Here is a 51,180-nt window from a genome sequence, read left to right as displayed (position 1 = left end):
AATGCTCCACACCCTGTGGACAACCGCCTCCTGACCAGGCACCACTGTCGGTGGCGGCTGCTTGAGTAGGTCCCATGAGCAGCCCCGCCACCCACCCGCCGAGCCACCCCCTGCTCGTCGCCATGGCGCACGCTCACGCCGAGCTCGACACCGTCGCCGACCAGCCCCTGTGGTCCCTGACGAAAGAGGAAGCAGCACTGGCGCTGGTCGAGGAGACCCGCCTCAACGCCCGCCTCGCCGCGCTCACCCTCAAGACCGCCGTGCAGGCCGAGCGGACCGAGGTCGGCGCCGCGCAAGGTGCGACGTCGGCGGCGGCGTGGTTGGCCCACGAGACGCACATGACCCGACGCGACGCCGCCGCCCTCACCAAGCTCGGCAAAGCCCTCGAAGCCCACCCACCGGTCGAGGACGCACTCAGCCGAGGCGACGTCCTGGCCGACCAGGCGAAGGTGATCGTGGAGGCAGTCGACGCCCTGCCAGACGACGTCGGCACCGCCATCAGGACCCAGGCGCGTGACCACCTCCTCGCCGAGGCCGAGCACTTCGACTCCATCCGCCTACGGGTCCTGGGCAAGCAGGTCCTCGACGTCGTCGCCCCCGAGGTCGGCGAAGCAGAAGAAGCCCGCCAGCTCGAGGCCCAGGAGCGCAAGGCCCGTGCGAAGGCCAGGTTCACGATGCACGACGACGGCCACGGCACCACCTACGGCCGGTTCTCGATGCCCACCCATGAGGCCGACAAGCTCCGCAAACCCCTCCAGGCGCTGGCCTCACCCAGGGCCGGTGGCGAGGGATCCACGCCGCACGGGATGGGGCTCGCGTTCATCGAGTACGTCGACCGCTACCCCGTCGAGAAGCTCCCGAAGGCCGCCGGCATGGACGCCACCGTCGAAGTGACGATGACTCTCGAGACGCTGATGGGTGGGCTCAAGGCGGCGCAGCTCGACACCGGCACCCGCATCAGCCCCAGCCTCGCGAGGCGGATGGCGTGCGAGGCGGGCGTGATCCCGGTCGTGCTGGGCGGGAGATCCCAGGTCCTCGACGTCGGCCGCAAGCGCAGGTTCCACACCAAGGCCCAACGCATCGCCATGGCCGTCAGGGACGGAGGCTGCATCGCGCTGGGCTGTGACCGGCCGTCGGCCTGGTGCCACGCGCACCACCTCGACCCCTGGTCCCAGGGCGGCGACACCTCGGTCGAGCGCGGCGCGATGCTCTGCGCCCGCCACCACACGCTCATCCACCACCCCGGCTACGGCGTCACCCACCACCAGGGCGGCAAGGTCTCGTTCCACAAGCGGGAGTGAGACGTCTTCGGTGGGGTGGTTTCGAGGCTCGCTGCGCTCGCACCTCAACCACCGGGGTCGGCGGTTGGGTCGCGGGGTCTCGACGGGCGCTCGCTGGCGCTCGCTGCTCGACCACCGGTGTGTGGGGTGGTTTCAAGGCTCGCTGCGCTCGCACCTCAACCACCGGGGTCAGCGGTTGGCTTGCGGGGTCTCGACGGGCGCTCACTGGCGCTCGTTGCTCGACCGCCGTCGGGGTCAGGCGGGACCGGGGGCCGTCGTCGTACCCGTGGGGCTGACGCTCGGGGCGCCGGGGACGTAGCCGAGCTCGGCGTTCTCGGCGTCCTGCAGCGGGCCGGAGGTGGGCTGGTCGCGGAGGTCGGGGATGAACCACGCCGCCACCGCGGCGACGGCCATCGCGGCGGCCAGGACGAGGAAGCCGACGGTGTAGCCGCTCTCGGCCGGGATGCCGGTGGGACCCACCTGGGCGGTGACGATGCCGGCCATGACGGCCGCCCCGACGGAGCCGCCGATGGTGCGGATGTTGGCGTTCATGCCGCTGGCCACGCCGGTCTGCTCGCGCGGCACGGAGGCGATGACCACGCCGGCCAGGCTCGAGAACACGAGCCCGGAGCCGACGCCCTGCACGGTCGTGGCGACGTACAGCTGGGCGGTGGTGTCGTGGAAGAGGCCCATGCCGGCGAACGCGCCGGCGGTGAGCAGGGTGCCCGTCACGATGACGGCGCGCGCGCCGACCGCGTGGATGAGCCGGGCGGTGAAGAAGCCGACGAGGAAGCTCGCGATCGCCGATGGGACGAGCAGCAGCCCGGACTCGGAGATGCTCGCGCCGAAGCCGTAGCCCGCGGCCGACGGCGTCTGCAGGAACTGGGGGAGGAAGCCGAACGCCGCGAACATGCCGAAGCCCACGAAGGCGGCGACCAGGTTGGTGGTCCACACCCCGCGCAGCCGCATCATCCGCATGTCGATCATCGGCACGGGCACGCGGCTCTCGACGGTCACCCAGGCCACCACGCCGACGATCGCGAGGGCGAAGAGGCCGAGGATCCGCGGCGACGACCAGCCCCACACGTTGCCCTCCGAGAGCCCCAGCAGCAGGGCGATCAGCCACACCGAGAGCAGTACGGCGGGCAGGACCGGCAGGCGGGCGGGGGTGCGCACGGGCGACTCGGGCACGAACAGTGCGGCGGCCAGGGCGGCCACCGCGGTCACGCCCATCGGCAGCCAGAACAGCCCGTCCACCCCGAACGCGTCCACGATCGGGCCGGCGATGACGATGCCGAAGCCGAAGCCGACGGCGGTGAGGGAGGCGAGGACGCTGAGCGCGGTGGTGACCTTGTCCTTGAACTCGTCGCGTGCGATGCCGAAGGCGAGCGGGAGCACGCCGCCACCGGCGCCCTGCACCACGCGGGCGAAGATCAGCCAGCCGATGCTGGGCGCCAGCGCGGCCAGGAGCGAGCCCACGACGAGCGCGCACAGTGTGATCACGAGCATCCGGGTCTTGCCGACGACGTCGCCGACGCGGCCGAGCAGGGGAGTGGCGATCGAGGCGCTGAGCAGGTATGCCGTGAGGACCCAGGTCACCGTCGTCTGGTCGGTCTCGAACTCGCCCTGGATGGTGGCCAGCACCGGCACGATCATCGACTGCAGCAGTGCGAACGACGACACCGCCACCGCGAGCACGGCGAAGGTGATGCTGCCGCGACCCGGCCTGGACATGCGCACTCCTCACAGTGGTTGCTGAAGGCAACCAATGCGGTCGATCCTAGTGGGGGCCCGCGTCCCGTCGAGCGGTGGTCCCGGGCTCAGTCGCCGTTGGGCTCGATGGTGCGGCTACGGTCGGGGGCGAACCCGTGGGAGATGCCCCAGAGCACCGCCTGCGAGCGCCGGGTGACCTCCATCTTGCGGTAGGCCGTGCGCACGTAGGTCTTGACCGAGTTGATGCTGAGGTAGCAGCGGTCCGCGATCTCCTGGTTGGAGAGCCCCTGGGTGATCAGGGCGATGACCTCGGCCTCGCGGGCGCTGAGCCCGTGGTCGACGCCCGGCCACGTGCCGAGGGTGCTGACGTCGTCACCGTTCAGGTCGACTCCGGCTGTCACGGTCTCCCCGGCGTGGACCGCCTCGATGCCCTTGACGAGGTCCTCGGCGGTGATGCCCTTCGACAGGTAGCCGGCGGCGCCGCGCGACAGCGCCCGGTCGACGAGCTCGGGCTGGACGTTCCACGTGAAGATGACGATCCGTGCGTCGCCGCCCGAGACCAGCTCGTCGAGGTCGACGGAGTCGCCCTGGGCCTGGCCGAAGGTGTCGTAGAGCAGCACGTCCACGTCGCTGATCACCGGGAGCCGCGAGTCCAGCTCCACGACCTCGACGCGGTCGCGGTAGGGCTCGAGCACCGCCGCGACGCCGTGGACCACGATCTCGTAGTCGTTGACGATCGCGAGGCGGATCGGGGAGTCGGACACGCGCGCGAGTTTACTCAGAGTCGGCGTGTCGCGCGTGATCGGCGAGCTGCTGGGCCGCTCCGGACGACACGCCTGGGCTACAGGACGACGCGCACCGACGCCGCGCCCGGCAGCACGGGCCCGGCTCCGGCGTACGTCGCCTTGTAGGTGTGACGCCCCTTCGGCTGTCCCGTCAGCCGGACCTTGGCGCGGGCGTTGCGCAGGGTGAGGGTCCGCAGCAGCTTGCCGTCCCGGAGGATCCGCACCCTGCCGGTGACGGCCCGCACCCCGGCCGCGGTGACGGAGAGGCGGAGCGTGATCGCGGTGCCTGCAGCGCGAGCGGTGAGCCGCATCTCGGGGGCCACCTTGACGGCCGCGGTCCGGGCCGACGCCGCGCTGGCGTCCGCCGTGTCCGGCCGGAGGGGGGAGACCTGGACCGAGATCCGTCTGCCCGCCTGCGCACGCGTCAGCTTCAGCGTGCGGGCGGTGGCTCCGGGGATCCGTCGGCCGTCCACCAGCCAGGCGTACGAGTACGCCGCCGGTGCTGGTCGCCACCGGCCGGTCGAGGCGGTGAGGGTCGCCCCCACGCGGGGGGTGCCGCTGATCGTCGGAGGCTTGACGAGGCGGAACACCCTCCTGGCGTCCTCGAGCAGCCCGTCCACACCGGTGGTGTCGCGACCGGCCCTGACGAGCACCGTGGTCGCGTCGTCCTCTGACTCGTCCGACCCGAAGAAGGTGAGGAAGCCGTCCCGCTGGAAGGCCACCGTGTAGGAGCCGACACTGCCCTTCAGCCGGTAGGTGCCGGCGGCGCCGGTCGTGGTCGACGTCACGACACCCCAGTCGGTGTTCTCGGCGGTCCCGTAGTTGCGCACGAGGTAGACCGTCACGCCGGGGAAGGGCTGGCCCGTCTTCTTCGACCTGACCGTGCCGGTGACGTACCCGCGCCGGACCAGCGTCGCATCGATCCCTGCCGTGCCCTCGCCCACTGCGGTGATCTCGACGTCGGTCGCGGTCCAGATCGAGGGCGCTCCGCCGTACCAGTGGTCGCTCCAGACCTCGTCGCCGTCGAAGAACACGACCCGGTAGGTCCCCGGCGACTGGTTGAGTCGGTAGCGCCCGTTCGCCCTGACGTGGGTCACGGCGACCTGTCGCCACTGCAGGGTGCCGTAGTAGGAGTAGGACTCGAAGAGCGCGACGGAGGTGCCGGCGGGCGGTGTGCTGGCGCCGGCGGCCGACACCGAGCCCTCGATCCATCCGGCCAGGGCGAGCGAGGCGTCGATGACGCGCTCCTCGCCGCTCGCGATCGTGACGTTCTCGCCCTGACCGATGAGGCGGGCACCGGGGTGGAACTCGGTCTGGTGGAGCTCGCCCTGGAAGGCGATCCGGTACGTCCCGGTCGGGACGGAGAACCGGAAGGATCCGTCTGCGGCGGTCGTGCCGTAGGCCCAGGCCACCCACACGTCGTCTTCGTCGTAGTAGGCGTAGGCGGCGACGTCGATGTCGGCGAGTGCCGCACCCCCGTCATCGGCCACCACGGTGCCTCGCACGGTGCCCGTGGGACCCGTGGCTCGCGAGGTCCCGATCCGCTTCGTCGTGCCGGCCGCGTACCCGTCGGAGGGAGCGGCGGCGTCGTACTCGGGCAGGCTGCGAGCACCGGGCGCGAAGGTCGGCACCACGTCGCGGCGCGGCGTCGCGCGCTCCGGCTCGGAGAGCGCCCCCGCACGGGAGCCGTCGGCCGCCTGGCCGGAGGTCTGCAGGCCCACGACCGCGAGCCCCGCCACGAGGGCCAGCGCGACCGTGCGGGCGAACGCCCGTGCGGGCAGGGTGGTACGACGACGACGTGCTGACGGCATGAGCCGGCCCCCCGGATGGCGTAAGGATGAGGGGCAGACGCTACGGGTCCGACCGCCCGCCCGTTGCCGAATCGTCAGACCGCCTGCGCGTCGAAGCGGCGGGCTGACACCTCATCCGGCGGGGGTGACCCACGCGCTGACCGGACCCGCGTCGCGGTCGCCGTCGAGCTGGACCTCGGCGCGGACGCCGGCGATCGTGCACGTGAAGTCGGAGACGTCGTCGCCGACGGGGTTCGTGGAGCGTTGGGGCGTGCTGCAGTCGAAGTGGTCGCCGAAGGCGCGCTCCGCGCCGGCGAAGCTCTCCGCCCTCGCGAACGGGTCGATCATGGCCCCGGTCGTCATGCCGGACTCGCAGTCGGTGAAGGTCCCGGCGCCGGGGTCCAGGTCCTGCAAGGCGGAGGCGACCGCGGCGGTGTCGGCTCGGCCCGCGTCGGTGCAGCCCTGGCCCACGGTGTCGCCGTCGGAGGCGCATCCGGACAGTGCGGCGCTGGCGACCACGCTGAGGCAGGCGGCCAGCACGACCCTCATCGGGTCGTCCCTCGCGTCGCGCGATCTCGGGTGCGCATGTCCGCGGACGCTATCGGACGGACCCCTCGAGCGGGGCCAGGAACGAGAAAGCCCCCGACCGGGTGTCCCGGTCAGGGGCTTGATCCGTACGGCATCAGGGACTCGAACCCCGAACCCGCTGATTAAGAGTCAGCTGCTCTGCCAATTGAGCTAATGCCGCGCGGTGAAGCGACGCTGACATTACCAGCGGGGTACCGCTCGGAAAAATCGAGGGATGAAGTGGCAGGGCGCGTGCGCCGGCCGGGCTCGCGCCGAGCCCTCGCGGGAATTCCGCCGACCCGAACAGTCGACGGCGGTTCCGCGCTCGTCGCACCCCTGCAGCCCCGAGGCCATCCTCGGCCGTGGCTTCGCGCATGGTCGGAGCTGGAGGTTCTGGGCCAGAACCGTCGCTTCTGGGCCGAAACAACGGCCCAGAGGCGCCTGGGTTTCAGCAGATGCTGAAAAACCTGCTCGATCACCGCGCTCAGAGCATGGCGAGGACGGCCTGGGCGGCGTTGTGGCCGCCGAGGCCGGAGACGGCGCCGCCGCGGCGGGCGCCGGAGCCGCACAGGAGCACCGAGTCGTGGTCGGTCTGGACGCCCCACTGCTGGGCGGGGGTCTCCAAGCGGGAGCGGCTAGGGGCCCAGGGCCAGTCCAGGTCGCCGTGGAAGATGTGACCGCCCGGCATGGCCAGGTCGCGCTCGACGTCCTGCGGGATCTTGGCCTCGATGCACGGGTTGCCGTCCGCGTCGCGGGCCACGCAGCCCTCGATGGGCTCGGTGAGGTGGGCGTCGAGCGAGGCGATGGCGCGGCGCACGGCCAAGGCCTTGGCGGCCTCGGGGTCGTCGCGGAACAGCGACGCGGGCGTGTGCAGCCCGAAGTAGGTGAGCGTGTGGGTGCCCGCAGGCTCGTCGCCGAGGATCGAGGGGTCGGTGAGGGAGTGGCAGTAGACCTCGCCGGGCAGCGAGGTCGGCACCTGGCCGCGCGCCGCCTCGGCGTACGCCGTCTCGAGCTGCGTGTAGTCCTCGCCGAGGTGGAGGGTCCCGGCGAAGGCCAGCGCCGGGTCCATGCCGGAGCGCAGCCCGGGCAGGCGCTCGAGCAGGAAGTTGACCTTGAGCTGGGCGCCCTCGGGCTTGGTCTCGGGGTCCTCCGGCTCGCCCAGCAGGATCCGCAGCACCCAGGGCGCGACGTTGGCGAGCACGAAGCGCCCGCTGACGGTGTGGCTGGTCGCGCCGTCGTGCCAGGTGACGTCGGCGCCCCCGTCGTACGGCGCGATGGCGCTGACGCCGGCCTCGGTGACGATCTCGGCGCCGGCCTCCACCGCCACGCGGTGCAGCTCGGTCGTCACGGCGCCCATGCCGCCGACCGGCACCCGCCACTCGCCGGTGCCGTTGCCGACGAGGTGGTAGAGGAAGCAGCGGTTCTGCACCAGCGAGGGGTCGCTCAGCGAGGCGAAGGTGCCGATCAGGCCGTCGGTGCCGACGACGCCGCGCACGGTGTCGTCGGCGAAGCGGGACTCGATGGTGACGCCCAGGGGGGTGGTCACCAGGTCGCGCCAGATGCCGGGGTCGACCCGGTCGCGCACGTCGCCCTCGGTGGGCAGCGGCTGCAGGAGCGTCGGCGCCACCACGTGGGCGAGCTCGGCGACGTCGGCGTAGAACTCCCGCCAGGCGTCGTACTCCACGTCGGAGCCGGTGAGCTCGCGGAAGGACCGCCGCGTGGCCTCACCCTCCTCGTGCTCGACGAACAGGCCGCCGGCGCGGCCGTCGCGCAGCACCGGTGTGTACGACGCCGTCGCGCGCGACTCCAGCCGCAGGTCGAGGCCCAGGTCGGCGATGACCTGCTCGGGCAGCAGCGAGACCAGGTAGGAGTAGCGCGAGAGCCGGGTGTCGTGCCCGCGGAACGCCGCGGCCGAGACGGCCGCGCCGCCGGTGTGGGAGAGCCGCTCGAGCACCAGCACGGACAGGCCGGCCCGGGCGAGGTAGGCCGCCGAGACCAGCCCGTTGTGGCCGCCGCCGACGACCACGACGTCGTAGTCCTTCTGCCGAGTAGTCACGCGATCGAACCTACGACACGATGTCCGGCAGGTGACCAGCGCTCGGCAGCCTCGGCGTTTCAGCCCCGGAGGCACTAGGTTCTGGTTCGATTCTCTCGGGTCAATTCGCCTGGGAGGGGTGGAGCCAGGTGCGGAAGTCCTGGGTCGTGCGAGTCGTGGCCGTCGTCGTGCTGATGGCGGCCACCGGTCTCATGGCCGTCTGGGGGGCCCCCGACGGCGGTCGCGTGACCGGCATCTGGCCGGCCGGCCTCGCCACGGGCGCGCTGCTGCTGGCGCGCCGTCGGCACACCCCGACCCTCCTGCTCGCGATCTTCCTGGTCGCGCTCGGCACCATCTGGGGCCCGTCCCTGGTCAGCGACAACGGCCGCCCCTTCCTGGTGGCCCTCGGGTTCGCCCTCGGCAGCACGCTCGAGGCTTGGGTGGTGGCCCGGTTGTTCACCGACGGCGTGGACGAGCGTCCGCCGCTGCGCTCGGACCCCGACCTGCGCCGCTACTTCCGCTCGGTCGGAGCAGGTGGTGCGGTGGGAGGCGTCGTCGGGTACGCCACCTCGGTCGTCGCCGACTGGGGCGACCCGCTCCTGGTGGGGGTGACCATCGGCACCTCGCACGTCGCCTCGAACCTCGCGCTGATCCCCTTCTTCTGCCGCCCTCCCAACCAGGAGTCCGTCGCCTCGCGCGGCGAGCGGTTCTTCCAGTGGGTGACGATCGTGACGGTGACGCCGGCGGTCTTCCTGCCGACGGACCTGCCCTCGCTGGTCTTCCTGGCGATCCCCGTCCTGGCCTGGGGTGCGCTGCGGCTCAGCCCCCGCGAGTCCCTGGCGCAGATGGTGGCCGTGCTGGCGTTCGCGGTCTTCATGACCACCGGCGGCTACGGGCCCTTCGCGGACGTCTCGGAGCGCTACGACGTCTCCGTCGACATGCGCGGCCTGATCCTCGCGTGCTTCGCGCTCGTCTGCGCGGCCATCGTGGTGCCGCTGATGATCCGCATGGGCGAGCAGATCGCCTCGGCGCGGGAGGCCAAGGCGGAGCGCGACATGGTGCAGCGCATCGTCGACGGCGCCACCGGCGTCGCGATCATCGGCAGCGACGAGGCCGGCCGGGTCAACCTCTACAACCCGGGTGCGCAGCGGCTCCTCGGCTACGAGGCCGACGAGGTGCTCGGACAGAGGACCACGATGTTCCACAGCCCGGCGGCGATCCGCGACAAGGCCGCCGAGCTCGGCGTCGCCGAGACCTTCAGCGACGTGGTGCGGGAGATGACCAAGTCCGGCGCGGCCGGCACCCACATCCGGTTCCAGCGCAAGGACGGCGTCGAGCGGACCCACGCGATCACGCTGTCGCGGCTGGCCGACGACCGCGGCCGCACCACCGGCTACGTCAGCACCTCCGAGGACGTGACGGACCAGCTGGAGTCGCGACGCGCCCTCGTGGAGGCCCTGGAGGTCGAGCGGCAGGCGGTGGAGCGCCTGCAGGAGGTCGACAGCGTCAAGGACTCGTTCGTCTCGAGCGTCAGCCACGAGCTGCGCACGCCCATGACCAGCATCCTGGGCTACCTCGAGATGCTCGGTGAGGACGCCTACGGGCCGCTCACCGGCGACCAGCGCAACGCCGTACGACGGGTCTCGGCCAACACCCAGCGCCTGCTGGGGCTCATCGACGACCTGCTCACGCTCTCGCGGGTGGACAGCGAGGGGTTCGACTACGTCGACCGGGTGTTCGACCTGCGGGCGGCCATCGGCGCGGCGTACGCCGTGGTGCTGCCCTCGTGGGAGAACCGTGAGCTCGAGGTGACGCTGCAGCTCCCCGACGAGCCCGTTCCGCTCATGGGCGACCGGGACATGATCGAGCGGGTGGCGCTCAACCTCCTGAGCAACGCCGTGAAGTTCACCCCCGACGGCGGCGGGATCCAGGTCGAGCTGCACGTCGACGGCGACGAGGCCGAGCTCGTCGTCACCGACTCCGGCATCGGGGTGCCCGAGCAGGAGCAGGCCCAGCTCTTCGACCGGTTCTTCCGCTCGACCCTGGCCCAGAAGCAGGCGATCCCCGGCAGCGGTCTGGGTCTGTCGATCACCCGCGCGATCGTCGAGAAGCACGGAGGGACGATCTCGTTCACCTCCGGCGACGGCGGCACGTCGTTCGTGACGCGGCTGCCGATCGTGACGTGAGGAGCGCCCACCTCCGGTAGGGCGATCAGGTTAGGGTGCCCTCACCATGTCTCGGACCTATCGCGACGCCGTCGGCATCCCGCACGTCCGGGCTGATTCGGTGCTCGACCTCGCCCGCGGCCAGGGCGAGGTCACCGCGCACGACCGGTCCTGGCAGCTCGAGTGGCTGCGCCGGCGGGCCACCGGCACGACCGCGGAGGTGCTCGGCGCCACGGCCCTCGGGTGGGACCGCTTCGCCCGCCGCACGCTGGTGGCGCACACGGCGCGGCGTGCCCACGCCGCGCTGGGGGAGGAGACGCGTGACTTCGTCGCCGCGTACGTCGCCGGGGTCAACGCCGGGCTGCGCGCCGACGTCCACGAGCTCGAGGTGCTCGGCGTCGAGCCGCAGCCGTGGGAGGAGTGGACGCCGCTCGCGGTGTTCCTCGCCCAGCACCTGCTCTTCGCCAACCTGGGCGGCAAGCTCTGGGCGCAGCGCTCGCGCGACGTGCTCGGCGCCGATGCCGCGCTGCTCTCGCACGAGGGCCCCCGCCCGAGCGGCAGCAACGCGTGGGCGGTGGGCGGCGCCCGCGCCGCCGGCGGCCTGCCCCTGATCGGCGGCGACCCGCACCGCGTCATCGAGGCGCCCGGCGTCTACCAGCAGGTGCGCCTGGCCTGCGAGGACCCCGACGACCGCTTCGACGTGGTCGGACTGGCGTTCCCCGGCGTGCCGGGCGTGCCGCACTTCGCCCACGCCGGCGAGGTGGCCTGGGCGATCACCAACGCCTGCGGCGACTACCAGGACGTCTACGCCGAGCCCACGCCGTACGACGCCGTGGAGCAGTGGGTCGAGACGGTGGCCGTGCGCGACGGCGACCCGGTCGATGTCGAGGTCGTGGTGACGCCCCGCGGGGTCGTCTTCGAGGACGGCCTCAGCCTGCGCACCGCCTCCAACGTGCTCGGCGACCTCGGCTTCGAGGCGATCCTGCCGCTCCTGCGGGCGCGCTCCGTCGACGACGTCGACCGCGCCCTCGACCACTGGGTCGAGCCGGTCAACAACGTCGTCGTCGCCGACCGGAGCGGCGCCGTGCGCTACCGCCTGGCCGGCCGGGTGCCGCTGCGCCCCGAGGCCCACCGCCTCGGCGTCGTCCCCGCCCAGGAGGCGGCGGGCTGGGACGGCTGGCTGGCCGAGGCCCACCGGGTCGACGTCCCGCCCGAGGGCCAGGTCGTCACCGCCAACGAGCGGCGCGGCCCCGAGAGCGACGCCGTCGGTGCGGTGTTCGCCCCGCCCCACCGCGCGGACCGCATCCACGCACTGCTCACCGGTCGCGCCCGGCTGACCCCCGAGGACTTCGCGGCCATCCACGACGACGCCCTGCTGGCGACGGTCCCGGCGCTGCGCGCCCTCGTGCCCGGAGCCTTCGACGACTTCGACGGCGTCATGGCGGCGGGCTCGCAGCGGGCCGGCGCCTTCGCGGCCTGGCGCTCGGCGCTCGTGCGCCGGATCGCGGCCGAGCCGGTGCTCGCCCCGCTGCACGAGCCACGCCACGACCCGCTCCTCGCGCCGTGGCTCGACGTCACCGCCCGGATCGCGCTCGCCCTGCCCACGCTCGCGGCGCACGGCACGCCGTTCGGGATCGACCTGGGGCGGATCGCGCGCGAGGCGCTCGCGGAGACCGCCGGCACCTCGGCCACCTGGGGCGAGACCCACGTCGCGACGCCGGTGCACGCCTTCGACGTGTACGGCGACGGGCTGGTCGCCCCGGCGCTCCCGCACCTGCCGGTCAGCGGCGACAGCGACTGCGTGCGCTGCACCGGCTCGCTGCCCGGCCTGACCGACGACGCCTACCGCGGCTCGGTCGCGCGCTACGTGTGGGACCTCGCCGACCGGCAGGCCAGTTCCTGGGTGGTGCCGCTGGGCGCCTCCGGCGACCCCGCCGACCCCCACCACCACGACCAGCTCGCGCTGTGGGCCGAGGGTCGCCTCGTGCCCGTGGTCACCGACTGGTCCCTGCTGACGGAGGGGCGATGACCGACTCCGGCATCCGCCACCTGCGCGTGGAGCGCTTCGACCCCGCCCGCGACTCGCCGCTGCTGCACTCGTGGGTGGTCCAGGAGCGGGCGCAGTTCTGGATGATGGGCGACCACACGCTCGAGGAGGTCCGCGAGATCTACGAGTGGATCGACGAGCAGCCCACGCACGCGGCGTACCTCGCCTGGGCCGACGACGAGGCGGCCGCGCTCTTCCAGACCTACGACCCGCGCGCGGAGGAGGTGGGCGATCACCTCGACGTCCGGGTCGGCGACGTCGGCGTCCACTTCATGCTCGCGCCGCCCAGCCGTCGGCGCAGCGGCTTCACCGGCACGGTCATCGCGTTCCTCCTCGACACGGTGTTCGCCGACCCGGCCGTGCAGCGCCTCGTGGCCGAGCCCGACGCCCGCAACGACAAGGCCGTCTCGCTCGTGGAGCGGCTGGGCTTCGAGCTGGGGCCGGTCGTGGAGCTGTCGACCAAGCCGGCCCGGCTCGCGTTCTTCAGCCGCGCGGCCTACGAGCGGCTGCCGCGGGGGCGGTGAGCGGCTTCTCGAACCAGCGCTGCGCGTAGGGGTTGTCGTTGTAGCGCTCGACGGCGGCGTAGCCGGAGCGCTCGTACAGCGCGATCGCGTCGGTCAGGGTCGCGTTCGTGTCCAGGCGTACGACGGTGTGGCCCAGCGCCGCCGCGTCGTCCTCGAGCCGGCGCAGCATCCGGGCGCCGAGCCCGGCGCCGCGCCAGCCGTCGTCCACCCACATCCGCTTCACCTCGCCCACGCCGTCGCCCAGCGCCTGCACGCCGCCGCAGGCCACGACCTCGCCGTCGCTGCGTGCGAGCACGAACGTCCCGCCGGGCGGTCGCATCGTGGCCAGGTCGGCCTCGGTCAGCGGGCCGGGGTCGAACCCGCCCTCGAAGCGCCGGTCCAGCTCGGCGAAGTAGTGACCCATGGCCAGCCGGGCGTCGGGGGAGGCCGGGTCGACCACCTCGAACGCGATGGTGGCCGCGCGGACCAGCAGGTCCGCGGTGGCGAGCGCGTCCGCGAGGCGGGCGCGCTGCCGCTCGCTGAGCGGCTCCAGCAGGCGCGCCGCGAGGTCGTCGGAGCGCTCGTCCAGGTCCTCCAGCAGCCGTGCTCCCTCGGCGGTCAGGGCGGCGACCCGCCGGCGTCGGTCGGCCGGGTCGGGGCTGAGGGCGACCAGGCGGCGCGACTCGAGGCCGCGCAGCAGCCGGCTCACGTAGCCGGAGTCGAGGCCCAGGCGGGCCCGCAGCTCCTGGACGGTCACGGGCTGCGTGGTCCCGATCTCGAACAGCAGCCGGGCCGAGGCCAACGGCATCCCCAGCCCCAGGAACGACTCGTCGAGCGCTCCGATGCGCTGCGTGTAGGTGCGGTTGAACCGGCGCAGGACCGTGGTGCTCGTCATTCGTCTGACTCTAGTCAGACAATCGTCGTGAACGCCAGCGCGCGAGGGGTGCGTGAGGGACGACGTCGAGGGGAACCGTGACCTACGTCTCACTCCATCACCGACTCGGAGGCTTCCCGATGGACCTCGGCACCACCAGTCCCCTCACCACCCCGGCGCTGGACCGCCGGACCATGTTCAAGGCCGCCGGCATCACCGGCCTGGCGGTGGCCGCCAGCCCGGCCGCGGAGGCGTTCGCCGCGCCGTCGGCGCCCAACCCCCGCCTCGACCCCTTCGACCTGAGCTTCGAGGTGGTGCGTCGCCAGCGCCCGGTCGACCTCGTGGCGAAGGGCTTCGTCCAGCTGCGCGACCGCTTCGAGCGCGACCACGAGCCCTACGAGCGGCTCTCGCCCACCGGCAGCAGGGGCACGATCGAGTTCGGTCCCCGGCGCCTGAGGGTGTCGGGCACGTCCCCGTTCTTCACGCTCTTCCGCTCCCAGACCCGTCAGCGCGCGCCGTACGCCGCCGTGGTGGTCGACGTCGCCGCGCGCGGCACCGGCCAGGGCACGGTGATGAGCGGGCTCGTGAAGGACGCCGACGACTACGTCGTCGCCTGGTACGACGGCGCCGCGGGCACGGTCGGGATCGACGTCTCGGTCGGCGGCACGGTGCAGACGCTCGGCACGGTGCAGGCCGACCTGCAGCGGCCGTTCCGGCTCGGGTTCGGGCTCACCAGCACCACCGTGGTGGCGCTCGTGGACGACGGCTCGGGCTTCCGACCGCTCGTGAAGGGCAACCTCAACGGCATCCTGGACCTGCGCCGCCCGGCCCTCCTGGCGCAGTACCGCAACGGCTTCGGCGCCCGCGCGGCGTCCGGTGCGGTGGTGCTCGACGGGGTCGTGGCCGGCTACTTCGGCCAGCTGGGCCTGCGCGACCCACACCTGGTCACCCGCGCCGACGGCACGCCGTACATCAAGGACAACCTGGCCTACCTCACCTTCACCCAGGCCGGGCTCGGCTTCTTCGAGACCGCCCACTGGGGCGTCTGGACGATGGACGTGCGGACCTTCGAGCTCAAGCAGGTCGCCAACCTGTTCTTCCAGCGCGACGGCAACAACACGGTGCTCGGCGACCACGCCGGCCACATCGTCCTCGACGAGGCCAACGACCGCTGGATCATCGCCAACAGCACGTGGGGAGACTTCACCGGCGAGAGCGTGCAGGTCAACTACCTCACCCTGCCCAAGCGCCGCAGCCCCCTGCGGGGCGTGCACGTGCTGCGCACCAGGAAGCTGCCGCTGCCGACGACCCAGCTGCCGTCCGCGGCCGTCGGGCAGTGGGACCCGCACCTGGTGCGGATCCGGCGTCGCTGGTACGTCGGCTTCGTCAACGCGCGCGCGTTCTTCAACTTCTACCCGGCCCTGGCCCGCAGCCGGCCGGGGGACGACTTCACGGACCTGCGGCTGGTCGGCGCCGACGACGCCAAGGTCGAGACCGAGGGGCCGGTGCTGCAGAAGTTCGGCGAGCGGTGGTACGTCATGGCGAGCAACGGCGACGCCTCACCGGCGGCGATCAAGGGGCAGTACCCCGTCTACGACCTCACGATGAAGCAGGTCGGCCGCCTGGACGCACCGCACCCGACGAACATCCCGTGGCCGATGGTGATCCCGGTGCCGCTGCGCAACCGGCGCACGAGGTGGCTGATGGTGACCTTCAACGGCACCCAGCTCAACGAGGACCTGCTGGGCTACGGCACGCACGGCGACCTGATCGTCATGCGGGCCGAGCGCGACACCCGCGGGCACCAGTTCCCGCCGATGCGGGGCTGAGCCGGACCGGACGGGCCCTGGCCACGAGCCGGGGCCCGTGGCCGGGGCCGTGACCGGGTTCCGTGCCGGGGGAGCAGTCAGGGCACGTCGTCGATGACGTGCACGGCCGCCTCCTCGGCGCCCGCGCCGGCGCCGTCGATGCCGACGTCCTCGGCGACGAGGTCCTTCTCGACGTCCTCGTGCGCGCCCTCGTCGGGGGCCACCAGGCGGCCCGCGCGGGCCTCGCCGACGGTGTCATCGGTCACGTCGCGGTCCAGGTCGGCGGCCTCGAGCTCGGCCTGCTCGTACGGGTCGGGCTCCGGGACCTCCTGCTCGACGCGCTGGTCGAGGGTCTCGCCGAGGCTCTCCTCCAGGGGCGTGTTGCCGAAGCCCTGGGCGGCCGACCACTTCTCCGGCGGGCTGTAGCCCTCGTCCATCGGCTCGGCCAGCCCGCGGTTGTCGACGAGGGCGTCGCCCGAGCTCTGCGGCTGGTCCTCGTCGTCGACGCTGTAGCCGTGGTAGCTCTCGCCCGACCCGTCCCCGGTGTCGTCCACGCCGGGGTCGGTGCCGATCTCCGCTGCGATGTCGCCGTTCTCGCTCATGGGTCTCCTCTGCTCTCGGACGGGGTGCAGGGATCCCGTACCCGTCCGGGCGCAGGAGCACGCCCCTCGAACCGGACGGAGGGCGCGCGGCGAGCAGGGCCCGGGAAGGCGTCGAGCCCCTGACCCGGGTGTCCGGGTCAGGGGCTCGATCACGCTGGGGTGAGTAACGGGACTTGAACCCGCGACATCCGCCACCACAAGGCGGCGCTCTACCAGCTGAGCTATACCCACCAGGTCGATCCGGGCGGCGCCTGCGGCGCTGTCAGGATCAGAGAGGAGTGTAGACGGATCAGGGCGCCGGGCTGGAATCGGGCTCGGCGATGCCGGTCAGCGCGCCGCCGTGACGCTCCGCGATCGGGCGCGCGGAGGCGGTGTCCGGGCCGGGCGAGGGCACGAAGACGGCCTCGCGGTAGTAGCGCAGCTCCTCGATGCTCTCCTGGATGTCGGCGAGGGCACGGTGGTTGCCGCGCTTGGCCGGGGCGGCGAAGTAGGCCTTGGGGAACCACCGGCGCGAGAGCTCCTTGATGGAGGAGACGTCGACGATGCGGTAGTGCAGGAACGAGTCCAGGTCGGGCATGTCGCGCGAGAGGAACAGCCGGTCGGTCGAGACGGTGTTGCCGGCCAGCGGCGGGCGGCTGCCGTCGGGGCAGTGCTCGCGGATGTAGGCGAGCACCTGCTCCTCGGCCTCGGCCAGCGTCACGCCGGAGTCCAGCTCCTCGAGCAGCCCGGACTTCTCGTGCATCGTGCGGACGAAGTCGATCATCTGGCCCAGGGCCTCGGGCGGCGGCTTGACGATGATGTCGATGCCCTCGCCGAGCACGTTGAGGTCGAAGTCGGTGACCAGGGCCGCGACCTCGATCAGCGCATCCGCCCTCAGGTCGAGCCCGGTCATCTCACAGTCGATCCACACCAGTCGGTCGCTCACCCGACCCACAGTAGTCCCGCCGACGTCCCGGAAATGCGGGACCTTCGCCTCTCAGTCTGGACTCAGGGTCGGCCCCTACTGTCGGGCACGTGAGGCAATGGCTCGGACTCGTGGCGCGTCTGGTGACCGGCGGGGTCTGGATCTACGCCGGCGCGGTCAAGCTGCCCGACCCCTACGCGAGCGTGCAGGCGGTGCGGGCCTACGAGCTGCTGCCGTCGTCGGTCGCGGAGGCCGTGGGCTACCTGCTGCCGCCGCTCGAGATCGTGGTCGGGCTGGCGCTGGTGCTCGGCCTGCTGACCCGCGGCGCCGCCGTCGTCTCGGCGGTGCTGTTCGTCGTGTTCATCGTCGGCATCGCCTCGGTGTGGGCGCGCGGCATGGAGATCGACTGCGGCTGCTTCGGCGGCGGCGGCTTCGACCCCGACGCGCGCTCGAGCTACCCGTGGGAGATCGCCCGCGACGCCGCGCTGCTCCTCGCGTCCTGCTACCTCGTCTGGCTGAGGCGCTCGCGCCTCGCGCTGGACAACCTGCTGTTCCGCCGTACGACGTCCCCCACCGGAGGCTGATCCCGTGTCCGACCCGACCAACCCGACCAACGCGGGCAGGCCGCCCAAGCCGACCAAGTCGCAGAAGGCGCAGGCGCGCGCCGAGCGCGCCGCCGAGCTGATCCGGCAGCAGCAGGCCGCCGAGCGCCGGCGCAACATGCTGGTCGTGGCGAGCGTGGTGGTCGCGATGGTGCTGATCGTCGGCGTGCTGTTCTTCATCAACGCCTCGCGCGACTCCGTCGACGACATCGACGCGGCCCCCGCGGGCAAGAGCGAGTGGGGCCTGACGATCGGCGACGCCGACGCACCGCACGACGTGATCATCTACGAGGACTTCCTCTGCCCCTTCTGCGGTCAGCTGGAGCGCGAGTCGAGCGAGGACCTCAACCGGCTCGCCGAGGCCGGCAAGGTCCAGGTTGAGTACCGCCCGTTCAACCTGCTCCAGGCCGACTACTCGGTCGCCGCCGCCAACGCGTTCGCGGAGGTGCTGGAGAAGGAGGGCCCGGAGGTCGCCAAGAAGTTCCACGACCTGCTCTTCGAGGACCAGCCGTCTGAGTCGGGCGAGCAGCCCGGCAACGACTGGCTGCTCGAGAAGGCCGTCGAGGCCGGCGCCGACGAGGCCACGGTCAAGGCCGGCATCGAGGGCGGGGGCCAGGAGGACTGGGTCGAGGGTGCCACCCGGGCCGCAGCCGACGCGGGCGTCAACAGCACGCCGATCATCCTGCTCGACGGGAAGGCCTACCAGGAGGGCCGCACCATCGAGGAGATCGCGGACAACCTGATCTCCGAGCTGGAGTGACGCCCGGCGGGGCGCGCCGGGGTTTGGCGCATCCGGCCGCGCTGCTGGCAGCATCGCCGAGATGAGCGACGACTTCATCGCCCGGCTGCCCAAGGCCGAGCTCCACGTCCACCACATCGGCTCCGCCTCGCCCCGCATCGTCAGCGAGCTCGCCGAGCGGCACCCCGGCACGGTGCCGTCCGACCCGGACGCGCTGCGGTCGTTCTTCGAGTTCCGCGACTTCGCCCACTTCATCGACGTCTACCTCGCGGTGGTCGGGCTGATCCGCACGCCGGAGGACCTGCGCTACCTCACCTACGAGATCGCCCGCGAGATGTCGGCGGGGCAGTCGCTGCGCTACGCCGAGCTCACCTGCACGCCGTACACCTCGGTGGCGGCGGGCATCGCGATCGAGGCCTACACCGAGGCCATCGAGGACGCCCGCCTCTCGGCCGAGCGCGACTTCGGGCTGGTGCTGCGCTGGATCTACGACATCCCCGGCGAGTCCGGGCTGCCGGCGGCGGACGACACGCTGCGCTACGCGCTCGACCACCGCCCCGACGGCCTGGTCGGCTTCGGCCTCGGCGGTCCCGAGATCGGGGTGCCGCGCCCGCAGTTCGAGCCGCACTTCACCGCCGCCCGCGCCGCCGGGCTGCACTCGGTGCCGCACGCCGGGGAGACCACGGGCCCCGAGACGGTCTGGGACGCCCTCCGGCTGCTCGGCGCCGAGCGCATCGGGCACGGCACGTCGTCGGCGGCCGACCCGGCACTGCTCGCGCACCTCGCCGAGCACCGGATCCCGCTCGAGGTCTGCCCGTCCTCCAACCTCGCCACCCGCGCGGTCGCGACCCTCGACGAGCACCCGCTGCGCGCGTTCGTCGACGCCGGGGTGGTCGTCACGATCAACTCCGACGACCCGCCGATGTTCGGCACGACGCTCAACCGCGAGTACGAGATCGCCGCCCAGCTGCTCGACCTGGACCGGCGCGGCGTCGCCGACCTGGCGCGGACGGCGGTCGAGGTGTCGTTCGCGCCCGAGGACGTCAGGACCCGGGTGCTGCGCGAGATCGACGACTACGTCTCCACGCGGGCCTGAGGCGCTTCCTCGGGGCAGAGACATGGCCCCGCACTCTCATACAGTGCGGGGCCTGGTGCTTGTTCTATCCCGCGGCGGCGAGCGGATCGGGGACCTCGACGCGTGTCGCGACGAAGTGCTCGTGGGCTCCGGAGAAGTGGGCCAGCACCCGGCCCGGGAGGGTCGGCCGCTGGTCGGGACGACCGGGGCGGGGTCCGAGCTGGCTGGCGTGGCACTGGATGGCCGCGGTCTTGGCGTCGTGGGCGTCGGGGCCCAGCGTGAGGCACACCATGTCCTCCCACGGGGCCGTCGACGGGTCGCTCTCGCTCCAGAACCACACGGGGTACTCCACCAGCGTCGCGCCCGACGCCTCCGCCGCCGCGGCGGCCGCCCGGCCCGCGGCGTCGTGGTCGGGGTGCCCGTCCCGGCGCCAGGGCGCGGCCACCAGCGTGGCGGAGGCGTCGCCCAGGAGCTCGGTCAGCGACGTGGTGACCTGCGGCTCGCAGTCGGCCACGCCGCCGTCGGGCGCCCCGAGGAACACCAGGGGCGTGTCCGGCGCCAGCCGGGCGAGGGCGTTCTCCATCTCGGCCAGCCGCAGCGTCGCCAGCGCGTGGCGGGTGTAGCCCTCCGACGGCGACTGCGACGCCTCGCCGGCGGTCAGCAGGACGACGTAGACGGGGATGCCGCGGGCGTAGGCCGTCGCGATCAGGCCGCCGGCGCCCAGGCTCTCGTCGTCGGGGTGCGCGGAGACGACCACCAGCCGGCGGTACGGCGTGAGGTCGAGCTCGGGGACCCGGGCGTAGTGGGCATGGGAGCGCCACTCCGCGGAAGTCGTGGGGGCCCGCACCGTGACAACCTACGAATTGCGCGGTAATGACGCTTCCTCCCCGCGGGTGAAATACGCTTCGGCTCATGGAACACCGGACGAGGCCGATCAGGGTCGCGATCGTCAACGACTACGAGGTCGTCGTGGCGGGGGTCGCCGCCATGCTCGACGGCTTCGTCGACCGCGTCACCGTGGTCGAGATCGACGCCGGGCTCCCGGTCTACAGCGACGTCGACGTGATCCTCTACGACACGTTCGGGCAGGTGCAGGGCGACGGCGTCGACCTGGAGGACCTGGTCCGCGGCGGCGACGCCAAGGTCGTGATCTACAGCTGGAACACCCAGCCCGAGCTGGTGGACCGCACGCTGCGACAGGGCGCCCACGGCTACGTCTCGAAGTCGTTCACGGCCGAGGAGGTCGTGCAGGCGGTGGAGGCGGTCGACCGCGGCGAGGTCGTGCAGCCCGGCGCCGAGCCGGAGCCGGTCCGCGCGGCCGGGGCGTGGCCGGGCAAGGAGCACGGCCTCAGCGTGCGCGAAGCCGAGGTGCTCGCTCTGATCGCCCAGGGGCTCTCCAACCAGGAGATCGCCGACCGGTCCTACCTCAGCATCAACTCCGTCAAGACCTACATCCGCACGGCCTACCGCAAGATCGACGTCACCCGTCGCTCGCAGGCCGTCGCGTGGGGCATGACCCACGGGCTCTCGCCCGACCAGCTGCGCGTGATCGACCCCGCCCGCGGCTGACGCGGATCCGCCCGGATGGAGCGGGGCGGGTCGGGGTACCTGGACTGGTTCGCCTCTCTCAGGAGCCCTCATCGCCTCTCCGTCGTACCCGGCGCTGCCCGTGCGCCTGGACTTCCCCGACCACCCGTCCACCGACGTCGACCCGCGGCTCGAGGCCCTGCCCGCCGCGGCTGCCGCGGCCGCCGACGGGGGCGTCCCGGCCGCGATCGAGCTCGCGCGCGAGCTCGGGGCCTGGCTGCCCGCTCCGGGCAAGGACACCCGTCTGCGGTGGGAGGCCCTGGCGACCGTGGCCGCGGTCGACCTGTCCGTGACCCGGGTCGTGGAGCCGCACCTCGACGCTCTCGCGATCCTGGACGAGGCCGGCCTGAGCGACGGGTTCAGCGCTCCGACCTGGGGCGTCTACGCCGCCGAGGGTCCCGGGATGCGCGTCGTTGCCACGGCAGGTCCCGGAGGGGTGCAGCTCTCCGGCACCAAGCCGTGGTGCTCGCTGGCCGGCAGCCTCGACCGCGCGCTGGTGACCGCGTGGGTCGACGACTCCCGGCGCGGCCTGTTCGCGATCGACCTGCGCCACCCCGGCGTGCGCACCGTGGAGGAGCCGTGGGTCGGCCTCGGGCTGCGCGACGTGACCAGCGGTCCGATCGAGCTGGACGCCGTGCCGGCGCAGGAGGTGGGCGGCCCCGGGTGGTACCTCGAGCGCGACGGCTTCGCCTGGGGTGGCATCGGGGTCGCCGCCGCGTGGTTAGGCGGGGCGGTCGGGGTCGCGCGCCGGATGTTCGAGCAGGTGGCCCACCGCGCGCCCGACCAGATCGCGCTGGCCCACCTCGGCGCCGTGGACGCACGGCTCGCGGCCGCCGCCGCCCTGCTGGGTCGTACGGCGGACCAGGTGGACGGCGGCTCGCTGGCCGGCGATGCGGCGGGCCTCGCCGCGCTGCGCGTGCGCCAGGTCGTCGCCGACGCGGTCGACGACGTGCTCACCCGCGCCGCCCACTCGCTCGGCCCCGCGCCGCTGGCCAAGGAGCACGAGCACGCCCACCGGGTGGCCGACCTCCAGCTCTACGTCCGCCAGCACCACGCCGAGCGCGACGCCGCCGCCCTGGGCGCGCAGCTGGTGCGGGACGTGACGTGACGCTGCCGCTGGACCCGCCCGGGTTCCGCCACGACGTCGCCGGCACGTCGGCCGCCGACTGGGACCGCCACCTGGGCGCCGACGTGCCCCGGGCGCCTGACCTGACGGCGTACTCGCGGGTGGTGGTGCTCGCGGCGCACCCCGACGACGAGTCGCTGGGCGCCGGGGGACTGATGGCGACGGCGGCCGCGCAGGGGCTGGAGGTCGCGCTGGTGCTCTGCACGCTCGGCGAGGCCAGCCACCCGGACTCGGCCACCCACACCCCGGAGCGCCTGGCGGCCCTGCGCCACGGCGAGGCCGTGGCCGCGCTCGCGGAGCTGGCCCCCGTGGCGACCCCGAGGGTGCTCGGGCTGCCCGACGGGGGAGTGGCAGCCGCCGAGGACGCGCTCGCGACGCGGCTCGTCGAGGTCGTGGGCGACGGCCGGGACACGCTGCTGGTCGCCCCCTGGCGCCGCGACGGTCACCCCGACCACGACGCCGCCGGCCGCGCGGCGGCCACGGCGGCGGCGCGCACGGGCGCGACGCTGTGGGAGTACCCCGTCTGGGCATGGCACTGGGGGCGGCCCGACGACGCGCCCTGGTCGCACCTGCACCGCCTCGAGCTGAGCGCCGCGGCGCTCGGCGCCAAGCAGCGCGCCATGGCCGCCCACGTCTCGCAGGTGGCCCCGCTGTCGGCGCAGCCGGGGGACGAGACGCTGCTCGGCCCGGACCTGCTCGCGCACTTCGCCCGCCCCTCGGAGCACTTCGTCCTCGAGCCGCCGGTCGACGAGGCCCTCGACGACCTGCACGCCGACGGCGCCGACCCGTGGGGGGCGGACTCGCGCTGGTACGAGCGGCGCAAGCGGGCGCTGCTGCTCGCCGCCCTGCCGCGCGACCGCTTCGAGCGCGGTCTCGAGGTGGGCGCATCTCGCGGCGCGCTGGCCCGCGACCTGGCGGCGCGGTGCGACAGCCTGCTGGCGCTGGAGCAGGGGGTGCAGGCGGCGTCGTCCGCCCGCGAGCAGCTGGCCGACCTGAGCCGCGTGGAGGTGCGCCGCGCCTCCGTCCCCGACGAGTGGCCCGACGCCCGCTTCGACCTCGTCGTCTTGTCCGAGGTCGGCTACTTCCTCAGCCCGAGCGCCCTCGACGGTCTCGTCGACCGGCTGTCGGGGTCGCTGACCGACGACGGGGTCGTGGTGCTCTGCCACTGGCGGCACCCGGTGGAGGGCTGGGTGCTGGACGGCCCCGACGTGCACGCGGTCGTGCGCGCCGCCGCCGCGAGGTCCGCGCTCCCGCCGGTGGCCGCCTCCTACGTCGACCGCGACGTCGAGCTGCTGGTGCTGGCGCGCGACTGGCCGGAGCCGACGCGGTGACTCTGCTGGAGGAGCTGCACGTCGTCGTGCCCGCCCGTGACGAGCGGCTGCTGCTGCCCCGCTGCCTCGACGCGCTGGGCGTCGCGGCGCTCAGCCTGGCCCAGCTGCGCGACGCGCCGCGGGTGACGGTGACCGTGGTCCTGGACCGCTGCACCGACGGCACGGCCGAGGTGGTGCGCGACCACCCGGTCAGGATGGTGACCACCGACGTCGGCAACGTCGGCGCGGCCCGCCGGCTCGGAGTGGCGTCGGTCCTGGCGTCGACCGCCGGGCTGTCGCCGCGCTCGGTGTGGGTCGCCTCGACGGACGCCGACTCGGTGGTCCCGGAGCGCTGGCTGCGTGACCACGTGGCTGCTGCGGCGGCCGGCGCGCAGGTGGTCACCGGGCCGGTGCTGCCCGATCCCGGCGACCTCGGCGCGCAGCTGCTCGACCGCTGGCTGGCGCTCCACGGCCCGGACGCCGCGGCGAGGGTCGTGCACGGCGCCAACCTCGGCTTCCGCCTGGACTCCTACCTCGCCGTCGGCGGCTTCCGCACCCTGCCGGAGCACGAGGACGTCGTGCTGGTCAGCGCGCTGGTCGCCGCCGGGGCGCGGAGGGGTGCGGTGCCGACCGTCCTCACGTCCGGGCGTCGGCAGGGACGCACCCCGGGTGGCTTCGCCGGCTACCTGCGGCGGTTGGCCGACGAGCCGACGGGCGCGTGACAGGATCGGGGTCGTGCGCGTCGTCTCCCTGGGCCTGACCCCCGTGAAGGGCCTGCGGCACCTGTCGCTGTCCTCCGTCGAGCTCGACGACCACGGCCCGGTCGGCGACCGGGCCTTCTGCCTCGTCGACGTCGAGCGACGCACCGTCCTGCGGACGATCACGCACCGCGCGCTGGTGGCGGCCACGACGTCCTGGGACGGCACGACGCTCGGCATCGAGCTCCCCGACGGCCGGCGTGCCGACGGCGTGCCGGCGCTCTCGGGCGAGCAGGTCACCTGCGACTACTGGGGCCGCTCGGTCGCCCACGAGCTCACCGACGGTCCGCACGCGGAGCTGCTGTCGTCGTACCTGGGCAAGGACGTGCGGCTGGCCGCCGCGCCGCGCGGTGGAGCCGTCTACGGCGCCCCGGTCAGCCTCGTGACCACCGCGTCGCTGCGCGACGTCGAGGAGCGCACCGGGCGCACCGACGTGCTGGCCACGAGCAGCCGCTTCCGGATGACGATGGTGGTCGACGCCGACGAGGAGCCCTACGCCGAGGACGGCTGGTCCGGTCGCGAGCTGTCGCTCGGCGACGCCGTCGTCCGGGTCAACGGCCCCGTGGGCCGCTGCGCGGTCATCGACCTGGACCCCGCGACCGGCCTCAAGGACGGCTCCCTGCTCAAGGCGCTGAGCCGCTACCGCCCGGCCACCGACGGCGAGCCGTGGCTGGGCGTCGACGCCCACGTGGTGGTGCCCGGCACGGTCACGGCCGCGGAGCCGGTTGCCCGCGAGAACTAGGGTTCCCGACGTGTCCGTCCCGTGCCCCGTGAGTCCGTCCCGGTGAGGCGGCTGCTGCTCCTGCGGCACGGCCAGACCACCGCCAACGTCGCCGGCGCGCTCGACACCGCCGTCCCGGGAGCCGACCTGACCGAGCTCGGGCGCCGGCAGGCCTCGGCCGTCCCGGCGGCGGTGGCGCACGAGGACGTCGACGCGATCCACGCCTCGACCCTCGTCCGCACCCAGCAGACCGCCGAGCCGCTGGCCGCCGCCCGGGGACTGGAGGTCCGCGTCCTCGAGGGGCTGCAGGAGATCGCGGCCGGCGACCTCGAGATGCTGCTCGACGAGGCGTCCCGCGAGGCCTACGCCGAGGGCCTGCGCCGCTGGATGCTGGGAGACCTCGACGCCGCGCTGCCGGGCGGCGAGAGCGGGCACGCGTTCCTGGCCCGCTACATCGCCGCCCTGAGGCAGGCGACCTGCGCGCCGGGCACCGGCACCGTCGTGGTGTTCAGCCACGGCGCCGCCATCAGGGTGGCGGTGTCGTCCTTGGTGGGCCTCCCGCCGGCCGAGGCCGTCGACCTGAGCATCGCCAACACCGGCGGCGCCCTCCTGGAGCGCAGCGACGACCGGTGGTCGCTCGTGCAGTGGACGGCGACGCCGATCGGTGGCGCGGAGCTCGACGACCCGTCGGCGGCCGACCCGACAGGCGACGACGTGACGGACGAGACCCAGGGCCGCTGAGGCTGGTCGCTGGCGCCCCCGGCAGGATTCGAACCTGCGACCGGCGGATTAGAAGGCCGCTGCTCTATCCAGCTGAGCTACGGGGGCGGGTGACCGGAGGCCGGTCGGGTCGTCAGTATGCCGCAGCGGGCGGGGCGCAGACTCCCGGGCGTGGTCGGTGAGCGGGGCTCAGCCCTTGCCCTTCCCGTTGCCCTTCCCCTGGCCCTTGCCCTTCTTCTCGTCCTTGTCGGGCTTCCCGGTGTCGTCGGCGGGAGCGGAGTCCTCGGCCGGGGGCTCGGCCTCCTGCTCGGTCTCCTCTGCGGGCGCCGAGTCCTGCGGCGAGGAGGACGGGGTGGTGGCGGCGGGCGTGGTCCGCGTGGGCGGGACCTGCTCCTCGGGGTCGTCGTCACCCCCACCGCCCGCGAGGGCGGCCACGACGAGCAGCAGCACCAGCGCGACGCCGGCGGCGCCGGCCGCGCGCAGGTGGGTCGGTACGGCGGCCAGCCGGGCCGCCAGGGACGGCGACGCGGGCGCGACCGCGGGCAGGCGCCGTACGGTCTGGTCGCCCGGCTCGAGCACGCGGGTCGCCCCCGCCTCGTCCAGGCCGCGCAGCGCGGCGGCCACCTCGGCCCCCGAGGGCCGCTCGGCCGGGGTGCGTGCGGTCATGCGCGACAGCAGGTCGCGCCACGGACCCGACAGGGACGTCGGCAGCTCCGGGTCGCGGTGCAAGCGGGCGAGGGCCGACTCGGTGGGGCTGCCGGGGAACGCGCGCCCACCGGTGAGCACCTCGAGCAGGACCAGCCCGAGCGCGTAGACGTCGGCGGCCGGCGTGAGGTCGTCGCCGCGCACCTGCTCGGGGGCGAGGTACGCCGCCGTGCCCATCGCCTGGCCCGTGCGGGTGTGCCGGACGGTGTCGCCGAGCAGCCGCGCGATGCCGAAGTCGGCGAGCTTGACGCGGCCGTCGTCGCCGAGGAGCACGTTGGCCGGCTTCACGTCGCGGTGCACGACGCCCTTGGCGTGCGCGTAGGCCAGCGCGTCGGCGACCTGGGCGCCGACCTCGGCGAGCTCGTCCGGGACCATGGCGGTGGCGCGCTGGGACAGCGTGTCGCCCTCCACGAGCTCCATCACGAGGTAGGGCTGGTCGGTCGTGGTGCCGGCGTCCAGCACCATCACCAGGTTCGGGTGGCTCAGGCCGGCCAGCATCCGCGCCTCGGAGGTGAACCGCAGCCGGTCGGTCTCGCTGTCGGCGGTCTCGCGCATCACCTTCACCGCCACCTCGCGGTGCAGCACCCGGTCGGTGGCGCGGAAGACGTCGGCCATGCCACCCGTCCCCAGACGTTCTCCCAGGTCATAGCGGTCGGCGAGCACCCGCGAAGGGTCTCACGCGCGGCGTGGCGTGCGAGACTCCGACTCGGCGGCGACCAGCGACGAGCGACGTAGGAGACGAGGCCGATGACGGACGAGATCGTCGATGCCACCCCGGAGCAGGTCGTGGCCGTGGCCGAGCAGATGCGGTCGCTGCCGTGGCCGGAGGGCGACGAGTGGCTCGAGTGGGAGATCGACGGGCTCGAGGGCCAGACCAGCTACCTGATGCACGTGCTGCCGCTGGCAGCCACCGAGGACGCCGCCGCCCTCGAGGCCTTCGTCGCGCGGCTCACCACGGCGGCCGACAAGCGCTGGGTCGCCCGCTACCGCTTCGACGCGATGCGCTTCACCGACGACGCCGACACCGACCCGGCGGCGTACGACCACCGGAGCGCGCCGGCGGCGCTGGTGCGGTCGCTGGGCGCGGAGACCGCCCCGTGGTGGCCGCTCGGCCAGGACGCCGCGGTGCTCGTCGACGGCTCGGACGCCCCCGAGCGGCAGGTCAAGGCCGCCGTCCTGGTGCTGCCGTCGCGGTGGCTCAAGGGCCCCCCGGCCGCCGAGGTGACCGCCTCGTCGCCGCTGGTCGAGGACTTCCTGTCCGCGGACACCGGACGGGTCATGCACGCCGTGTGGGAGGTGTTCGCGACCCGCGACCCGGCCGTCCTGGGCCCGCTGGAGAGGTCCGTGGTCGCCATCGACCGGGCCACCGAGGACCTCGATCTCGGCGGGATGCTCGCGTCCAACGGCACGCACCTCGCCCACGCCCTCCACCGGATCCGCCTGTTCGGGAAGCGGCAGTGCCTGTGCGCGGCCTACCCCTCGCACCAGTTCTACGACGTGGAGAAGGAGGAGGCCCGCCGGCACGTGCGCGTCGTGGGCACCGTGCCCAACGACCGGCAGTGGGTGCCCGACCGCATCTGCGAGTGCCTCGCCTGCGGCCGGCGGTTCCAGGTCGAGCAGGGGGAGTACCACTACCCGTGGTGGGACTGGACCGACCTCGGTCCGCGGGACACGACGCCGGCCTGAGAGCTTGCCGGTGGTCGAGCGGTGAGGAGCGTCAGCGACGAGCGCCCGTCGAGACCCCAGCACCCGAACGCCGACCGACCCCACGGTGGTTGAGGTGCGAGCGCAGCGAGCCTCGAAACCACCTGCAGTGTGCGGGGCTGAGGTTGGCCCGCGCGCGTAGCAGCCCGGGTCTCGGCGTCAAGGAGCTTCGCCCGCTTCGCGGCGCCCTTCGGGCGTCCTTGACTCCGAGCCTCTCCCGGGCTGCTGGGACGGCGCACGGGCGGCGGCGGCTTCGCCGCGCCGCCCGCCAACAGCGCGGGCCCTGCCTATCGGTCATCAGCGTCGGCAGTTCGAGCTCAGGCCCGGCCTCGCCACGCTTGGTCTGCCCGGTGTGGTGACGAACTGCCGACGCTGAGCGCCGGTCCGCGCACCACCAGTCACACCAGCCCCAGCAGAAGTGATGCGCGCGGTGCGCACAGTGTCGTACCGAGCAAGTGCGCGGTCAGCTCCGCAGCGAGCCCATCCACTCCTCGACGTCGGCGGCGGCGCGGGGGAGCGAGGCGGACAGGTTGCGGGAGCCGTCGGCCGTCACCAGGATGTCGTCCTCGATGCGGATCCCGATGCCGCGCAGCTCCTCGGGGACGAGGAGGTCGTCCTCCTGGAAGTACAGGCCGGGCTCGACGGTGAGGACCATGCTCTCGGCGAGCGTGCCCTTGGCGTAGGACTCGGGGGAGGCCTGGCCGCAGTCGTGCACGTCCATGCCGAGCATGTGGCTGGTGCCGTGGAGCGTCCAGCGCGCGTAGACCTTCGACTCCGGGTCGAGCGCCTCCTCGGCCGAGACCGGCAGCAGGCCCATGCCCTCCAGGCCGTGCGCGAGCACGGTCATCGAGGCCTGGTGCACGTCGGCGAACGCCGTGCCGGGGCGTACGGCGTCGATGCCGGCGTCCTGCGCGGCCAGGACGAGCTCGTACAGCTCGCGCTGGAGCGAGGTGTAGGTGCCGTCGACCGGCAGGGTGCGGGTGACGTCGGCGGTGTAGAGGTTGCGTCCCTCGACGCCCATGTCGAGCAGCACCAGCTCGCCGGGGGTGATCGGTCCGGAGTTCTCGATCCAGTGCAGCGTCGTGGCGTGCTTGCCGCCGCCGACGATGGAGTCGTAGCCGATGTCGTTGCCCATGGCGCGGGCCCGCCGGAAGAACGTGCCCTCCAGCCACCGCTCGCCGTACTTGAGGACGTTGTCCCACTCGCGCACGGAGTCCTCGAAGCCGAGCGCGGTGATGTCGCAGGCCTCCTGCAGCTCCCCGACCTCCCAGTCGTCCTTGAGCAGGCGCATCTCGGACACGACCCGCGCGAAGTCCGCGTCGAGACCGGTGTCGCCCGGGACCAGCGCGTCGACGGCCGCGGAGACGCCGCGGTGGACCCGGGTCTTGCCGGGGGCGGCGAGCGCGTCCGGCAGCGAGTCGATGTGGCGCACCTCGATGCCGAGCGAGGAGGAGATCTCGTGGGCGGAGGGGCGTCGGCCGGCCCACAGCTCGCCGTAGGCGCGGTCGCGGAAGAACTCGTCGGTCTCGCGCGACGAGCGCGGGCGGGCGTAGAGGACCGCGTCGCCGTCCTCGACGACCAGGACGGCGTCGCTGGTCTGGTTGCCCGAGAAGTAGGTGTGGGCGGTGTCGGGGCGGAAGCGGTAGTCGGTGTCGTTGGACCTCACCTTGAACGTCCCCGCGGGCAGCACCAGCCGCTCGCCGGGGAAGGTCTCGGCCAGGCGCGCGCGACGGGCCGCGGCATGGTCGGTGACGGGGTGCGGCGGGAGGTCGAGCTCGCGGTCGCCCCAGCCCTGCCGCATGAAGGCGGAGTACGCCGGCGGCACCGCCGGGTCGTGGGACTCGATCTTCGGCTCGCTGGTGTCGAGCTCGTCCTGCGGGGCACTGGTCTGGTCGCTCACCCGGTCACTCTACGCCGCGGAATCAGCCGTACGGACCCCTGACGATAGGCTTTCGACATGCCCACCCCACGCCGCGACAGCATCGCCTTCACGGTCGTGGTGACCGTGCTGGTGGCCGTCGGGGCGCTGGCGATGCTGGCCATTCTGGCCCTCTCGGGGGCCCCGCGCATCATGTTCCTCGCCACTCTCCTGGCCGCCGTGCCGGTGGGCCCGCTCGTGGCGTCGTACCTCTGGCTGGACCGCTACGAGCCCGAGCCGAAGCGATTGCTGGCCTACGCCCTGCTCTGGGGGGCCTTCGTCGCCACGGTCGCCGCGATCCTGGTGGGCGGCGTGGGCGGCATGGTGGTCGGCTTCACCGACAACCAGTCGCTGGCGATCGTCGCGCCGGTGACCGAGGAGGCCAGCAAGGGGATCTTCCTGCTGCTGCTTCTCTGGTGGCGCCGGGCCGAGCTCGACGGCATCCTCGACGGCATCGTCTACGCCGGGATGGTCGGCATCGGCTTCGCCTTCACCGAGAACATCCTCTACCTGGCGGCCGCCTACAACGGCACCGACGGCCAGGCGCCCGGCGGCATCGCGGGCGTGACGACGCTCTTCGTCATCCGGTGCCTGCTCAGCCCGTTCGCCCACCCGCTCTTCACGACCTTCACCGGCATCGGCATCGGCATCGCCGTGACCACCCGCAGCCCCGCGCTGCGCTGGCTGGCCCCGGTCGGCGGCTACCTCCTCGCGGTGCTCGCGCACGGCCTGTGGAACGGCTCGACCATCTTCGGGGTCGCGAGCTTCGCCGGCGTCTACCTCGTGCTGATGCTCCCGGCGCTGGTCGGCGTCATCTGGCTGGGCGTCTGGATGCGCCGCTCCGAGCGGACGATGCTCACCGCCGCCCTCCAGGACGCCTCGCACCGGGGCCTGATCCCGGCCACCGACATCGGGTGGGTGGTCGACCTGCGCGCCCGGCGCGCGGCGCGCGCCCACGCCCAGCAGTACGGCGGTCCCGGCGCCCTGGCGGCCATGAAGGACTACCAGCAGGCCGCCATCGAGCTCGGCTTCCTGCACCACCGGCTGCTGCGCGGGACGGCTCCCGCCGACTACCAGCTGCGCGGGCAGGACTACCTTGCCCGCATCAACGCCGTGCGCCCGAGCATCGCGTTCCCCGGACAGGTGGTGCCCACACGATGAGCGAGACCAACAGCGAGATGCTGACGGCGCTCATCCGGCTGCGCGGCGCCCTCCAGGACGCGGAGCTGCCGCTGGAGCTGCCCGGCATCGAGGAGCAGCGCACCGCCCGGCGCGAGATGATCGACCAGCTCGAGGACTACGCGATCCCGCGCCTGATGACCATCGAGGCGCCCCTGCTCGCCGTCGTCGGCGGCTCGACCGGCGCCGGCAAGTCCACCCTGGTCAACTCGCTGGTCGGCAGCCGGGTGACCGTGCCGGGCGTGCTGCGACCCACCACGCGCTCGCCCGTGCTGGTCCACCACCCCAGCGACGTCGAGTGGTTCGGCCAGGACCGCCTGCTGCCCGACCTCGAGCGGGTCACGCACCCCACCAACGACCCCGACGCGCTCCAGCTGGTCGCGACCGAGGCGGTGCCCGCCGGGCTCGCGATCCTCGACGCGCCCGACGTCGACTCCGTCGAGGAGCGCAACCGCCAGCTCGCCGCCCAGCTGCTGGCCGCAGCCGACCTCTGGCTGTTCGTCACCTCGGCCGCGCGCTACGCCGACCAGGTGCCGTGGGGCTTTCTCAAGCAGGCCGCCGAGCGCTCCACCGCGGTGGCGATCGTGCTGGACCGCACGCCCGACGAGGCGATCGAGACCGTCTCCACCCACCTCGCCCGGATGCTGGCCAGCCGCGGTCTCAAGGACTCGCCGCTCTTCACGGTCACCGAGGGCAAGGTCGACGACCAGGGACTGCTGCCGGCCCACCACGTCGCCGAGATCCGGGGCTGGCTCGAGTCGCTCGCCTCCGACGTCGACGCCCGCGGCGCCGTCGTCAAGCAGACCCTCGACGGGGCGATCCGCACCATCGCCCGTCGTACGTACGGCGTGGCCGACGCCCTCGCCGAGCAGGGCGACGCCGCCACGCGGCTGCGCGCCGACGCCGACCGCGCCTACGACGACGCCATCGCCGCCATCGTCGCGGCCTCGGCCGACGGCACCCTCCTGCGCGGCGAGGTGCTCGCCCGCTGGCAGGAGTTCGTCGGCACCGGCGAGCTGCTGAAGTCGCTGGAGGACAAGGTCGGGTGGTTCCGCGACCGCGTCGTCAACGCCATCAAGGGCAAGCCGCAGCAGGCCGAGCGGGTCACCGTCGCGGTCGAGTCGGGCCTGGAGACCCTCATCCTCGAGCACGCCGAGGCGGCCGCCGAGCGCGCCGAGGCCTCGTGGCAGCAGCTGGCCGCCGGCCAGGGTCTGCTCGCCGCGGCCGACCAGGACCTGGGCCGCGCGTCGCGCGACCTGCGCCGACGGGCCGAGCGCGCCGTGCGCGACTGGCAGCAGGACGTCCTGGAGATGGTCCGCTCCGAGGGTGCCGACAAGCGCAGCACCGCCCGCTTCCTCGCCTTCGGCGTCAACGGCCTGTCCGTGGCGCTGATGATCGTGGTGTTCGCCCACACCGCGGGTGTCACCGGGGCCGAGGCCGGGATCGCCGGCGGGTCCGCCGTGCTCGGCCAGAAGCTGCTCGAGGCCGTCTTCGGCGACCAGGCCGTGCGCCGCCTCGCCGAGCGCGCCCGCCGCTCGCTGGAGCAGCGCATCACCGAGCTCTTCCGGGCCGAGCGCGACCGCTACGTCGTGCTCGTGGAGTCCCTGGGCGTCAAGCCCGGGGTGCCCGACCAGCTGCGCGACGCCACCCGTCGCATCGATGACCTCAGGTATGCCGAGTCGAAGAGAGGGGCAGAGTGACCTCCCTGCTCGAAGGAGCCAAGAAGCTGGTCACGCGAGGCACCGACATCGGTGCTCGCATCACCGCGCTCGAGGCCGCCGCCCAGGCCTCTCGAGGACGTCTCGACGACGCCCTCGTCGACGAGGCCGCCTCCGCGGCCGGCCGCGCCGCCGGGCGCCTGCGGCTGTCGGCGCGGCACACGGTCGTCGGCATCGCCGGCGCGACCGGGTCGGGCAAGTCGTCGACCTTCAACGCGCTGACCGGCCTGGAGCTCTCCGCCGTCGGCGTCCGCCGCCCCACGACGTCGTGGGCCAGCGCCTGCGTCTGGGGCACCGAGGGCGCCGACGAGCTCCTGGAGTGGCTCGGCATCCCGGCTCGGCACCAGACCACCCGCGACTCGATGCTCGACACCCGCCGCGAGGACACCGCGATGGACGGCGTCGTGCTGCTCGACCTGCCCGACCACGACTCGACCGAGCTCAGCCACCACCTCGAGGTCGACCGGCTGGTCCAGCTCGTCGACATGCTGGTGTGGGTCCTCGACCCGCAGAAGTACGCCGACGCGGCGATCCACGACCGCTACCTCAAGCCGCTGCAGACCCACGCCGCCGTGATGGTGGTCGTGCTCAACCAGATCGACACCGTGCCGGAGGACCGCCGCGACTCGATGGTCTCCGACGTGCGCCGCCTGCTCGACCAGGACGGCCTGCAGCAGGTCCCGATCATCCCGGTCAGCGCCCGCCACGGCATCGGCATGCCCGAGCTGCGCGCCGAGATCTCGCGCCGGGTCGCCGACAAGCAGGCCACCCGCCAGCGCCTCGAGGCCGACCTGCGCGGCATCGCCGCGCGCATGCAGGAGGCCTCCGGCTCGGGCAAGACCCGGGAGCTGTCCGCCAAGCGGGTCGCCGACCTCGAGGACAGCCTGGCCGACGCGGCCGGTGTCCCCACCGTGGTCGACGCCGTCGAGCGGTCCACGCGGATGCGCGCGGGGCGGGCGACCGGCTGGCCGGTCGTCGCGTGGTTCTCCCGCCTCAAGCCCGACCCGCTCAAGCGCCTCCACCTCGACCTGGGCGACGCAGCCGGGCAGCTCTCCGGCCGCTCGCGCACGTCGCTGCCGGCGACCACGCCGGTCCAGCGCGCCCGGGTCGACACCGAGGTCCGCGCGCTGGCCGACGACGCCTCGGCCGGTCTCGGCCGCCCGTGGGCGGAGGCGGTGCGCCGGGCCTCGACCTCGCGCCTGCCCGCCCTCAACGACCGGCTCGACCGGGCCGTCGGCGGCACCGACCTGGACGTCGCCAAGATGCCCTGGTGGGCCGGCGCCGTCCGCGCCCTCCAGTGGGTGCTGATCGCCGCCGCCGTGCTCGGCGGCGTGTGGCTGGCCCTGCTCGCGGTCCTGGGCTACCTGCAGGTGTCCGAGCCGAGCACCCCGGACATCGGCCCGCTGGCGCTGCCGACGCTGCTGCTGCTCGGGGGGATCCTGTTGGGGCTGCTGCTGCACCTCGTCTCTCGCTGGCTGGTCGCGGTCACCGCCCGACGCAAGGCGCACGCCGCCGACCAGCGGCTGCGCGCGGCGGTGCACGAGGTGGCCGACGAGCTGGTCGTGCAGCCGGTCGCGGCCGAGCTGGCGGCGTACACGCAGGCGCGCACGCACCTCGCGACCGCCCTGAAGTAGCTTCCGCCCCGGTCCCCGCGCCGCCCGTCGTGCACAGGCGGGTGCTCCGGCGTCCCACGTGCACAGGGGTGCGGGTGGTCGGCCCTCGTCGTCGGTGGCGGGGTCGAGCGTCGGTCGTGTCCACGAGGACCCGACCGAGGGAGAGACTGAGATGATCAACGAGACCGTGGTGACCCTGCAGGGCTGGCTCGGCGCCGACCCGCAGCTGCGCCAGGCGGGTGACGCCGTCGTCGCCAGCTTCCGCGTGGCCAGCACCCCGCGACGATTCCGGCGCAGCACGCAGGAGTGGGTCGACGGCAGCACCCAGTGGTACACCGTCAACGCCTGGCGGGCGCTGGGGGAGCACTGCGGCACGTCGCTGCACCGGGGAGACCCGGTCATCGTGCACGGCCGGCTCAACGCCCGCACCTACGTCAACAAGAGTGGGCAGGAGGTGACCTCCTTCGAGGTCGAGGCCGACGCGGTGGGCCACGACCTCACCCGCGGCGTGAGCCGCTTCGCCCGGGCTCCGCGCGCCGGCGAGGGAGCCGCCCAGGAGCCTGCCCAGGAGTCCGCCCAGGAGAATGTCGAGTCGGCTGCGGGCGGGCCACCCGCCGACGGCTCCGCGGGGGCCGCCGCCTGAGCGCCCCACGCCTGCGCACCCGTTTGGGCGTCTGCGGCCGCTGAGCCGTAGGCTCGGAGGCATGGCGGAGTATGTGTTCACCCTGCGCAACGTGCGTAAGGCCCACGGCGACAAGGTCGTCCTCGACAACGTGACGCTGTCGTTCCTGCACGGCGCGAAGATCGGCATCGTCGGTCCCAACGGCACCGGCAAGTCGACCTTGCTGAAGATCATGGCGGGCCTCGAGCACGCCAACAACGGCGACGCGATCCTCGACCCCAACGCCACGGTCGGGATGCTCCAGCAGGAGCCGCCCCTCTCCGAGGGCAAGACGGTCCTCGAGAACGTCGAGGAGGCCGTCAGCGAGATCAAGGGCAAGATGGCCCGGCTCGACGAGCTCTACATGATGATGGGCGACCCCGACGCCGACCAGGACAAGGTCGCGACCGAGGCCGGCGACCTGCAGACCGAGCTCGACGCAGCCAACGTGTGGGACCTCGACAGCCGTCTCGACCAGGCCATGGACGCGCTGCGCTGCCCGCCGCCCGACATGCTCGTCGACAACCTCTCCGGTGGTGAGCGCCGGCGCGTGGCGCTGTGCAAGCTGCTGCTGCAGCAGCCCTCGCTCCTGCTGCTCGACGAGCCCACCAACCACCTGGACGCCGAGTCCGTGCAGTGGCTCGAGGGCCACCTCAAGAGCTACCCCGGCGCCGTGCTGGCCATCACCCACGACCGGTACTTCCTCGACAACGTGGCCGAGTGGATCCTCGAGCTCGACCGGGGCGCGACCCACCCCTACGAGGGCAACTACTCGACCTACCTCGAGACCAAGAAGGAACGCCTCAAGATCGAGGGGCAGAAGGACGCCAAGCGCGCCAAGATGCTCGACCGCGAGCTCGAGTGGGTGCGCTCCAACGCCAAGGCCCGCCAGACGAAGAGCAAGTCGCGTCTGGCGCGCTACGAGGAGATGGCGGCCGAGGCCGACCGGATGCGCAAGATCGACACCTCGGAGATCAACATCCCCGCCGGCCCGCGTCTGGGCGACATCGTGCTCGAGGCCAAGAAGCTCACCAAGGGCTTCGACGGTCGCACCCTGATCGACGAGCTCTCGTTCTCGCTGCCGCGCGCCGGCATCGTCGGCGTGATCGGTCCCAACGGCGTCGGCAAGACCACGCTCTTCCGGATGATCACCGACCAGGAGGAGCCCGACGGCGGCGACCTGGTCGTCGGCCAGACGGTCAAGCTCTCCTACGTCGACCAGAGCCGCGGCGGCATCGATCCCCACAAGAACGTCTGGGAGGTCGTCTCCGACGGCCTGGACTTCATCAAGGTCGCCAACTTCGAGATGAACTCGCGCGCCTACGTCGCGTCGTTCGGCTTCAAGGGCCCCGACCAGCAGAAGAAGGCCGGCGTGCTCTCCGGTGGTGAGCGCAACCGCCTCAACCTCGCGCTGACGCTCAAGATGGGCGGCAACCTGCTGCTGCTCGACGAGCCCACCAACGACCTGGACGTCGAGACCCTGTCGTCCCTCGAGGACGCGCTGCTCGACTTCCCCGGCTGCGCCGTGGTCACCTCGCACGACAGGTGGTTCCTCGACCGCGTGGCGACCCACATCCTGGCGTGGGAGGGCGACGACGAGAACCCCGCGAAGTGGTTCTGGTTCGAGGGCAACTTCGACGCCTACGAGGAGAACAAGATCGAGCGCCTCGGCGTCGACGCCGCCCGGCCGCACCGGGTGACGCACCGCAGGCTCACGCGTGACTGACGCTCCGCTAGCGGTGCGCTACCCCACCCCGAGCCTGGCCCGGGGGCTCGACATCTTCGCCAAGGGCACGATGCTGCTGCTCCTGGTCATGGCCACGATCAACCCCGAGTGGGGCAACCTCGAGGGCAAGGCCGCCAACGCCCGCACGGTCGGCTACTCGCTGCTGGCGTTCAGCGTGCCCGCGATCTGGTACTTCTTCTGGCGCGAGCGGGCGTCGTTCCCGTGGGTCGCCGACCTGCTCGTGACCATCACCTGCTTCAGCGACACCCTGGGCAACCGCCTCGACCTGTACGACGTCCTGTGGTGGTTCGACGACTGGATGCACTTCGTCAACACCGGCCTGCTCGCGGCGGCGTTCATCCTGCTGACGCTCCACCGCAGCGCCACGCTCGGCCGCACGATCGAGCGCGCCCTCGCGTTCGGCGTCACCGCCGCGCTGGCGTGGGAGATCGCGGAGTACTTCGCGTTCGTCAGCAAGTCCTCCGAGCGCGCCGGCGCCTACGACGACACCCTCGGCGACCTGGCGCTCGGCACCTTCGGCGTGGTGATGGCCGCGCTGCTCGTGCACATGATGTGGCAGCAGGGCCGCCTGCGCGACACGGCGCCCCAGCTCGCCCACACGCACTGACGCGGGGCGTCAGTCCGAGGCCGGCTCCCCTGATGGCTCGGAGTGCTCGGCCGGCTCCTCGCGGTCGTCGTCCTCCTCGTCGGTGAGGTCGACAGGGACCGGCGCGCTGCGCAGCGTCACCTGCTCGTCGAGGTAGCGCAGCACGACGGCGGCCACCGCGGCGACCGGGACCGCGAGGAACGCCCCGACGATGCCGAAGAGCGTGCCGCCCAGGGTCACCGACAGCAGGACGACGGCCGCGTGCAGCTGCATGCTCTTGGCCTGCAGCCAGGGGGAGAGGACGTTCCCCTCGAGCTGCTGCACGCCGATGATGACCACGAGGATGATCAGCGCGTCCGTCGTGCCCCCGCTGACGAGGGCGACCAGCACCGCCACGGCGCCGGCGATGAACGCACCGACGATCGGGATGAACCCGGCGAAGAACGTCAGCACGGCCAGCGGCACGGCCAGCGGGACCCCCACCAGCAGCAGCGCGGCGCCGATGATGACGGCGTCGACGAGGCTGACGATCGCCTGCGTGCGGATGTAGCCGCCCAGCGTCGTCCACGAGCGGGAGAGCACCTCGTCGAGGTGCGCCCCGACGCTGGGACCGGACATTCGCCGCAGCCACGGCAGGAAGCGGCGGCCGTCCTTGAGGAAGAGGAAGGTCAGGATGAGACAGATGACGGCAGTGGTCACGACCGAGGTGGCCGCCCCCACTCCGGTGAGGATGCCGGAGGCGATCTGCCCGCCGCTGTCGGAGAGCCGGTCCTGGACGGCCTCGATGCCGGCGTCGATCTGGTCGGCGGAGACGAACTGCTTGGTCTGGACCCAGTCCTGGAGCTTCTGGAGCCCGGCGCCGGCGTCCTCGACGATGTCCTGGGCCTGCCCGGACACCGAGGGTGCCAGGAGGAAGCCCACGCCGATGAGCGCGGCGATGGAGCCGATCAGCGTGGTGGCGGCGGCCAGCGCCGTGGGGAGGCGCAGGCGACGCTCGATCCAGCGGGCGGGTGGCTGGAGGACCGTCGTCAGGACCAGCGCGAGCGCGATCGGGAGCAGGACGACCCAGATCTGCTGGACGACCAGGCCGAGCAGCACCGCGCCCAGCGCGATCAGCACCCAACGGGCGCTCCACTGCGCGGTCCAGGTGATCCCGCGACCGATGACGGTCTCGCGGCGTGGGGCGGCTGATAGGGGAAGGTCCGACATCCCGCCATGCTGCCAGTCGGACGCGCCCACGCCTCATCGCCGGCCGTGCGCGACCCGGCACCGGACCGCGGGCGGGCTGACGAGACAGGGCGCGACGCCTACGCCGGACCTGGGCTGAGGTCCTGGTAGCCGGACGGCACGAGGTCGTAGAGCCTCACCTCGGTGGCGGGGGACCAGGTGATGCGCCCGTCGAGCAGGGTCACGCCGGCGACCGCGGCCAGCTCCACGCGCACCCGGACCGCGAGCCGGCTGTCGGGGTCCACGACGTAGGAGTGGGTGGCGTCCGGGTCGCCGCCTGCGAGCGAGACGGGGTCGCGGGTCGGCTTCGGCGTCGCGGCGGGCACGAGGTCGAGGACCAGACGGCCGTCCGGGCGCGGGCTGCCCTGCCCGGCGGACGAGGACCGCCAGCCCGCGGGATCGAGGAGCGGACCCAGCAGGTCGGTCGTCACCACGGCCCGCAGCCGGGCGGGAAGCAGCGAGAAGGGCGTCGGGCTCTCGCGCACGTCGTCGGTGGCCAGCCACACGCGACGGGCGTGATCGACGAACGTGGCGCGGCGGGCCTCACCGGGCGCCCCCTGCTCGGCGTAGGTGTAGCGCTCGGTGGTGAGGACGACGGAGTCCCGGCTGACCCGGATCCTCGTCCGCTCGTCGTAGCCCGTGGTGAGCGTGACGTCGCCGGCCAGCGGCTCGGGGCCGTCGACCACCGTCCGGTGCAGTGCGTCCAGGACCTCGTCGCCGGGCAGCCGGTCCAGGGGTGTCGTGGCTGCGGGCGGCGGCTCGGGTGCGTCACGGTCGGTCAGCTGCGTCACGCCCAGGACCCCTCCGACGACGGCGGCCACGGCGGCGGCGGCCACGAGCGCGGTCCAGCGGCGCGAGCGGCCGGCACGCTCGTGGTCCTGCTCACGCGCCCGGTCGACAGCGACGCGGTCGAGGGTGTCGCGGCGCAGGGCCTGCCAGTCCGGCTCGCGGTCGACCGGCGCGAGGCGCTCGCGCGCCTGCTCGAGGGGGTCGGTCATGACGAGGTCCGTTCGGGTCGGGGGGTGGTGTCGGTCGGGCCGTCCGACTCGGTGGCCGCCAGCGCGGAGCGCAGCCGCTGACGGGCCCGGTGGACGCGCACGGCGGCCGCTCGTGGGGAGCAACCGAGTGCGGCGGCGAGCTGCTCGGGGGTCAGGGGTGCCGCGGCCAGCATCGACACGACCTCCTGGTCGCGCGCCGAGAGGGTGGCGACGGCGGCCCGCAGGGCGTCCAGTCGCACCAGCCACGGCGCGTGGTCCGGGTCGCTGCGCGGTGCCGTCAGCTCGGCGCGGGCGACGAGGGCGCGTCGCCGCCGCAGGCTGCGCACCTGGTTGGCCACGACGTTGCGAGCGACGCCGAGCAGCCAGGCGGCAGGGTCCAGCCCGGCCGGCGGCGTACGGCGTGCGGCCACGACGAACACCTCGGAGACCGCGTCCTCGGCGTCCTCCTGGTCCAGCCGGGCGCGTGCGTAGCGGTAGACCATGCGGGCGTGGCGCTCGAACAGCTCACCGATGTCGGAGTCGTCCCCCGGGTGGTGCGGCGGCGCGTCCACGAGCGTGAGCTGTCCTTCCCTCTGTCCCGACCACACGTGAGTAGCAGTGTCCGGCTCCGGCGATCGGTTACACCTTCTCGCGTGTGACCTGCCTCATGTGGACCCACGGTGATCCGGACCCGGCTCCGGACACTCCGCTCCTGGACGCCCGACGGGCGGTGAAGGAGTCACAGTGATGTCAGCACGACACCAGCGGTGGGTCCTCGGGGCGGTGGTCGGCGTCGGCCTGGCCGCGCTCGGTGGGTGCGCCTCGACCGAGGCCTCGGCCACCGACCGGGCCCCGCTCCCGTCGTCACCCACGTCGGTGGCCCAGGCGGCGCCCCCGGCTGAGCGCGAGGCGCCACCGGCGTTCGACCTGACCGCGCACTCCACCATCGATCCGCGCAGCATCTGGGTCGTGGTCAACAAGAGGCTGCCGATCACGCCCGCCGACTACCGGCCCGACCCGATGGCGATCGTCGAGGGCTACCAGGTGAGCCCCGCGGCCGCGCCGGCCCTGGAGCGGATGCTCGCGGCAGCGCGCTCGGACGGGACGTCGATGCGGATCACCAGCGCGTTCCGCTCGCACAGCTACCAGGAGGGCGTCCACGAGGCGACGGTCGCGCGGCTGGGTCGACGGGCAGCCGAGCGGATCTCGGCGCGGCCCGGCCACAGCGAGCACCAGACCGGCCTGGCCGTCGACCTCGGCAGCCTGTCGGAGCCGGGATGCAACTTCGACGCCTGCTTCGCAGCCACCCGCGAGGGGCGCTGGCTGGCGCGGCACGCGGTCCGGCACGGCTTCGTGGTCCGCTACACCGAGGCCACGACCGAGGTCACCGGCTACCAGCCCGAGCCGTGGCACCTGCGCTACGTCGGTCGCCCCCTGGCGGCCGAGCTGGCGCGCACCGGCGCCACGCTCGAGGAGACCCTCGGCCTGCCCGGCGGCGACTATCCGCGCTGACGCCGCTCGGGTCAGTCGCCGAGGAGCAGCGTGTACAGCCGCGGGGCGCCGGTCTCGGGCGGCTCGTCGAGCTTGATGTCCACGACCTGCTTGTCCGGGATCAGCTGCAGCTGGCCGTCGTCCGCGCCGTCGCGCGCGTCGCGGTCGTACTTCACGACGTACCACTCGCCGTCCTCGCCGACGCCGAGCAGCCCGCCGACCTCGGTGCGACCGTCGGAGGTGACGATCTGGACGTCCGGCGGGGGCTTGGCGTTGAGGTACGTCGTCGCCACCCCGATCACCAGCAGGCCCACGGCGGCCGTGCCCAGCAGGGCCCGGGGCGTCATGAGGGTGCGGGTGCGCACCGCGACCAGCAGGTAGCTCATCAGGGCGACCACCACGACGGTGCTCTCCCACCAGGTGGAGGTGAGGAGGACGAACGCGCAGACGGCCGCGATGCCGAGGCGGGTGAGCACGACCCGGCGCGTCCCCCACACCAGACCTGCCGGCGAGCGGCCCTGCTTCGGGCTGAGGGCGTCGCAGATGAAGCGGCGCACGTCGTCCTTGACGACCATGGCCACCAGCAGCACGAGCGTCACCACGGACGGCACGTGGCTGACCATGGCCGTGAAGCCCTTCATCAGGATGTCGTCGTGCTTGAAGCCGGCGAGGATGCCGGTGTTGTGCAGGCCGAGGGCGCGCAGCTGCCCAGCGAGCACCATCATTCCGAGGCCGTAGCAGACCGCCACCGCACCGGCGGACACCTCGGTGACCTGGCCGACGAGCTTGGTGATCGAGGCCCGGTCCAGCCGGAGCGCGGCCAGCCCGGAGGCCGGCGGAGCGGCAGGGACCGGCTCCGGCGCACTGGCGACCTGGGTGGTGGACACAGTCGAAGGTAGCGGCCCCGGGGGCCCCCCGTGCCGGGAACCGGCATACCCGTCGGGCACGGCTCGCGCGCCACTAGGGTGAGTCGCCGTGCCCCGCGTCCACCCGCCCCGGTCGCGGCGGATGATCACGCTCCGGGTCCTGCGCCGCGAGATGCTCAGCCCCCACTTCGTGCGGCTGACCCTCACCGGGCCCGGCCTGGAGCACCTGGAGCGCTCCGGGCCCGACCAGGCGGTGCGGCTGTTCTTCCCCCGCGCCGGGCAGTCCCGGCTGGAGATGCCGACCACCTCGACGACCGCGTGGATGCCGCAGCTGCTGCTCGTGCCCAAGGCGCGACGGCCGTGGGTCCGGATGTACACCGTGCGCGCCGTCCGCCCGGAGCTGCACGAGCTCGACGTCGAGCTCGCCCTGCACGACGTGCACGCGCCGGCGGCGGCCTGGGCGCTCGCCGCGCGGCCCGGTGACGAGGTGGGCATCTTCGACGAGGGCTTCACCTACTTCCCGCGCCCGCACGCCGAGTGGCAGCTGCTCGTCGGCGACGAGAGCGCGCTGCCGGCGATCCTGGCGATCCTGGAGCAGGCGCCCGCGTCGTTGGTGGCTCGGGTGCTCCTGGAGGTGCCGGAGGCCGCCGACGTCCGGCCCGACGTCGTACGCCCCGCCGGCGTCGAGATCGAGTGGGTGACGCGCGAGGGCCGCGACGGGCCCCCGGGTGCGGCCGTGCTGGAGACCGTCAGACGGGCCGAGCTGCCGCCCGGGCCGTCGTACACCTGGGTGGCGGGGGAGGCGCGGCTCCCCACCGGGCTGCGTCGGCACCTGGTCGAGCAGCGCGGCGTTCCCAAGTCCGACATCACGTTCGTCGGCTACTGGCGCGAGGGCAGGTCCGCGCCGGGCTGAGCCGGTGGGCTACGGCGAACCGGCGCTGCGTGGGGCCGCCCGCAGGTGGGCGCGCTCGCCCTGCTTGCCGATGAGGCTGAGGAACTCCACCGGGCCGGCGCTGGTCGCGCCGAACCAGTGGGGGGTGCGGGTGTCGAACTCCGCCGCCTCGCCGGGCGCCAGCAGCAGGTCGTGCTCGCCGAGCACCAGCCGCAGCGTGCCGTCGAGGACGTAGGCCCAGTCGTAGCCCTCGTGGGTGCGCAGCTGCGGCTCGGCGTCGTCCTCGCCCGCGGGCAGCACGAACTTGTAGGCCTGGATGCCGCCGGCCCGGCGGGTCAGCGGCAGGACCGTCGCGCCGTCGGCGCTGCTGATCGCACGCAGGTTGACGCGCGGGTCGCCGGTGGGCGGGGCGTCGACGAGCTCGTCGAGCGTGACCCCGTGCGCGCGAGCGAGGGGCAGGAGCTGCTCGAGCGTGGGCCGGCGCAGTCCCGCCTCGAGTCGGGAGAGGGTGCTCGTCGAGATGCCGGTCTCGGCAGCGAGGTCGGCGAGGGTGACGTCACGTCGTACGCGCAGCTGCTTGAGGCGCGGCCCCACGGCGTCCAGCGTGCGATCGATGGTCTCGTCCATGGTCACCAGTTTGCCATTCGGCAACAAACCTTGCCGATCGGCACGCGGGTGGGCACGATCGAGCGCATGGACGACGCCGCAGAGACCCCCGCTACGCACGACTTCGACAAGGACTACTGGGAGCGCCGCTGGGGCGGCGGGGAGGACGGGACTCCCGCGGTCATGGGAGCCCACCCGGCGAGCCCGTACCTCGCGGCCGAGACGTCCGGGCTGCCTGCCGGGACGGCTCTGGACGCCGGCTGCGGCGGCGGCGCCGAGGCGGTCTGGCTGGCCGCCCGCGGCTGGGACGTCACCGGGGCCGACATCTCGGCGGAGGCGCTGGCCCGCGCCGCCGGGCTGGCCGCGTCGGAGGGCGTCGGCGAGCGGGTTCGCTGGGTCGAGGCGGACCTCGCGACCTGGGAGCCCGACGGGCGGTTCGACCTGGTGATGACGCACTACGCCCACGCGGCGATCCCCCAGCTGGAGCTGTACGACCGGATCGCCGAGTGGGTCGCCCCCGGCGGCACGCTGCTGGTCGTCGGCCACCTGCACACCCACCACACCGGCCACGACGACCACCACCCACCGGCGGAGGCCTCCGCCACGCCGTCGTCCATCACCGCCCGCCTCGACCCCGACCGGTGGGACGTCGTCACCGCCGAGGAGCGCGAGCGCGCCACCGGCGCCCACGAGGGACACGCCGCCACGCTGCACGACGTCGTCGTACGCGCGACGCGGCGCGGCTGAGCTCGCTGGCGCGAGGCGGCGGTTTCCCCAAGGGATGCAGCCGAAGCGTCACCTCCCGGGCGCTGCAGCCCGAGGGAAGTGAAGTTTCCCCTGCATACCTTGGGGAAACGGCACCCCGTGCCAGCGGCTGCCGGACACCGGCGGTTCACGCTGCGGAGGCACCCCCGTCCCCGCGCGCTCGATCGGTCTCGCTACGTTGTTGCACATCATGCGCAACAACACCGTGGGGGCGACAACGCTGGTCGAGCCGCCGCAGGTGCAGCGGGACGACCTGGGGCTGGGCTCGCGACGCGCGCGAGCCTGGGCATGGACCGGTGGGCTGAGCGTCGCCCTGCTGCTCACCGTGATGGGCGGGGTCGGGCTCGGGGCGGTCTGGGTCGCGCCGTCGGACGTGGTCGGCGTGATCGGGCACCACCTGATCGGCTGGCCGGGGGAGCGGGGCTGGACCGACTCGACGGACTCGATCGTCTGGAAGGTGCGTCTGCCCCGCGTGCTGCTGGCATGCCTCGTCGGCGCCGGCCTCGCGGTGTGCGGCGTGGCCCTGCAGGCGATGGTGCGCAACCTGCTCGCCGACCCCTACCTGCTCGGCGTCAACTCCGGCGCCTCCAGCGGCGCGGCCGCGGCCATCCTCTTCGGGATCGGCGCCGGGTTCGGCGAGCACGCCCTGCAGGTCAGCGCCTTCCTCGGGGCGCTCGCCGCCTCCGTCCTGGTGTTCCTGGTGGCCCGCAGCGCCGGGCGCGTCACCTCGGTGCGCCTCCTGCTGGCCGGCGTCGCCGTCGGCTACGCGCTGTACGCCGCCACCAGCTTCCTGATCTTCGCCTCCGGCTCGGCCGAGGGTGCGCGGTCGGTGATGTTCTGGCTGCTGGGCTCGCTGGGCCTGGCGCAGTGGAACACCCCGCTCGCCGTCGTGGCCGTGGTCGTGCTGAGCACCGCGGCGCTCCTCACGCTGTGGGGACGGCGCCTCGACGCCCTCGCGATCGGCGACGAGACCGCGCACACGCTCGGGATCTCGCCGGAGCGCTTCCGGATGCTGCTGCTCGTCGTGGTCGCGCTGTGCATCGGCGTCGTCGTCTCGGCCTCGGGGAGCATCGGCTTCGTGGGCCTGGTCGTCCCGCACCTCGCGCGCCGCCTGGTCGGCGCCACCCACGTGCGCGTCGTACCCGTGGCCGCGCTCATCGGCGCGGTCCTCCTGGTCTGGGCCGACGTCATCGCCCGCACGCTGCTGCAGCCGCAGGAGATCCCCATCGGGATCATCACCTCCCTCGTCGGCGCCCCCTTCCTGCTCCTGCTCATCCGCCGTCTCCACGCCACCGCCGCCTGACCTCACCTAGGAGCCCCGTGTCCCTCGCCCGACCCCGTCCCGCCGTCGCCGCCGCCCTCGCGCTCGGGCTGGCGGCCGTGCTCGCCGGCTGCGGCGCCGACAGCGACGAGACGGCACCCACCTCGACCAGCACCGGCGACTACCCGGTCACCGTCGACAACTGCGGCGCCGAGGTCACCTTCGACCGTGCCCCCCAGCGGGTCGTGCTGCTCAAGAGCGCGGCGGTGCCCTTCCTGCACGAGCTCGGCGTCATGGACCGGGTCACGGCGCGCGCCGGGTCCTACCCCGAGGAGTACTACGACGACGCGACGCTCGCCGAGCTCGAGGACGTGCCGCTGCTGACCGACGAGCTCGACAGCAGCGGGCACCTCCAGATCTCCAAGGAGGTCGTCATCGCCGAGGAGCCCGACCTCGTCCTCGGCGAGGTCGACAACCTCGCCCGGGACACCCTGAGCGCCGTCGACATCCCGCTGCTGGAGGAGCCCGCGCTCTGCGAGCAGGGGGTCGAGCACCCCGACTTCGACGACGTCACCTCGCAGCTGGAGACCTACGGACGGGTGTTCGGGCGCGAGGCCGAGGCGCAGCAGGCCGTGACGGAGCTGGAGGCGCGCCTGGCGGCCGTGGAGGCCGAGGTCGGGGAGCCGTCCGGGCGCACCGCCGCGGTGCTCTACCCCACGGTCGGGGGCGGTACGACGTACGCCTACGGGACGAAGTCGATGGCCGACGCGCAGCTGCGCGCGGCCGGCTTCGAGAACGCCTTCGCCGACGTGGACGAGCGGGTCTTCGAGGTCACCCTGGAGGAGCTCCTGGGCCGCGACCCGGACGTGCTCGTCCTGCTCCACAGCGAGGGCGACCCGGCCGACGTCGAGAAGGCGATCGGCGACCTCCCGGGCGCCGACGAGCTGACGGCCGTCGCCAACGGCGACCTGATGCCGCAGCTCTTCAACTTCACCGAGCCGCCCACCCCGCTGACCGTCGAGGGGCTCGAGCGGATCGTCGAGCGGTTCGGAGCGGGCTCGTGATCGTCGCCGACGACCTGTCCTGGTCCTACGGCGAGCAGCAGGTGCTGAGCGCCGTCGCCCTGGCGACGCGGCCCGGCCGGGTCCTCGGCCTGATCGGACCCAACGGCAGCGGCAAGACGACGCTGCTGCGCCTCCTGTACGGCGCCCTGTCCAGCCCGAGCGGCGTCGTGCTCGTCGACGGCGACCCGCTGCGGTCGCTGCGCCCGCGGGAGGCCGCGCGGCGGCTGGCCGTGGTGGTGCAGGAGGCGCCGGGGGAGTCGCCGCTGACCGTCGCCGAGATGGTGCTGCTCGGGCGCACCCCGCACCTGTCGACGTTCCAGCGCGCGAGCGCCGAGGACCACGACGTCGCCGCCGACGCACTGCGCCGCGTGGGCGCTCTCCACCTGGCCGACCGCGCGTTCGCCGGCCTCTCCGGCGGCGAGCGGCAGCGGGTCCTCATCGCCCGCGCGCTCACCCAGCGCGCCACGCACCTGCTGCTGGACGAGCCGACCAACCACCTCGACATCCGCTACCAGCACGAGGTCCTCGGCCTGCTCGCCCACCTGGTGCGCGACCTCGGCACCACGTCCGTGGTCGTGCTCCACGACCTCAACCTCGCCGCGCGCTACTGCGACGACCTGGTGCTGCTCGGCCCCGGCGGGGTGGCGGCGTCGGGCACCACCGCCGACGTCCTCGACCCCGACGTGCTCGAGCCGGTCTACGAGATCGGCGTGCGGCGCGTCGAGCACGACGGCCAGCTGCACCTGCTCTTCTCCCCGTCCGACCCGTCCGTCGCGCGACCGCGCGCCATCCAGGAGGCCCTGTCGTGATCCGACCCGTCCAGGACACCATCGACGCGTACTGGTCGCAGCGCGCGCCGTCGTACGACGACTACCAGCAGCGCGCCGAGCGCCGCGAGCTCGACACCGAGATCTGGAGTCGGATCTGGTCCTCGGCGCTGCCGCCTGCGCCGTCCGACGTGCTCGACGTCGGCACGGGCAGCGGGCACGTCGCCTGCCTGCTCGCGCGCCTCGGGCACCGCACGACCGGGATCGACCTCGCGCCCGCGATGCTGGACCGCGCGCGGGAGCACGCCGCCGCCCTCGAGTCCCCGCCGCGGATCCTCAGCGGCGACGCCGTGCGCCCCGACTTCCCGGCCGGCTCCTTCGACGCGATCACCGGGCGCTACGTGATGTGGACCCTGCGCGAGCCGCTCGTCGCGGTGGCCAGCTGGATCCTGCTGCTGCGCCCCGGCGGGGTGGTGGCGATGGCCGACAGCACGTGGTTCCCGCAGGGGCTGGGCGACCTGTACGACGACGCGGCCCGCCGGGCGCTGCCCGTTGCCGAGGCCACGAGCATCGACCGGACCGCCGAGGTGCTGCGCGAGGGCGGTCTCGTCGACGTCGAGGTGACGCCGCTGCACGAGGTCCTCGAGCTCGACCGCCGGCTCGGCGTGGCGCCCGGGCACGAGGTGCAGCTGCAGTACCTCGTCACCGGCCGCCGGCCCTAGCGTCCGGTCGGGCGCCGCCCGGCGCTGTTCACGTCCCGTACCCCTGGGCGCCACGCTGCGACAGCGGTTCATTACCGGGCCCACGATGGACTGCGTCCGCGGTCGCGGCGCGCTCCTCCAGGAGCGCCGCGCGACGGCCGCCGGACGAGGAGCTGGTCATGCCCGCGCGACGATCGCGTGCCGCCGCGACGGTCGCGACGGCCGTCGCCGCCCTCGGTCTGCTGCTGTGGCCGAGCCCGGCGCAGGCCCACCCGTTCGGGCCGCCGCAGACGGTGTCGATCGAGCTCGCCGAGGACGCCGGAGTCGTCCGGGTGCACTGGCAGCCGGGCGCCCCGGACGACTACTCCTACCTCGCCGCCGGGATCGGCCTGACGGACGCCGACGAGTCGCAGGGCGCGGGCGGCCTGATCGCCGTCAAGCGTGACGCGGACGCGCTGACCTCCTCGCCCCTGCTGGGCCGCTACCTCACCCGGCACGTCGTCGTCCGCGAGGCCACGGGGGCGGCCTGCGCCCCGACCGTGCTGCCGGTCGAGCACCTGGTCTCCGACGGCGTGCGGCTGGAGTTCCGCTGCGCGGGCCCGCTCGACGACGTCGACGTCCGGGTCTCGCTGCTCACCGACCTGCACCCGGCGTACCAGACGATGGCGACCGGGCCCCACGGACAGCGCTTCGCCTACTCCGCCACCAAGACCGAGCACCGCTGGTCCACCAGCCCGGAGGAGGCGGACGACGCCCTCGCCCAGAGCGCCGCGCTCCAGCTGTCCGGCGTCCTCGCCGGGCTGGCGGGAGCGGGTGGCGCCGCCGCCCTCGTCGTACGCCGTAGCCGCAGGAGGACCGTCTCGTGACCCTCGCCATCGACCCGCTGGGAGCCGCCGAGCTCGGCGACCGGCTCGTCGCCGCCATCGACTCGCCCCACTTCGCGCCGCTCGCGCTGGTGATCGCGTTCGTCGCCGGGGCCGCGCACGCGGTCGGGCCCGGTCACGGCAAGAGCCTGGCCGCCGCCTACCTCGTCGGCTCCGACGGCAAGGTGCGCGACGCCGCCTGGCTCGGGGGCTCCGTCGCGGTCATGCACACGCTGTCGGTGCTCGTGCTCGCCGTCGCGTGGACCTTCTTCGACCTCTCGGGCCTCATCGAGCTGCGCCAGCTGACCAGCGCCCTGCAGCTGGTCGCCGGGCTGCTGGTCGTCTCGCTGGGCGTGTGGCTGATCCGGCGCCATCTCCGCAGCGCGCGCTCGGGGCTCGGTCACGGTCACGGCCACGGCCACGGGCACGGCCACGGGCACGGACATGGACATGGACACGGTCATGGGCACGAGGTGGGCGTGAGTCGGCCCAGCATCATCCTGCTCGGGATCTCCGGCGGCCTCACGCCGTCCCCGGCCGCCTTCCTGGTGCTGGTGGCGGGACTCTTCAGCGGGCGCTCCGGGCTGGCCCTGGTGCTCGTGCTGGTCTTCGGCCTCGGCCTGGCCGGCGTGCTGTTCGGCGTGGGGCTGCTGGCCCTGGCCGGGAAGTCCTTCGTCATCCGGCTCGCGGAGTCGCGCCGGGTCGTCGACCTCGCGTCGCGCGTCGCGCCCGTCATCGCCGCCGGCAGCATCACCGCCATCGGCCTGGGACTCACGGCCCTTGCGGTCAGCAACCTCGCGGCCGCCTGAGCGCGGAGCGGAGGGGGGGCGGTTTCCCCAAGGGATGCAGCCCGAGCGTCACTTCCCTCGCGCTGCAGACCGTGGGAAGTGCAGCTTCGCCTGCATCCCTTGGGGAAACTGCGCCCTGCGCCAGCCGGCTAGAGCCCCCGACTTGCACTTCCTAAGCAAAATGATAATCATTCTCGTCTGTGATCACCACGACGAGCCCCGCTGCCACCCCGGCGCCGGCGGGAGCGGCGCCCTCGGCCGCCCTCGTCGCCGTCCGCGCCCTGCGCCGTCGCCAGGGGAGCCTGAACCTCCTGCTCCTCGCGCTGCTGCTCGCCACGACCACCGTGGCCCTCGGGATCGGACCCGTCGGGGTCGCACCGGCTGACGTGCTCGGGATCCTCGGGCACCACCTGCTCGGCACGCGGTACGACGCCGGCTGGACGCGCACCGAGGACGTCATCGTCTGGGGCACCCGCGCGCCGCGCGTGGCGATGGCCGTCGTGGCCGGGGCGGCGCTCGGCGTGGCCGGCGCGGTCCTGCAGGCGCTGGTGCGCAACCCGCTGGCCGACCCCTACCTGCTCGGCCTCAACGCCGGCGCCTCCGCCGGCGCGGCCGTGGCGGTGCTGGTCATCGGCGCAGGCAGCGCGCTCGCGCTCTCCGGCTCCGCGCTGATCGGCGCGGTGGGCGCGATCGTGCTCGTGATGCTGCTCGGCGGCGTCGCGGGGCAGCGCGGACCGCTGCGGCTGGTGCTGGCCGGGCTGGCCGTGGGCTACGCCCTGCACGCCGTCACCAACTTCCTGCTCTTCTGGTCCGACTCACCGGAGGCGGCCCGCTCGGTGCTCTTCTGGCTGCTCGGCTCGCTGGCCTCGGTGCAGCCGGTGATGCTGCTCGCCGCCACCGTCGCCACCCTGCTCGGCACCACCGCGCTGGTCCTTGTCGCACCGGTCATCGACGCGCTCGGCTCCGGCGACGACTCGGCGCGCTCGGCGGGTCTGCACCCCGAGCACGCGCGCTTCGCGGTGATGGCCGGGACCTCCGCCATGGTCGGCGTCGTGGTCGCGGCCGTGGGCGGGGTCGGCTTCGTCGGCCTCGTCGTGCCGCACCTCGCGCGCCGCCTCGTCGGCGGCCGGCACCGCGCCGTCGTACCCGCCTCCGCGCTGCTCGGCGCGCTCGTCCTGGTCGTCGCCGACACCGTCGCCCGCACCGCCCTCGACCCGCGCGAGATCCCCGTCGGGGTCGTCACCGGCATCGTCGGCGCGCCCCTCCTGCTCGTGCTCCTGCGCCGCTCGGGGGCGCAGTCGCTGTGAGAACCATCCGTCCGCGCCACCCGCTGTCACCCACCGCCCGTCAAGGAGCCCCCGTGCTGTCCC

General features: G+C 73.5%; 48 protein-coding genes and 3 tRNA genes (1 of these 51 cut by a window edge). 32 read left to right on the top strand and 19 right to left on the bottom strand.

Translation table 11 applies throughout. From position 1 onward, the window contains the following. The first annotated feature begins 74 nt into the window (after window positions 1-74). On the top strand, window positions 75-1,301 hold the full coding sequence (locus IRQ30_RS14830; RefSeq protein ID WP_193613780.1) for an HNH endonuclease signature motif containing protein: 1,227 nt from the start codon (window positions 75-77) through the stop codon (window positions 1,299-1,301). A gap of 234 nt (window positions 1,302-1,535) precedes the next feature. On the opposite strand, the gene IRQ30_RS14825 is transcribed toward IRQ30_RS14830, so the two are convergent. The 6 genes from IRQ30_RS14825 to IRQ30_RS14800 all read right to left on the bottom strand — a co-directional run bounded on the left by IRQ30_RS14825 (window position 1,536) and on the right by IRQ30_RS14800 (window position 8,191). After that, entirely contained in the window at window positions 1,536-3,014 is a 1,479-nt protein-coding gene (locus tag IRQ30_RS14825) for an MFS transporter (RefSeq protein WP_227467609.1), read from the bottom strand. An 86-nt stretch (window positions 3,015-3,100) separates the two neighbouring features. After that, on the bottom strand, window positions 3,101-3,757 hold the full coding sequence (locus IRQ30_RS24255) for a LuxR C-terminal-related transcriptional regulator (protein ID WP_193613778.1): 657 nt from the start codon (window positions 3,755-3,757) through the stop codon (window positions 3,101-3,103). A gap of 77 nt (window positions 3,758-3,834) precedes the next feature. Then, entirely contained in the window at window positions 3,835-5,589 is a 1,755-nt protein-coding gene (locus IRQ30_RS14815; RefSeq protein ID WP_193613776.1) for an Ig-like domain-containing protein, read from the bottom strand. A 111-nt stretch (window positions 5,590-5,700) separates the two neighbouring features. Beyond that, window positions 5,701-6,117, bottom strand: coding sequence for a hypothetical protein (locus IRQ30_RS14810; RefSeq protein ID WP_193613774.1), 417 nt, complete (start codon window positions 6,115-6,117; stop codon window positions 5,701-5,703). Between the two features lie 126 nt (window positions 6,118-6,243). Next, a tRNA-Lys gene (locus IRQ30_RS14805) sits at window positions 6,244-6,316 on the bottom strand. Window positions 6,317-6,619: 303 nt separating this feature from the next. After that, a complete protein-coding gene (locus tag IRQ30_RS14800; protein WP_193613772.1) occupies window positions 6,620-8,191 on the bottom strand; it encodes an FAD-dependent oxidoreductase in 1,572 nt (523 codons plus the stop codon). 128 nt (window positions 8,192-8,319) lie between these two features. Here IRQ30_RS14800 and IRQ30_RS24250 point away from each other — a divergent pair, with 128 nt between their 5' ends. The 3 genes from IRQ30_RS24250 to IRQ30_RS14785 are packed head-to-tail and all read left to right on the top strand — an operon-like array spanning window position 8,320 to window position 12,906. Then, window positions 8,320-10,356, top strand: a complete 2,037-nt coding sequence (locus tag IRQ30_RS24250; RefSeq protein WP_193613770.1) for an ATP-binding protein — start codon at window positions 8,320-8,322, stop codon at window positions 10,354-10,356. Window positions 10,357-10,402: 46 nt separating this feature from the next. Then, window positions 10,403-12,364 carry a penicillin acylase family protein gene (locus IRQ30_RS14790; protein ID WP_193613768.1) on the top strand — a complete coding sequence of 654 codons (1,962 nt, stop codon included), beginning with the start codon at window positions 10,403-10,405 and terminating at the stop codon, window positions 12,362-12,364. Then, the gene (locus IRQ30_RS14785) at window positions 12,361-12,906 is read left to right on the top strand and encodes a GNAT family N-acetyltransferase (RefSeq protein WP_193613765.1); all 546 of its coding nucleotides are present in this window, start codon (window positions 12,361-12,363) and stop codon (window positions 12,904-12,906) included. Before IRQ30_RS14790 ends, IRQ30_RS14785 begins: the two co-directional genes overlap by 4 nt. Here the strand turns inward: IRQ30_RS14785 and IRQ30_RS14780 are convergent. Next, complete coding sequence (locus IRQ30_RS14780; RefSeq protein ID WP_193613763.1) at window positions 12,866-13,780, bottom strand: bifunctional helix-turn-helix transcriptional regulator/GNAT family N-acetyltransferase; 915 nt, start codon at window positions 13,778-13,780, stop codon at window positions 12,866-12,868. The two genes, IRQ30_RS14785 and IRQ30_RS14780, sit on opposite strands and share 41 nt — an antisense overlap. Window positions 13,781-13,899: 119 nt before the next feature. Between IRQ30_RS14780 and IRQ30_RS14775 the strand changes: the two genes are divergently transcribed. Then, window positions 13,900-15,588, top strand: coding sequence for a hypothetical protein (locus tag IRQ30_RS14775; RefSeq protein WP_193613761.1), 1,689 nt, complete (start codon window positions 13,900-13,902; stop codon window positions 15,586-15,588). A 77-nt stretch (window positions 15,589-15,665) separates the two neighbouring features. Here IRQ30_RS14775 and IRQ30_RS14770 read toward each other — a convergent pair whose 3' ends face one another. The 3 genes from IRQ30_RS14770 to orn all read right to left on the bottom strand — a co-directional run bounded on the left by IRQ30_RS14770 (window position 15,666) and on the right by orn (window position 17,094). Further along, entirely contained in the window at window positions 15,666-16,169 is a 504-nt protein-coding gene (locus IRQ30_RS14770) for a DUF5709 domain-containing protein (RefSeq protein WP_193613759.1), read from the bottom strand. 155 nt (window positions 16,170-16,324) lie between these two features. Then, a tRNA-His gene (locus tag IRQ30_RS14765) sits at window positions 16,325-16,400 on the bottom strand. A 58-nt stretch (window positions 16,401-16,458) separates the two neighbouring features. Beyond that, window positions 16,459-17,094: an oligoribonuclease gene (gene orn, locus IRQ30_RS14760; RefSeq protein ID WP_193613757.1), complete on the bottom strand. Its 636-nt coding sequence runs from the start codon at window positions 17,092-17,094 to the stop codon at window positions 16,459-16,461. 89 nt (window positions 17,095-17,183) lie between these two features. Here orn and IRQ30_RS14755 point away from each other — a divergent pair, with 89 nt between their 5' ends. The 3 genes from IRQ30_RS14755 to IRQ30_RS14745 all read left to right on the top strand — a co-directional run bounded on the left by IRQ30_RS14755 (window position 17,184) and on the right by IRQ30_RS14745 (window position 19,510). Continuing rightward, window positions 17,184-17,657 carry a MauE/DoxX family redox-associated membrane protein gene (locus IRQ30_RS14755; RefSeq protein WP_193613755.1) on the top strand — a complete coding sequence of 158 codons (474 nt, stop codon included), beginning with the start codon at window positions 17,184-17,186 and terminating at the stop codon, window positions 17,655-17,657. Window positions 17,658-17,661: 4 nt separating this feature from the next. After that, entirely contained in the window at window positions 17,662-18,435 is a 774-nt protein-coding gene (locus IRQ30_RS14750) for a DsbA family protein (RefSeq protein WP_338089719.1), read from the top strand. A gap of 61 nt (window positions 18,436-18,496) precedes the next feature. Beyond that, complete coding sequence (locus IRQ30_RS14745) at window positions 18,497-19,510, top strand: adenosine deaminase (RefSeq protein ID WP_193613753.1); 1,014 nt, start codon at window positions 18,497-18,499, stop codon at window positions 19,508-19,510. A gap of 64 nt (window positions 19,511-19,574) precedes the next feature. Here the strand turns inward: IRQ30_RS14745 and IRQ30_RS14740 are convergent, their stop codons facing one another. Beyond that, window positions 19,575-20,336, bottom strand: a complete 762-nt coding sequence (locus IRQ30_RS14740; RefSeq protein ID WP_193613752.1) for a PIG-L family deacetylase — start codon at window positions 20,334-20,336, stop codon at window positions 19,575-19,577. A 65-nt stretch (window positions 20,337-20,401) separates the two neighbouring features. Here IRQ30_RS14740 and IRQ30_RS14735 point away from each other — a divergent pair, with 65 nt between their 5' ends. From IRQ30_RS14735 to IRQ30_RS14710, 6 genes are all read left to right on the top strand, one after another. Continuing rightward, the gene (locus IRQ30_RS14735; protein WP_193613750.1) at window positions 20,402-21,058 is read left to right on the top strand and encodes a response regulator transcription factor; all 657 of its coding nucleotides are present in this window, start codon (window positions 20,402-20,404) and stop codon (window positions 21,056-21,058) included. Window positions 21,059-21,158: 100 nt separating this feature from the next. Further along, a complete protein-coding gene (locus tag IRQ30_RS14730; protein ID WP_227467608.1) occupies window positions 21,159-22,184 on the top strand; it encodes an acyl-CoA dehydrogenase family protein in 1,026 nt (341 codons plus the stop codon). Further along, complete coding sequence (locus IRQ30_RS14725) at window positions 22,181-23,533, top strand: PIG-L family deacetylase (protein ID WP_193613748.1); 1,353 nt, start codon at window positions 22,181-22,183, stop codon at window positions 23,531-23,533. Before IRQ30_RS14730 ends, IRQ30_RS14725 begins: the two co-directional genes overlap by 4 nt. Beyond that, entirely contained in the window at window positions 23,530-24,234 is a 705-nt protein-coding gene (locus tag IRQ30_RS14720) for a glycosyltransferase (RefSeq protein WP_193613746.1), read from the top strand. Before IRQ30_RS14725 ends, IRQ30_RS14720 begins: the two co-directional genes overlap by 4 nt. A gap of 13 nt (window positions 24,235-24,247) precedes the next feature. Further along, window positions 24,248-25,012: an MOSC domain-containing protein gene (locus IRQ30_RS24245; protein WP_338089718.1), complete on the top strand. Its 765-nt coding sequence runs from the start codon at window positions 24,248-24,250 to the stop codon at window positions 25,010-25,012. Window positions 25,013-25,033: 21 nt separating this feature from the next. Then, window positions 25,034-25,732 carry a histidine phosphatase family protein gene (locus tag IRQ30_RS14710; protein ID WP_338089717.1) on the top strand — a complete coding sequence of 233 codons (699 nt, stop codon included), beginning with the start codon at window positions 25,034-25,036 and terminating at the stop codon, window positions 25,730-25,732. Between the two features lie 10 nt (window positions 25,733-25,742). Here IRQ30_RS14710 and IRQ30_RS14705 read toward each other — a convergent pair. Further along, window positions 25,743-25,819, bottom strand: a tRNA-Arg gene (locus IRQ30_RS14705). Between the two features lie 81 nt (window positions 25,820-25,900). Further along, window positions 25,901-27,079, bottom strand: a complete 1,179-nt coding sequence (locus IRQ30_RS14700) for a serine/threonine-protein kinase (RefSeq protein WP_338089716.1) — start codon at window positions 27,077-27,079, stop codon at window positions 25,901-25,903. Window positions 27,080-27,163: 84 nt separating this feature from the next. On the opposite strand from IRQ30_RS14700, the gene IRQ30_RS14695 reads away from it, so the two are divergent. Further along, complete coding sequence (locus tag IRQ30_RS14695; protein ID WP_193613742.1) at window positions 27,164-28,102, top strand: hypothetical protein; 939 nt, start codon at window positions 27,164-27,166, stop codon at window positions 28,100-28,102. Between the two features lie 481 nt (window positions 28,103-28,583). On the opposite strand, the gene IRQ30_RS14690 is transcribed toward IRQ30_RS14695, so the two are convergent. Continuing rightward, a complete protein-coding gene (locus tag IRQ30_RS14690) occupies window positions 28,584-30,020 on the bottom strand; it encodes an aminopeptidase P family protein (RefSeq protein ID WP_338089715.1) in 1,437 nt (478 codons plus the stop codon). Between the two features lie 57 nt (window positions 30,021-30,077). Between IRQ30_RS14690 and IRQ30_RS14685 the strand changes: the two genes are divergently transcribed. The 6 genes from IRQ30_RS14685 (at window position 30,078) to IRQ30_RS14660 (ending at window position 37,563) form a co-directional block, all read left to right on the top strand. Beyond that, entirely contained in the window at window positions 30,078-31,199 is a 1,122-nt protein-coding gene (locus IRQ30_RS14685; protein ID WP_193608305.1) for a PrsW family intramembrane metalloprotease, read from the top strand. Next, window positions 31,196-32,917, top strand: coding sequence for a dynamin family protein (locus IRQ30_RS14680; protein WP_227467607.1), 1,722 nt, complete (start codon window positions 31,196-31,198; stop codon window positions 32,915-32,917). Before IRQ30_RS14685 ends, IRQ30_RS14680 begins: the two co-directional genes overlap by 4 nt. A 26-nt stretch (window positions 32,918-32,943) precedes the next feature. Continuing rightward, a complete protein-coding gene (locus IRQ30_RS14675) occupies window positions 32,944-34,569 on the top strand; it encodes a YfjP family GTPase (protein WP_476703678.1) in 1,626 nt (541 codons plus the stop codon). A 151-nt stretch (window positions 34,570-34,720) separates the two neighbouring features. Then, entirely contained in the window at window positions 34,721-35,191 is a 471-nt protein-coding gene (ssb, locus tag IRQ30_RS14670; protein WP_193613738.1) for a single-stranded DNA-binding protein, read from the top strand. 61 nt (window positions 35,192-35,252) lie between these two features. Further along, a complete protein-coding gene (gene ettA / locus IRQ30_RS14665) occupies window positions 35,253-36,935 on the top strand; it encodes an energy-dependent translational throttle protein EttA (protein WP_193613736.1) in 1,683 nt (560 codons plus the stop codon). Beyond that, window positions 36,928-37,563, top strand: coding sequence for a DUF2238 domain-containing protein (locus tag IRQ30_RS14660; RefSeq protein WP_193608301.1), 636 nt, complete (start codon window positions 36,928-36,930; stop codon window positions 37,561-37,563). Before ettA ends, IRQ30_RS14660 begins: the two co-directional genes overlap by 8 nt. Window positions 37,564-37,572: 9 nt before the next feature. Here the strand turns inward: IRQ30_RS14660 and IRQ30_RS14655 are convergent, their stop codons facing one another. From IRQ30_RS14655 to IRQ30_RS14645, 3 genes are all read right to left on the bottom strand, one after another. Next, window positions 37,573-38,751 carry an AI-2E family transporter gene (locus IRQ30_RS14655; protein ID WP_193613734.1) on the bottom strand — a complete coding sequence of 393 codons (1,179 nt, stop codon included), beginning with the start codon at window positions 38,749-38,751 and terminating at the stop codon, window positions 37,573-37,575. Between the two features lie 98 nt (window positions 38,752-38,849). Next, on the bottom strand, window positions 38,850-39,767 hold the full coding sequence (locus IRQ30_RS14650) for a hypothetical protein (RefSeq protein WP_193613731.1): 918 nt from the start codon (window positions 39,765-39,767) through the stop codon (window positions 38,850-38,852). Further along, window positions 39,764-40,318, bottom strand: a complete 555-nt coding sequence (locus IRQ30_RS14645) for a sigma-70 family RNA polymerase sigma factor (RefSeq protein ID WP_193613729.1) — start codon at window positions 40,316-40,318, stop codon at window positions 39,764-39,766. The genes IRQ30_RS14650 and IRQ30_RS14645 overlap by 4 nt, the downstream gene beginning before the upstream one ends. A gap of 175 nt (window positions 40,319-40,493) precedes the next feature. Between IRQ30_RS14645 and IRQ30_RS14640 the strand changes: the two genes are divergently transcribed. Beyond that, window positions 40,494-41,258, top strand: coding sequence for a M15 family metallopeptidase (locus tag IRQ30_RS14640; RefSeq protein WP_193613727.1), 765 nt, complete (start codon window positions 40,494-40,496; stop codon window positions 41,256-41,258). Between the two features lie 11 nt (window positions 41,259-41,269). On the opposite strand, the gene IRQ30_RS14635 is transcribed toward IRQ30_RS14640, so the two are convergent. Further along, the gene (locus IRQ30_RS14635; protein ID WP_193613725.1) at window positions 41,270-42,124 is read right to left on the bottom strand and encodes a hypothetical protein; all 855 of its coding nucleotides are present in this window, start codon (window positions 42,122-42,124) and stop codon (window positions 41,270-41,272) included. Window positions 42,125-42,212: 88 nt separating this feature from the next. Here IRQ30_RS14635 and IRQ30_RS14630 point away from each other — a divergent pair, with 88 nt between their 5' ends. After that, window positions 42,213-43,016, top strand: coding sequence for a siderophore-interacting protein (locus tag IRQ30_RS14630; protein WP_338089714.1), 804 nt, complete (start codon window positions 42,213-42,215; stop codon window positions 43,014-43,016). A 9-nt stretch (window positions 43,017-43,025) separates the two neighbouring features. Here the strand turns inward: IRQ30_RS14630 and IRQ30_RS14625 are convergent, their stop codons facing one another. After that, on the bottom strand, window positions 43,026-43,622 hold the full coding sequence (locus tag IRQ30_RS14625) for a helix-turn-helix domain-containing protein (RefSeq protein WP_193608296.1): 597 nt from the start codon (window positions 43,620-43,622) through the stop codon (window positions 43,026-43,028). A gap of 66 nt (window positions 43,623-43,688) precedes the next feature. On the opposite strand from IRQ30_RS14625, the gene IRQ30_RS14620 reads away from it, so the two are divergent. The 9 genes from IRQ30_RS14620 to IRQ30_RS14580 form a co-directional block, all read left to right on the top strand. Then, complete coding sequence (locus IRQ30_RS14620) at window positions 43,689-44,348, top strand: class I SAM-dependent methyltransferase (RefSeq protein ID WP_193613723.1); 660 nt, start codon at window positions 43,689-43,691, stop codon at window positions 44,346-44,348. Between the two features lie 208 nt (window positions 44,349-44,556). Further along, window positions 44,557-45,669, top strand: a complete 1,113-nt coding sequence (locus IRQ30_RS14615; RefSeq protein WP_193613722.1) for a FecCD family ABC transporter permease — start codon at window positions 44,557-44,559, stop codon at window positions 45,667-45,669. 17 nt (window positions 45,670-45,686) lie between these two features. After that, window positions 45,687-46,691 carry an ABC transporter substrate-binding protein gene (locus tag IRQ30_RS14610; RefSeq protein WP_193613721.1) on the top strand — a complete coding sequence of 335 codons (1,005 nt, stop codon included), beginning with the start codon at window positions 45,687-45,689 and terminating at the stop codon, window positions 46,689-46,691. After that, entirely contained in the window at window positions 46,688-47,500 is an 813-nt protein-coding gene (locus IRQ30_RS14605; RefSeq protein WP_193613719.1) for an ATP-binding cassette domain-containing protein, read from the top strand. Before IRQ30_RS14610 ends, IRQ30_RS14605 begins: the two co-directional genes overlap by 4 nt. After that, window positions 47,497-48,180 carry a methyltransferase domain-containing protein gene (locus tag IRQ30_RS14600; RefSeq protein WP_193613717.1) on the top strand — a complete coding sequence of 228 codons (684 nt, stop codon included), beginning with the start codon at window positions 47,497-47,499 and terminating at the stop codon, window positions 48,178-48,180. Before IRQ30_RS14605 ends, IRQ30_RS14600 begins: the two co-directional genes overlap by 4 nt. A 158-nt stretch (window positions 48,181-48,338) precedes the next feature. After that, window positions 48,339-49,025: a hypothetical protein gene (locus IRQ30_RS14595; protein WP_193613715.1), complete on the top strand. Its 687-nt coding sequence runs from the start codon at window positions 48,339-48,341 to the stop codon at window positions 49,023-49,025. Beyond that, entirely contained in the window at window positions 49,022-49,831 is an 810-nt protein-coding gene (locus IRQ30_RS14590; protein ID WP_193613713.1) for a HoxN/HupN/NixA family nickel/cobalt transporter, read from the top strand. The genes IRQ30_RS14595 and IRQ30_RS14590 overlap by 4 nt, the downstream gene beginning before the upstream one ends. 179 nt (window positions 49,832-50,010) lie before the next feature. Further along, window positions 50,011-51,117, top strand: coding sequence for a FecCD family ABC transporter permease (locus IRQ30_RS14585; RefSeq protein WP_338089713.1), 1,107 nt, complete (start codon window positions 50,011-50,013; stop codon window positions 51,115-51,117). Between the two features lie 53 nt (window positions 51,118-51,170). Continuing rightward, window positions 51,171-51,180, top strand: the beginning of a protein-coding gene (locus IRQ30_RS14580; RefSeq protein ID WP_193613711.1) for an ABC transporter substrate-binding protein. 989 nt of this gene lie beyond the right edge of the window; only the first 10 of its 999 coding nucleotides appear in the window; the start codon lies at window positions 51,171-51,173; its stop codon lies off the right edge, out of view.

The organism is Nocardioides lijunqiniae (genome assembly GCF_015024225.1).
Taxonomy (GTDB): domain Bacteria; phylum Actinomycetota; class Actinomycetes; order Propionibacteriales; family Nocardioidaceae; genus Nocardioides; species Nocardioides lijunqiniae.
This window is presented reverse-complemented; position numbering and strand designations above follow the sequence as displayed.

Bases quoted from the DNA above. Each gene is read 5' to 3' on its own strand.
- IRQ30_RS14830 (WP_193613780.1), top strand. From the start codon at position 75: ATGAGCAGCCCCGCCACCCACCCGCCGAGCCACCCCCTGCTCGTCGCC.
- IRQ30_RS14825 (WP_227467609.1), bottom strand. From the start codon at position 3,014: ATGTCCAGGCCGGGTCGCGGCAGCATCACCTTCGCCGTGCTCGCGGTG.
- IRQ30_RS14815 (WP_193613776.1), bottom strand. From the start codon at position 5,589: ATGCCGTCAGCACGTCGTCGTCGTACCACCCTGCCCGCACGGGCGTTC.
- IRQ30_RS14810 (WP_193613774.1), bottom strand. From the start codon at position 6,117: ATGAGGGTCGTGCTGGCCGCCTGCCTCAGCGTGGTCGCCAGCGCCGCA.
- IRQ30_RS14790 (WP_193613768.1), top strand. From the start codon at position 10,403: ATGTCTCGGACCTATCGCGACGCCGTCGGCATCCCGCACGTCCGGGCT.
- IRQ30_RS14785 (WP_193613765.1), top strand. From the start codon at position 12,361: ATGACCGACTCCGGCATCCGCCACCTGCGCGTGGAGCGCTTCGACCCC.
- IRQ30_RS14780 (WP_193613763.1), bottom strand. From the start codon at position 13,780: ATGACGAGCACCACGGTCCTGCGCCGGTTCAACCGCACCTACACGCAG.
- IRQ30_RS14775 (WP_193613761.1), top strand. From the start codon at position 13,900: ATGGACCTCGGCACCACCAGTCCCCTCACCACCCCGGCGCTGGACCGC.
- IRQ30_RS14770 (WP_193613759.1), bottom strand. From the start codon at position 16,169: ATGAGCGAGAACGGCGACATCGCAGCGGAGATCGGCACCGACCCCGGC.
- IRQ30_RS14745 (WP_193613753.1), top strand. From the start codon at position 18,497: ATGAGCGACGACTTCATCGCCCGGCTGCCCAAGGCCGAGCTCCACGTC.
- IRQ30_RS14735 (WP_193613750.1), top strand. From the start codon at position 20,402: ATGGAACACCGGACGAGGCCGATCAGGGTCGCGATCGTCAACGACTAC.
- IRQ30_RS14695 (WP_193613742.1), top strand. From the start codon at position 27,164: ATGACGGACGAGATCGTCGATGCCACCCCGGAGCAGGTCGTGGCCGTG.
- IRQ30_RS14685 (WP_193608305.1), top strand. From the start codon at position 30,078: ATGCCCACCCCACGCCGCGACAGCATCGCCTTCACGGTCGTGGTGACC.
- IRQ30_RS14680 (WP_227467607.1), top strand. From the start codon at position 31,196: ATGAGCGAGACCAACAGCGAGATGCTGACGGCGCTCATCCGGCTGCGC.
- ssb (WP_193613738.1), top strand. From the start codon at position 34,721: ATGATCAACGAGACCGTGGTGACCCTGCAGGGCTGGCTCGGCGCCGAC.
- ettA (WP_193613736.1), top strand. From the start codon at position 35,253: ATGGCGGAGTATGTGTTCACCCTGCGCAACGTGCGTAAGGCCCACGGC.
- IRQ30_RS14655 (WP_193613734.1), bottom strand. From the start codon at position 38,751: ATGTCGGACCTTCCCCTATCAGCCGCCCCACGCCGCGAGACCGTCATC.
- IRQ30_RS14650 (WP_193613731.1), bottom strand. From the start codon at position 39,767: ATGACCGACCCCCTCGAGCAGGCGCGCGAGCGCCTCGCGCCGGTCGAC.
- IRQ30_RS14640 (WP_193613727.1), top strand. From the start codon at position 40,494: ATGTCAGCACGACACCAGCGGTGGGTCCTCGGGGCGGTGGTCGGCGTC.
- IRQ30_RS14625 (WP_193608296.1), bottom strand. From the start codon at position 43,622: ATGGACGAGACCATCGATCGCACGCTGGACGCCGTGGGGCCGCGCCTC.
- IRQ30_RS14620 (WP_193613723.1), top strand. From the start codon at position 43,689: ATGGACGACGCCGCAGAGACCCCCGCTACGCACGACTTCGACAAGGAC.
- IRQ30_RS14615 (WP_193613722.1), top strand. From the start codon at position 44,557: ATGCGCAACAACACCGTGGGGGCGACAACGCTGGTCGAGCCGCCGCAG.
- IRQ30_RS14595 (WP_193613715.1), top strand. From the start codon at position 48,339: ATGCCCGCGCGACGATCGCGTGCCGCCGCGACGGTCGCGACGGCCGTC.